A 57,384-nucleotide genomic window follows, 5' to 3' on the forward strand; every position below is an offset into this window, starting at 1 on the left:
CGTGGTCGATACGACGCCTCCCGTCGTGACCGATCCCGCCGTGCCGGCTCCCGCGCCGACGCCGCCGTCCCCCGGGCCGGTCCCGCCCGTGGTCGATACGACGCCTCCCGTCGTGACCGATCCCGCCGTGCCGGCTCCCGCGCCGACGCCGCCGTCCCCCGGGCCGGTCCCGCCCGTGGTCGATACGACGCCTCCCGTTGTGACTGACCCCGCCGTGCCGGCTCCCGCGCCGACGCCACCGCCCACCGGCCCGGTCCCGCCCGTGGTCGATACGACGCCTCCCGTTGTGCCCGCTCCCGTCGCGCCGGGAGCGGGCGGCGGCGCCCCATCGGAATCGATTCGTTTCGCCGACCTGCTCGCCGGGCGCAATGCCATCGCCGCCGCCAATGCGATCGACGGTCTACCCGACGGGCATGAGCTCTACCGACACGCGCTGAACCTGCCCGAAGGCGCGCCACAGGCGTACTTTTCGGCGCTCGCCGGGGAGCTGCACGTCAGCGTCCGCCATGCGCTGCCCGGCCTGGACGCCACGATCCGCAGCGTGCCCCTGGCGCATCTGCGCGCCAATCTGTCCGCGGGCCTGCGTCCCGGCGAACCGACCGCGGCGGCCGGCCTGAGCGACGCCGCGCCGGCCGCGTCCACGCTGCCCGCCGCCCGCGCCCGACCGGTCTGGGCGCAACTGATCGGCAACTGGCAGCGCCACGACGCGACCGATGACACGGCCGCCGTCCGACTGCGCACCACCGGCCTCTTCGTCGGCGCGGATCATGCCGTCGGGGCCGGCTGGCGCCTGGGCGGCGCGCTCGGATACACCGACAGCCAGTTGCGCACCGATGGCACGGCCGCCAGAAGCGGCATCGACAGCTACAGCGCGCTCGCCTACGGCGGCAAGGCCTTCGAGGCCGGTCCCGGCAAGCTCAATCTGATGCTGGGCGTGTCCCATACCTGGCACCACATCGACACGCGGCGCCGCGTCGCCGTCGGCGGCCTGGACCAGACGCTGCGCGCCAGTTATCGCGCCGGCGCCACCCAGGTCTTCACCGAACTGGGCTACACCCTGGCCGCCGGAGGCGGCTTGGCGCTCGAACCCTACGCCGGCCTGGCCTGGGCCGGCCTGCACAGCCGTGCATTCCAGGAAAGCGGCGGCAGCGCCGCGCTCTCGGGCACGCGCCAGGCCACTCACACCACCACCACCACCGTGGGGTTGCGTGCCCGCCAGGCGCTGGAGCTGGGTACGGTGCAAGGCAGCGTCACGGCGGGCGCGGGCTGGCGCCGCGCGTTCGGCGATCTGCGGCCGACCTCGACGCTGGCGTTCGATACCGGCTCCGCCTTTACCGTCACCGGCGCGCCCATCGCCCGCAACGCCGCGCTGCTCGAAGCCGGGCTGCAGGCGCAGACTGGCCGCAATGCGACGGTCGCGCTGGACTACGCGGGCCAACTCGGGGCGGGTAACCGCGACCACAGCGCCACGCTGAGCTGGCGCTGGGCGTTCTGACCGGGTCACGGGCGCGCTCCCGCGGCGCGCGCCCGGATCGTTTCCAGGCGTCCTCGCGAAGCGGCCGGCCCGCTATTTATCAGACCGTTTAACGAGACGAAGGCCGCGGTTTTGCACCCCCTGAACCGTATGATGCCGGTCACCCACCGACAAAGGATTCCGCGGGCCGACGCCGTCCTGTCCACACGCCAATCCACTGACTATCCGCTTGCGCCGCTGCCTTGGGCCTGAAGCTGCGACGTTCGCCCGCAGCGTCGCCAGCACCGGTGACCCGAGGGGTTCCGAAGCCTCGGCCGCAATGACGCGGCGGAACATTTTCGTTCGAGTTCAACATGCATTGGTTTTCCCTCAAGCGTCTGTTCCATCGCAAGCGCGACACGCGAAGCGCCGACCTGTACGGTCAGATCGCGGCGATCCACAAGGCGCAGGCGGTTATCGAGTTCGACCTCGATGGCCATGTGCTGATGGCCAATCAGAACTTCCTCGACGCCATGGGCTACGAACTCGACGAACTGATCGGCCAACACCACCGTATCTTCGTCGCGCCCGACCGCCGCGATTCGCCGGAGTACAAAGCCTTCTGGGACAAGCTCAAGCGCGGCGAGTACGACGCGGGACGCTACCGCCGCATCCACAAGGACGGCAGCGATGTCTGGTTGCAGGCCAGCTACAACCCGATCCTCGACACGTCGGGCCGGCCCTTCAAGGTGGTCAAGTACGCCACCGACGTCACCGAGCAGCAGCGGCGCCAGGCCGACACCGAGGGCCAGCTCGAAGCCATCTCCAAGGTGCAGGGCATCATCGAGTTCGAGCTGGACGGCGCCATCATCCGCGCCAACGACCTGTTCCTGGACGCGATGGGCTATCGCGAAGACGAGTTGCGCGGCCGGCATCACAGCATGCTGGTGTTGCCCGAGGAGGTGCGCAGCCCGGCCTACAAGGAATTCTGGCGCAAGCTGCGCGGCGGCGAGTACGACACCGGCCAATACCTGCGCATCGGCAAGAACGGCCGCCGCGTCTGGATCGAAGCCAGCTACAACCCGATCTTCGATGCCGAGGGCCGGCCATTCAAGGTGGTGAAGTTCGCCACCGACATCACCAAGCGCTTCACCGCCGCGCAGACGCTGCGGGTGGCGGTGCAGGGCCTGACCGAGAACGCCGAACGCGCCAGCCAGGCCAACACGCTGGCGCGCGATGCCTGCCAGGTCGCCGAGGAAGGCGGCAAGACCGTGGCCGGCGTGGTGGCCACCATGGGCGCCATCACCGACAGTTCGCGGCGCATCTCGGAAATCATCGGCGTCATGGATGGCATCGCCTTCCAGACCAATATCCTGGCCCTGAACGCCGCGGTCGAGGCGGCGCGCGCCGGCCCGCACGGCAAGGGTTTCGCGGTGGTGGCGGCGGAAGTGCGCAGCCTGGCGCAGAACAGCGCGTCCGCGGCCAAGGAGATCAAGGATCTGATCACCACCTCGGTCGAACAGATAAGCAGCGGCGCCGGGCAGGTGCAGTCCGCCGGCGTCACCATGGAGAACATCGTCACCTCGTCGCGCCGGGTCACCGAGATCATGGGTGAAGTAGTCGAGGTCTCGCTGGCGCAATCGGCCAAGCTGGTCGAGGTTACCGAGGACATCACGCAGATGACGGCCGAAGCGGCCCAGGAACTGCAAAGCGCCTATGACGTGCAGGCCAGGCCCGTGACGTCCCGCGAAACAGCCACCGCGCGGGTCGCCGCATCCGGCAAGCGGGCACCCGCCCAGCCGGCGCTGGAGTACGTGCGCTATTGACCCCGCGCGATAGGGCTGACGCGCGAAAGGCGTCCCGCCCGGACGCGCCGGCGATTGCCGGTGGCAATGAAAGACGGGCGCCGTCATCAGCGCCCGCTGTGTGTTGCCGCTGCCGGCTTACGCCACGGCGACCGGGATCTTGCCGATCCTGGCCTGCCATTCCTTCGGCCCCGTGGTGTGGACCGAGGTGCCCTGGGCGTCAACCGCCACGGTCACCGGCATGTCCTTCACGTCGAACTCGTAGATGGCTTCCATGCCCAGGTCGGCGAAACCCAGCACCTTGGCGCCGCGGATCGCCTTGGACACCAGGTAGGCCGCGCCGCCCACGGCCATCAGGTAGGCCGAGCCGTGCTTCTTGATCGACTCGATCGCGACGGGGCCGCGCTCGGACTTGCCGATCATCGCGATCAGGCCGGTCTGCTCCAGCATCATGTCGGTGAACTTGTCCATGCGGGTGGCGGTGGTCGGACCGGCCGGGCCCACCACTTCGTCGCGCACCGGATCAACCGGGCCGACGTAGTAGATGACGCGGTTGGTGAAGTCCACCGGCAGCGGCTCGCCCTTGGCCAGCATGTCCTGGATGCGCTTGTGCGCGGCGTCGCGGCCGGTCAGCATCTTGCCCGACAGCAGCAGGGTCTGGCCCGGCTTCCAGCTGGCGACCTCTTCCTTGGTCAGCGTGTTCAGGTCGACCTGCTTGGACTTGTTGTAGTCCGGCGCCCAGTGCACTTCCGGCCATTCCGACAGCGACGGCGGGTCCAGGCGCGCCGGGCCCGAGCCGTCCAGCTCGAAGTGGGCGTGGCGGGTGGCCGCGCAGTTCGGGATCATGGCAACCGGCTTGGAGGCCGCGTGCGTCGGGAAGGTGTTGATCTTGACGTCCAGCACGGTGGTCAGGCCGCCCAGGCCCTGGGCGCCGATGCCCAGCGCGTTGACCTTTTCGTACAGCTCGATGCGCAGCTCTTCGAGCTTGTTCTGCGGGCCGCGGGCCAGCAGTTCGTACATGTCGATGTCTTCCATCAACGACTGCTTGGCCATCAGCATGGCCTTTTCGGCGGTGCCGCCGACGCCGATGCCCAGCATGCCCGGCGGGCACCAGCCGGCGCCCATGGTCGGGACCGTCTTGAGCACCCAGTCCACCAGCGAGTCGCTGGGGTTGAGCATGGCGAACTTGGACTTGTTTTCCGAACCGCCGCCCTTCGAAGCCAGCTGCACGTCGACCTTGTCACCCGGGACCAGCTCGACGTGCAGGATACAGGGCGTGTTGTCGCGAGTGTTCTTGCGGGCGAACAGCGGATCGTCCAGCACCGAGGCGCGCAGGGGATTGTCCGGGTTCAGGTAGCCGCGGCGCACGCCTTCGTCGCACAGTTCCTGCAGGGTGCGCTTGGTGTCGAAGCGCACGCCCATGCCGACCTTCAGGAACACGTTGACGATGCCGGTGTCCTGGCACAGCGGGCGCTTGCCTTCGGCGCACATGCGCGAGTTGGTCAGGATCTGCGCCATCGCGTCGCGCGCGGCCGGGCTTTCCTCGCGCTCGTAGGCGCGGGCCAGGTGGCGGATGTAGTCGACGGGGTGGTAATAGCTGATGAACTGGATGCCATCGGCTATCGACTGGATGAAGTCTTCTTCTTTGATGAGGACGGACATGGCGATATGCGATTAACGAAGGGAACGTGAAAACGCGGCCGACCTACCGGCCAGCCGCGCTGGTGAAAGGATTGCTTTTGCCGCCGGGCCGCCCCAAGGCAAAAGAGCCCCCGCGGGGGGCAGCTAGCTCGCGCAGCGAGCGCGGCGTGGGGGCACCCATTTATTTGCCTTGCCAGACGGGCTTGCGCTTCTCGGCGAAAGCCGTGGCGCCTTCCTTGGCGTCGGCCGACGAGAAGATGTGGGCGATCAGCGGACGCTGGCGGCTGAACATCTCTTCCTGGGTCCAGTCGCCGGACTGCGCCACGATGCTCTTGGCGGTCTGCACCGACAGCGGACCGTTCTCGACGATGGCGCGGGCCAGTTCCAGCGCGCCGGCCAGGGCGCCGCCCGGCTCGGTCACGCGGTTGACCAGGCCGAAGCCGTAGGCGCGCTCGGCGCCCAGCATGTCGCCTGTCAGGATCACTTCCATGGCGATGTGGTAAGGCAGGCGGCGCGGCAGGCGCAGCATGCCGCCGGCGCCGGCCACCAGGCCACGCTTGACTTCGGGCAGGCCGAACTTGGCGTTGCTGGCGGCCACGATCAGGTCGGACGCCAGCGCCATTTCGCAGCCGCCGGCCAGGGCGTAGCCTTCGACCGCGGCGATCAGCGGCTTTTTCGGCGGCGCTTCGTTCAGGCCGGCGAAACCGCGGCCTTCGACGTACGGACGCTGGCCCGACTTGGCGAAGGCCTTCAGATCCATGCCCGACGAGAACGTGCCGCCCGCGCCCGTCAGGATGCCGATGCGCACGTCGTCGCGGCTGTCCAGCTGATCCAGCGCGGCGGCCATGGCCTGGGCGGTTTCCAGGTTGATGGCGTTCTTGGCCTCGGGGCGATTGATGGTGATGATCTGGATGCCGTCGGCGACTTCCACCTTGATCAGGTCAGACATGCGGATGCTCCTTCCGGGGTTTTGGGGATGTTGGTTTTATATAAGACTGGTCAACCTGGAATGATACGACCAATGCCGGACAGCCGCAGGGCGCCGCGCCGCCGGTGTCCGCCTGGAGCACGCCCCGTCCGAGATGTAACGGCCAGGATGTAACCGCCATCCCGGGGTCCGCCCCCGGGGCCGCCCCGGGCCAGTTAAAATGCCCGGTTTCCCACGCCCACGGCAGACGTCGCCCGGCGATCGAATTCCAAGAATCCTATGCTCACCTTTCAGCAAATCATCCTTACGCTCCAGGAATACTGGGACAAGCAGGGTTGCGCCCTGCTGCAGCCCTACGACATGGAAGTCGGCGCCGGCACCTCGCACACCGCCACTTTTCTGCGGGCGATCGGCCCGGAGCCCTGGCGCGCGGCCTACGTGCAGCCCTCGCGCCGCCCCAAGGATGGCCGTTACGGCGAGAACCCCAACCGCCTGCAGCACTACTACCAGTACCAGGTGGTGCTGAAACCCGCGCCCCCGGAAATCCTGGACCTGTACATCGGCTCGCTCAAGGCGCTGGGCATCGACCCCACCCAGCACGACATCCGTTTTGTCGAGGATGACTGGGAAAACCCGACGCTGGGCGCCTGGGGCCTGGGCTGGGAAGTGTGGCTCAACGGCATGGAAGTAACCCAGTTCACCTACTTCCAGCAGGTCGGCGGCCTGGATTGCACCCCGACCACGGGCGAGATCACCTACGGCCTGGAACGCCTGGCCATGTACCTGCAGGACGTGCAGAGCGTGTACGACCTGGTCTGGACCGAAGGCGCCAACGGCCGCCGCGTGCTGTACCGCGACGTGTTCCACCAGAACGAAGTGGAACAGTCCACCTACAACTTCGAATATTCGTCGGCCGAGATGCTGTTCGCGCACTTCAACGACTACGAAGCCGAGGCCAAGCGCCTGATGGACGTGCCGCTGGCGCTGCCGGCCTATGAAGCCACGCTCAAGGCCGCGCACACCTTCAACATGCTGGACGCGCGCGGCGCGATCAGCGTGACCGAGCGCGCCGCCTATATCGGCCGCATCCGCAACCTGTCGCGCGCCGTCGCGCAGGCCTACTACGATTCCCGCGAACGACTGGGCTTTCCCATGCTGGGCCGCGACAAGGCCGCCGGGGAGGCTGCATAAATGACGACGAACATCCGCCCCCTGCTGGTCGAGCTGCTGACCGAAGAACTCCCGCCCAAGGCCCTGCAGAAGCTGGGCCAGGCTTTCGCCGAGGGCGTGCGCGCCACGCTGGCGCGCCACGGCCTGCTGGCCGACGGCTGCGCCGTCGAGCCCTACGCCACGCCGCGCCGCCTGGCGGTGCGCCTGTCGGCCGTGCTGGCCCAGGCGCCCGACCAGGCCTACGCCGAAAAGCTGATGCCCGTGAAGATCGGCCTGACCGAAGACGGCAAGGCCACTCCGGCGCTGCAGAAGAAACTGGCCGCCAAGGGCCTGGAAAACATCGACCTGGCCACCCTGGAACGGGAATCCGACGGCAAGCAGGATTACCTGGTCGCCCGCGGCACCGCCCCCGGCGCCGCGCTGGCCGCCGGCCTGCAGGAAGGCATCGACGCGGCCATCGACGGCCTGCCGATCCCCAAGGTCATGCGCTACCAGTTGGCCGATGGCGAAACCACCGTCAAGTTCGTGCGCCCGGCGCACGGCCTGATCGCGCTGTTCGGCGCCGACGTGGTGCCCGTGGCCGCCCTCGGCCTGACCGCCGGCCGCGAGACGCTGGGCCACCGCTACATGAGCAGCGGCGCCATCGCCATCGCCGATGCCGACGCCTACGCCGCCACCCTGGCCGAAAAGGGCCGCGTGGTGGCCTCGTTCGAAGGCCGCCGCGACGAGATCCAGCGCCAGTTGCTGGACCACGCCGGCCGCCTGTCGGCCACGCTGGGCGACGACCCCGAAGTGGCCGCCCTGCTCGATGAAGTCACCGCCCTGGTCGAACACCCCACCGTCTACGTCGGCGAGTTCGAGGAACAGTTCCTGCAAGTGCCGCAGGAATGCCTGATCCTGACCATGCGCCTGAACCAGAAGTACTTCCCGCTGTTCGACCCGGCCAGCGGCCGCCTGACGCACCGCTTCCTGATCGTGAGCAACATGCGCACGGACAACCCGGTGAACATCGTCGAAGGCAACCAGCGCGTGGTGCGCCCGCGCCTGGCCGACGCCCAGTTCTTCTTCGAGACCGACCGCAAGACGCCGCTGGCCGCGCGCGTCGAGCAACTGGGCTCGATCGTCTACCACAACAAGCTGGGCACCCAGCTCGAACGCGTCGAGCGCGTGCGCGCCATCGCCCGCGACGTGGCCGGCAAGCTGGGCGGCGACGTCGCCGCCGCCGACCGCGCCGCGCTGCTGGCCAAGGCCGACCTGGGCTCGAACATGGTGGGCGAGTTCCCCGAGCTGCAAGGCATCATGGGCGCCTACTATGCCGCCGGCGACGGCGAGCCGGACAGCGTCGTGCAGGCGCTGCGCACCCAGTACCGCAACCGTTACGACACGCCGGTCTCGCAGGACGACCTGACCGCCGCCACGCTGTTCATCGCCGAACGCGCCGAGACCCTGGTCGGCATCTGGGCCATCGGCCTGGCGCCCACCGGCGAACGCGACCCCTTCGGCCTGCGCCGCGCCGCGCTGGGCCTGATCAGCGCCTTCGAGCAACTGGCCGCCGGCGGCTGGCTCAAGCTCAACCAGGACGGCCCGCTGTCCCTGGACGGCCTGCTGGCCGCCACCGCCGCCACCTTCCCGGCCGGCAAGATCCCCGCCGACACGCTGGCGGAAGTGCGCGCCTTCATCTACGAACGCTACCGCAACCAGTTGATCAACGAGCACGACCGCAACGCGGTCGAGGCCGTCATCGCCCTGACGCCGCCGCTGCACCAGGTGGGCGAGCGCGTGCGCGCCGCCGCCGCCTTCGCGCAGATGCCCGAAGCCGCCAGCCTGGCCGCCGCCAACAAGCGCATCGGCAACCTGCTCAAGAAGGCCGAGGGCGAGATCGGCGCGGTCAATGACGCCGCGCTGGTCGAGCCCGCCGAAAAGGCGCTGGCCGCCGCCATCGCCGCGCTGCGTCCGCAGGCCGAGGCGCAACTGGCCGCCGGCGACTTCGCCGCCAACCTGCGCACGCTGGCGCAGGCGCGCGAGCCGGTGGACGCTTTCTTCGCCGACATCATGGTCATGGCCGAAGACCCCGCGGTGCGCGCCAACCGGCTGGCGCTGCTGGGCCAGTTGCACACCCTGATGAACCAGGTCGCTGACATTTCCAGGCTGGCACAGTGAAGCTCATCATCCTCGACCGCGACGGCGTCATCAACCAGGACAGCGACGCCTTCGTCAAAAGTCCCGACGAATGGATCGCCCTGCCCGGCAGCCTGCAGGCCATCGCCCGCCTGACGCAGGCGGACTGGACGGTGGTGGTCGCCACCAACCAGTCCGGCCTGGCGCGCGGCCTGTTCGACATGGACACGCTGACCGCCATCCACACCAAAATGCGACGCGAGCTGGCCGCCGTCGGCGGCAGCGTGGACGCCGTCTTCATGTGCCCGCACGGCCCGGACGATGACTGCACCTGCCGCAAGCCGCGTCCCGGCATGTTCGAGCAGATCGGCCACCGCTATGACGTCGACCTGGCCGGCGTGCCGGCCGTGGGCGACTCGCTGCGCGACCTGCAGGCCTCCACCGCGGCCGGCTGCGCGCCGTGGCTGGTGCTGACTGGCAACGGCAAGAAGACGCTGGCCAAGGGCGGCCTGCCCGACAACACCCGGGTCTGCGACGACCTGTCGGCCGTGGTCGACGCCTTGCTCCAGGACAACTGATGGCCCGGCTGCGCTCGCTCCTTTATTTCCTGTTCCTGGCCATCACGGTCATCCCCTATGCCTTCGCCTGCGTGCTGTGGGCGCCGCTGCCGCTGCACCTGCGCTACAAGCTCACGGTGGGCTGGCCGCGCCTGGCGATCTGGGGCGCCAAGGTGTTCTGCGGCATCCGCTGGCAGGTCAAGGGCTGGGAAAACCTGCCTGACGGCCCGGCGGTGCTGCTGTCCAAGCACCAGTCGGCCTGGGAAACGCTGTTCTTCCCGGCCTACATGCCGCGCGAAGTGTGCTTCGTCTACAAGAAGGAACTGCACATGGTGCCGTTCTTCGGCTGGGGCCTGGCGCTGCTGCGCATGATCGCCATCGACCGTTCCAAGGGCCGCGACGCCTTCGAACAGGTGGTCAAGCAGGGACAGGTCCGGCTGGACGAAGGCCGCTGGCCGCTGCTGTTCCCGGAAGGCACGCGCGTGCCGCCAGGCAAGACCGCGCGCTTCAAGATGGGCGGCGCGCTGCTGGCCTCGCGCACCGGCGCGGTGGTCATCCCGGTGGCGCACAATGCCGGCGAATGCTGGCGCCGCAACGCCTTCGTCAAATATCCGGGCATGGTTACGCTGTCCATCGGTCCCGCGATAGAATCGAAGGGAATCTCCCCCGAGGAACTGAACCAGAAAGTGCAGGACTGGATCGAAGGGGAAATGCGGCGTCTCAATCCAGAAAGGTATGCCCAGCACTGACCAGCTCGAACTCCTGTTCGACGTGCAAGACTCCGACGCGTCTGCCGACGCGTCGCCCTTGAGCGCGTCTCCCGCGCCGCGCAAGGCGCCGGTGGCCACGCCGCCCGCGCCGCTGTTCCCTCCCCCTCCTGCCTCCTCCGCGCCCAAGCCGACCGGCGAACCGCTGCTGACGCTCTCGCCCAACGCCGCCGCACGCGTGCCCACCCCCTGCCCCGATCCGCTGCCGCCCGGCGCGCGCTGGCGCGAGGTGGACACCGATCCGCAACCCATCGGCTTCGTGCTGCTGCGCTCGCGCCGCCGCAGCATCGGCTTCGTCATCACCGACGACGGCCTGCGCGTCACCGCGCCCAATTGGGTCACGCTGGCGCAGATCGACGACGCGGTGCGCGAGAAATCCCGCTGGATCGTCGCAAAGCTGCGCGAATGGCACACCCGCAAGCAGCAGCTGGCCATGGCGCACACGCGCTGGCAGGCGGGCGGCGAACTGCCCTACCTGGGCAAGCGCATCGTGCTGGGCGTGGGCGGCGACAGCCGCCAGACCCGCCTGTCCGGCGATGCCGAGGCCCCGGCCGACGGCGACACGCTGTGGCTGGCGCTGCCGGCCGACGCCGACCAGGGCCGCATCCGCGACGCCGCCCAGGCCTGGCTGCAGCAGCGCGCCGGCGCCTGGTTCGGCGCCCGGCTGGCGCACTTCCTGCAGATCAGCGGCCTGAAGATCCGCCGCTGGCGCCTGTCGTCGGCGGCCACGCGCTGGGGCTCGTGCACCAGCGACGGCAACATCATGCTGAACTGGCGCCTGATCCATTTCGCGCCCGCCATCATCGACTACGTCATCGCGCACGAACTGGCGCACCTGCGCGAAATGAACCACAGCCAGGACTTCTGGCGCGAAGTCGGTCAGATCCTGCCCGACTTCGAGGAAGCCAAGAACGTGCTGCGGCGCCACGACCCCGCCTCGCTGCCGCAATTCTAGGGTCGGCGCGAGACGCCCGCGCAACCGGCCCAGGGGCCAGTTCCCACTAAAAGAAGCCTCGCATGAGCACCCACGGAGACACACCATGCTTCTGCTGATTCCCGGCCCGGTCACGACCGATGCGCGGGTGAAGGCCGCCATGGCGCAGGACTATGCGCCCTGGGACAACGAATTCCGCGCGCTGTACCGCCAGGTCTGCGCCGACGTGCTGCGCGTGGCCGAGGCCGACGCGGACACGCACGTGGCGCTGGCGCTGCCGGGCTGCGGCCACTTCGCGGTGGAAGCCGCCATCCGCACCCTGGTGCCGCCCGGCGGCCGCCTGCTGGTGCCGTCCACCGGCGCCTACGCCGGCCGCCTGCAGAAGCTGGCCGCCGAGGCCGGCCGCGTCGCCGTGCCGCTGTACGTGGGCGCGCGCGACCGCGTCGACCCGCAGGCCGTGGCACAGGCGCTGGAGCAGGACCCGAGCCTGACGCACGTCGCGCTGGTCTACAGCGAAACCGGCAGCGGCATCTGCCACGACGTGCCGGAACTGGCCCGCATCGCCCACGCGCTGGGACGCCGCGTCATCGTTGACGCGGTCTCGGCGTTCGGCGCATTGCCGCTCGAGATGCGCGCTCTGCCCGCCGTGGACGCCGTGGTGCTGACGGCCAACAAATGCCTGGAAGGCCTGCCCGGCGCCGCCTTCGTGGTGGGCCGCCGCGACAGCCTGGAGGCCGCGCGCGGCAACGCCGGCAGTTGGTCTCTGGACCTGGCCGACATCTACCAGCACACCCTGGCGCCCAACGCCGGCCCGCGCTTCACCCCGCCGGCGCCGACGCTGGCGGCGCTGGCCGTGGCGCTGGAGCTGTATCATCAGGAAGGCCGCGAAGCCCGGCTGGCGCGCTACACCGCCAACATGCGCACCCTCTACGACGGCGTGGCCGGCCTGGGGCTCAGCCCCTACTTGCCGCCCGCGCTGCAGGGCCCGATCGTCGTCAACGTGCACGCGCCCGACGCGCCGACCTGGAACCTGCAGCTGTTCGTGGACGCGCTCAAGCAGCGTGGCTTCGTGCTCAGCAATTTCACCAACACCGAACTGCCCACTTTCCGGGTAGGTTGCATCGGCGCCTTCGGGCCCGACCAGATGCGGCTCGCGGTCGACGCCATGGGCGGCGCGCTGCAAGACCTCGGCATAACCCGGGAGTCCGCCGGACACGTCCACGGCTTCCCGCCACCCCTCATCGCTTAAGGAATTCCACCATGCGTATGCTCCACACCATGCTGCGAGTCGGCAACCTCGACAAGTCCATCGACTTCTACACCAACGTGCTCGGCATGCGCGTCCTGCGCCGCAACGACTACCCGGACGGCAAGTTCACGCTGGCCTTCGTCGGCTACCAGGATGAATCGGAAGGCGCGGTGATCGAACTGACCCACAATTGGGACACCGACAAGTACGACCTGGGCAACGGCTACGGCCACATCGCCCTGGAAGTCGACAACGCCTACGAAGCCTGTGACAAGGTCAAGGAACGCGGCGGCAAGGTCACCCGCGAGGCCGGCCCGATGAAGCACGGCACCACCGTGATCGCCTTCGTCGAGGACCCGGACGGCTACAAGATCGAGTTCATCCAGAAGAAGGGACGAGTGGATTGAACCCACCCGCCATCGCCATGATCCACACCATCCTCAAAATGGGCGATCCCCGGCTGCTGCGCGTCGCGCCGCCGGTCGAGCGCTTCGATACCCCCGAGCTGCACGCCCTGATCGAAGACATGTTCGAGACCATGGCGGCGGCGCAAGGGGTGGGCCTGGCCGCGCCGCAGATCGGCGTCGACCTGCAACTGGTCATCTTCGGCTTCGACCGCAACGAGCGCTATCCCGACGCGCCGGCGGTGCCGCAGACGATCCTGTGCAATCCGGTCATCACGCCGCTGTCCGACGACATGGAAGACGGCTGGGAGGGCTGCCTGTCGGTGCCGGGGCTGCGCGGCCTGGTGCCGCGCTACCGCCACATCCGCTACCAGGGCAAGGATCCCTACGGCCGCGACATCGACCGTGAGGCCGAGGGCTTCCATGCCCGCGTGGTGCAGCACGAGTGCGACCACCTGATCGGCCGGCTCTATCCTTCCCGGATCCAGGATTTCTCGAAGTTCGGCTTCACCGAAATCCTGTTCCCGGGCATGGACCCGAATCAGGACGACTGATCGTCCCGCGGCGCGGTGCGCGGATCCGCGCCCGCGTCCGGCTTCGGATCGGTCTCGCCGCGCGCCTCGGACACCGCCGCTGGACGCGGCGCCACGGCTGACGCGGATGCCATCCGCGTACCATGCCCAGCGGCCTCAGCCGCGCCCGCCTCACCCGGCGACAATTCTTCTGGCGCGAAATCATCCACCTGCAGCACCCGCGAGACGATCGCCTCGGCCGCTTCCAGCTGCGCCGCCTGCGTCGCCGTGATGGCGCCGTGCCGGTGCGCCTCGCGCCAATCGCGCACGCCAGACTGGCGCAGCCGGTCACGGATCGGTTGCACCGCGTCGACCAGGGCGAAGGCGCGGGTCAGCAGCGCCAGCGGATCCTCATCGCCCTGGGCGCCGCCCGCTGAACGTTGCAGGTCGGCCGCCAGCCGCGCATGGGTCGGCGACGGCTTGAGCAGCAGCTCCGCGCATTCGCGGCTGAGCGCGTCGTCCGGCCCCTTGGCCAGCCGCAACGGCAGGATGGCGGCGCGCAATGCCCAGGCCAACGGCCGGCCAGGCAGGTTCGACAGCACCTGGTCCATGCGTTTTTCGATCTCGGCATAGCCCTGCGCCATGCACCAGCGCACCAGCGGCAGGTCGTCGTGCTTGCGCCCCTCGTCTTCCCAGCGCTTGAGCACCGCCGACAACAGATAGAGTTCGGCCAGGATGTCGCCCAGCCGCGCCGAGATCATCTCGCGGCGCTTGAGGCCGCCGCCCAGGCGCGCCAGCGCGGCGTCGGCCAGCAGCGCGAAGCCGGCCGCATAGCGGCCCAGCCGACGGTAGTGGCCGGCGGTGGGGCCGGATACCGGCGACGGCGCCAGCAGGCCGCCGGTCCAGGCGCGGCCGATGGCGCGCAGCGTGTTCATGCCGGTATGGCGCAGGTGGCGCCAGAACACGTCGTGGAACACTTCCATGCCGCGTTCTTCGTCGGGATTGCCCAGCGCCAGGATCTCCGGCATCAGGTAGGGGTGGGCGCGGATCGCGCCCTGGCCGAAGATGATCAGGTTGCGCGTCAGGATGTTGGCGCCCTCGACCGTGATGGCGATGGGCACCGCCCGGTACAGCGCGCCCAGGTAGTTGCTGGGCCCGTCGATCACCGCGCGGCCGGCATGCACGTCCATGGCGTCGTTGACCGACACCCGCATGCGCTCGGTGGCGTGGTATTTCATGATGCCCGACACCACCGCCGGCTTCACGCCCTGGTTCAGCGCGGCGCAGGTCAGGCGCCGGGCCGCTTCCACCAGGTAGGCATTGCCCGCCAGGCTGGCCAGCTTTTCCTGCACGCCCTCGAACTTGCCAACGGGAATGCCGAACTGCTCGCGCACCCGGGCGTACATGCCGGTGGCGTGCGCGCTCATCACGCACGCCGCCGCCGACAGCGACGGCAAGGAAATGCCGCGCCCCGCCGCCAACGCGCTCATCAGCATCTGCCAGCCGTGGCCGGCGCGCTCGACGCCGCCGATCAGCGCGTCCAGCGGCACGAACACGTCGCGGCCGCGATTGGGTCCGTTCTGGAACACCTGCATTGCCGGTAGATGGCGGCGGCCGATCTCGACGCCGGGCGCGTCGGTCGGCACCAGCGCCACCGAAATGCCGATGTCGCGCGCGCCGCCCAGGATGCCGTCGGGGTCCGACATCTTGAACGCCAGCCCCAGCACCGTGGCCACCGGCCCCAGCGTGATGTAGCGCTTGTGCCAGTTCAGGCGCACGCCGATCAGCTCGCGACCGTCCACCACCTGGCGACAGACCACGCCGGTATCCACCATGGACGCGGCATCCGAGCCGGCCTCGGGGCTGGTGAGGCCGAAGCACGGCACCTCGCGGCCGTCGGCCAGGCGCGGCAGCCAGTAATCGCGCTGGGCCTGGGTGCCGAACTGCATCAGCAGCTCGCCCGGCCCCAGCGAATTGGGCACCATGACCGTGACGCCGGCGGTGATGGAATAGGCGGAAATGCGCCGCACCACCTCGGAGTGGGCGTAGGGCGAGAAGCCCAGGCCGCCGTGGCGCTTGGGGATGATCATGCCGAAGAAGCGCTGCGCCTTCAGGAAGGCCCAGACCTCGGGCGGCAGGTCGCGCCGATGCCAGGTGATGTCCCATTCGTCCAGCATGGCGCACAGCTGCGCCACCGGGCCGTCGATGAAGCGTTGCTCATCCGGCGTCAGGGCGGCGGCGGGCACGTCCAGCAGCTTGCGCCAGTCGGGATTGCCGGTGAACAGATCGGCTTCCCACCAGGTGTCGCCGGCCTCGATGGCCTCGCGTTCGGTGGCCGAGAGCGGCGGCATCGCGTTGCGGGCCCAACGGTATGCGGGTTCGGAGATGCGGCGCCGGCGCCAGGCGTTGAAATCCATGTGCTCTCTCTCGTTCGATGCCACGGGGCATATCAGGGCAAAGTACCAGAATTGGGCCATCGGGGACAAACCCCATGGGTCTGACTCTGCGACAATGGGCCTCCCCGCGCTGGTGCGCATTCCCTTCGCTATCCGGGCACACACCGCATGCTGAACAAACTCTGGCTGGGCTTCTTCCTGACTGCCACCGCGGCCGCGCTGTACCGCTGGCTGGCCATCGGCGATCCGGACGTGTTCCGCGCCATGGTCGCCAGCCTGTTCGACATGGCGCGGGTGTCGGTCGAGGTGATGGTGTTGCTGTTCGGCACGCTGACGCTGTGGCTGGGATTTCTGCGCATCGCCGAAAGCGCCGGGCTGGTGGAACGGCTGGCGCGGCTGCTGGGGCCGCTGTTCGCGCGCCTGATGCCCGAGGTGCCGCGCAACCACCCCGCGATCGGCTTGATCACGCTCAACTTCGCCGCCAACGGCTTGGGCCTGGACAATGCCGCCACGCCCATCGGCTTGCGCGCGATGCGCGAACTGCAAGCGCTCAATCCCAAGCCCGACACTGCCAGCAACGCCCAGATCCTGTTCCTGGTGCTCAACGCCTCGTCACTGACGCTGCTGCCGGTGACGCTGTTCATGTTCCGCGCGCAGCAGGGCGCGGCCGACCCGACCCTGGTGTTCCTGCCCATCCTGCTGGCCACCAGCGCCTCGACGCTGGCCGGCTTCCTGGCGGTGGCGGCGTGCCAGCGCCTGCGGCTGCTCGATCCGGTCGTGATGCTGTGGCTGGGCGGCGCGGCGCTGCTGCTGGGCGGCTTCATGGCGCTGCTGGCCAGCATGTCGGCCAGCGCCATCGCCGCGCTGTCGTCGCTGATGGGCAACCTGGCACTGTTCGGCATCCTGCTGGCCTTTCTCATCGTCGGCGCGTGCAAGAAGGTGCCGGTCTACGAGGCCTTCATCGAAGGCGCCAAGGAAGGCTTCGACATCGCCAAGAGCCTGCTGCCCTACCTGGTGGCGATGCTGTGCGCGGTCGGCGTGTTGCGGGCCTCGGGCGCGCTCGACTTCCTGCTCGACGGCATCCGCTGGCTGGCCGCCAATGCCGGCTGGGACACGCGCTTCGTCGACGCGCTGCCGACCGCGCTGGTCAAGCCGTTCTCGGGCAGCGCGGCGCGCGCCATGATGCTCGAAACCATGACGCACTTCGGCGTGGACAGCTTCCCCGCGCTGCTGGCGGCGGTGGTGCAAGGCAGCACCGAAACCACCTTCTACGTGCTGGCGGTGTATTTCGGCTCGGTCGGCATCCTGCGCGCGCGCCATGCGGTGGGTTGCGCGCTGGTCGCCGACCTGGCCGGCGTGCTGGCGGCCATCGGCGTGTGCTACTGGTTCTTCGGCTGAACGGCGCCGGCCGCCAGCCACGCTGCCTCGACGGCGCGCCAGGCCTGCCTACAGGCGCCGCGCGCCGCGAGACCGCTCTCAATCCACCAGCAGGATCTTCATGCCGTTGGTGCCGCCGCTGTCGCGGTAGAAGTCGCCCTTGGTCAGGATCACCCAGTCACCCGCTTTCACCAGGTTGCGCTTCTTCAGCTCGTCGATGGCGGCGTTGCTCAGATCCGCCGGCTCGTAGTCCGACGGCGCGAACGGGATGGTGTAGACGCCGCGGAACATGGTCACGCGGTTCTGCGTGATGCTGTGCGGGCTGTAGCAGTAGATCGGCACGCCCGAGCGGATGCGCGACATGATCAGCGGCGTGTGGCCGCTTTCGGTCAGCGCGATGATGGCCTTGACGCCCGGGAAATGGTTGGCCGCGTACATGGCCGCCAGCGCGATGGTTTCGTCGCAGCGCGTGAAGGTCTCGCCCAGGCGATGGTGCGACTGCGTGCTGGTGGGATGCTTTTCCGCGCCCAGGCAGACGCGCGCCATGGCCTGCACCGTCTCGACCGGATACGAACCCGAGGCGCTTTCGGCCGACAGCATCACCGCATCGGTGTAGTCCAGCACCGCGTTGGCCACGTCCGAGACTTCGGCGCGCGTGGGCATCGGGCTGGAGATCATCGACTCCATCATCTGGGTCGCGGTGATCACCACCTTGTTCAGGGTGCGGGCATGCTGGATGATGCGCTTCTGGATGCCGACCAGTTCGGCATCGCCCACTTCCACGCCCAGGTCGCCGCGCGCCACCATCACGCCGTCGCTGGCGCGGATCAGCGCGTCCAGCGCCTCGTCGTCGGCCACCGCTTCGGCGCGCTCGATCTTCGCGATGATCCAGGCTTCGCTGCCGGCGGCGCGCAGCAGTTCGCGCGCCTCGTCGATGTCGCTGCCATAGCGCGGGAACGACACCGCCACGTAGTCCAGCTGCATTTCGGCCGCCAGCTTGATATCGACACGGTCCTTGTCGGTCAGGCTCGGCGCCGACAGGCCGCCGCCGCGCCGGTTGATGCCCTTGTTGTTGGACAGCGGGCCGCCCACCGTGACGGTGGTGTGGACTTCGTCGCCCTCGACGCGGTCGACCACCAGCACCACGCGGCCGTCATCGAGCAGCAGCTCGTCGCCGACGCGGCAGTCCGTCACCAGCTCGGGATAGTCGATGCCGACGATGCTGGCCGTGCCGGCGTCCTTCGGATGCACCCGCGACAGCGTGAACGGCTGGCCCACCTGCAGCTGCACCAGCTTGTCGGTGAAGCGCGCGATGCGGATCTTGGGGCCCTGCAGGTCGCCCATGATGGCGACGAAGCGGCCCTGCCGCGCGGCGCTCTCGCGCACCAGGCGGGCGCGCTCGCGGTGGTCGTCGGCGCTGCCGTGCGAGAAGTTCAGCCGCGCCACATCCAGGCCGGCCTTGATCATGGCATCGATGCGTTCCGGCGTCGACGTCGAGGGGCCCAGGGTGGCGACAATTTTGGTGCGGCGCAATACAGGCATGGCGATCCACTCTCACATGAACAACGAAAGCGCTATGGTACGACGGCGGCGGACACGCGGGTATCATGATCGACATCCCGACCCTCAACGCACCGTGGCCGACCTCGTGAAAATCGTCATCGCACCCGACTCCTTCAAGGAAAGCGTCTCCGCCCCCGACGCGGCCGCGGCCATCGCGCGCGGCGTCAAGGCCGCCTGTCCCGGCGCGCAGACGGTCTGCATTCCGATGGCAGACGGCGGCGAGGGCACGGTCGAGGCGGTGCTGGCGGCGGCCGGCGGCCAGGCGCGCGAGCGCACGGTCAACGATGCGCTGGGTCACAAGGTCGACGCCGTATGGGGCCTGCTCGACGAAGGCACCGCCATCATCGAGATGGCCGCGGCCGCCGGCCTCGAACTGATCGCGCCGTCCAAGCGCGATCCGATGCGCGCCAGCAGCCACGGCGTGGGCGAATTGATCCTGGCAGCGCTGGATGCCGGCGCCGAACGCATCATCCTGGGCCTGGGCGGCTCCGCCACCAACGACGGCGGCGCCGGCATGCTGACCGCGCTGGGCCTGCGCCTGCTCGACCGGGACGGCCGCAGCCTGCCGCCGGGCGGCGGCGCATTGGGCCAACTGGCCAGCATCGACATGCGCGGCCTCGATCCGCGGCTGGCGAAGACAAGCATCGTCATCGCCTCCGACGTCGACAATCCCTTGTGCGGCCCACAGGGCGCCTCGCACGTCTTCGGTCCGCAGAAAGGCGCCACGCCCGAACAGGTGCAGACGCTGGACGCCATGCTCGGCCACTTCGCCGACATCTGCGCGCGCCAGTTGGGCAGCGACCGCCGCCACGATGCCGGCGCGGGCGCCGCGGGCGGCCTTGGCTTCGCCGCCAAGACGTTCCTGAACGCCGACTTCCGTCCCGGCGTCGAGATCGTTGCCGAACTCGGCGGCCTGGCGCAGGCCATGGAAGGCGCCACGCTCGCCTTCACCGGCGAAGGCCGCATGGACGCGCAGACCCTGCGCGGCAAGACGCCGGCGGGCGTGGCCCGCATTGCACACCAGGCTGGCGTGCCGGTGGTGGCGCTGGCCGGCTCGCTTGGTGAAGGCTACGAAGCGCTGCACGCCGGCGGCATCAGCGCCGCCTTCAGCCTGGCGCCCGGCCCCATCACGCTGCAGCAGGCGCTGGCCGACGCCGAACGCCTGCTGCATGACCGCGCCCGGGACGTCATGCAATTGTGGATGGCGGCGCAGAAGCGCATGCTGTAGCCGCGCGCCCGGCTTGCTGCCTTCTCAAGGGAGCGCTTTCATCCTGAGGCGGCTCAAGACAAAAAAAGCCCGCTCGACGCGGGCTTTTGCTTGCATGGCAAGGGCGCAATCAACCGCCCTGCAGCACGCCGGCCTCGACCAGCGCATCCGACAGGCGGATGTAGCGATCCACCGAGATATCCTCGGCGCGCGCGGTGGGCGCGATGTCCAGCGCCTCCCAAGGCACCTGCGGGGCCCAGTCGGCCAGCACCCGGCGCAGCATCTTGCGGCGCTGCGAGAAGGCGCGTGCCACCACGGTCTCGAAGGCGCGCTCGCTGACCGGGCGCAGGCGCTCGGCCGGCAACGGCACCATGCGCACGATGGCCGACACCACCTTGGGCGGCGGATCGAACGCCTCGGGCGGCACGTCGAACAGCTTGTGCATGCGATAGCGCGATTGCAGCATCACCGACAGGCGGCTGAAATCGCCGCTGCCAGGTTGCGCGACCATGCGGTCGATCACTTCACGCTGCAGCATGAAATGCTGGTCGCGGACGTGGTCGGCCCAGGTCATCAGATGGAACAGCAGCGGGCTGGAGATGTTGTACGGCAGGTTGCCGACCACCCGCAGCCCCGCGCCGAACTGCGAGAAATCCACCGTCAGCGCATCGGCCTCGACCACGGTCAGGCGGTCCGCGTCGAACTGCTTGCGCAGCCGCGCCGCCAGGTCGCGGTCGATCTCGACCGCGGTCAGGTGATCGAGCCGCTCGAGCAGCGGCCGCGTCAGCGCCGACAGACCCGGACCGATCTCGACCACGGTGTCGGTGCGAGCGGGACTGACCGCGCGCACGATCGACTCGACCACGCTCTCGTCGGTCAGGAAGTTCTGGCCAAAGCGCTTGCGCGCCTGGTGTTGAGACATGAAAAACCCGGGCTGCGATCAGCGGTTGTTCTGGTTGATACGGTCCTGCTTTTCCAGCCGGTTGTCGATGTACGCCTGGGCGCGCAACTGATCCAGCCAATCTTCGAAAGCGGGTTGGGCACGGCGCTCGAACAGCGTCTGGCGGGCGCGCATGCGGGCCAGGTCGTCGGTGGCGTCATGCTGGCGGCGCTCTTCGACCTGGATCAGGTGCCAGCCGAACGGCGTCTGGATGGGCTGGCTGATCTCGCCGGGCTTGAGCGCGTTCATCGCGGCCTCGAAAGGCGGCACGGTTTCGCCCGGGTTGAGCCACCCCAGGTCGCCGCCTTGCGGCGCGGTCGCGTCCTGCGAATACTGGCGCGCCATGTCGTCGAACTTGGCATCGCCGGCCACCAGGCGCTGGCGCACCTGCTCCAGGCGCTGGCGGGCCTGCTCGTCGCTCATGACGGTCGAGGTCTTGATCAGGATGTGGCGCGCATGCGTCTGCATCACTTCCACGGGGCCCTGCGGCGCCTGCGCCTGCGGTTGCGGCCGCGGTTGCGGCGCCTGCGTCGGCGCCGGGGCGCGCGCGGTGCGGCTGGGCGGCGGCGCGGCGGTGCCGCGGTCCATCACCTTGAGGATGTGGAAACCATTGCCGCTTTGCAGCAGGCCGCTGACCTGGCCTTTCTGCAGATTGGCGATGGCCTTGGCGAACAGGTCGGGCCAGCCGTCCAGCGGACGCACGCCCATGACGCCGCCCTGCAGGGCTTCGGGACCATCCGAATTGGCGGCGGCCAGGCTGGCGAAGTCATCACCACGCTTGACGCGCGCCAGCAGGTCCTCGGCCTTCTTGCGCAGCGCGGCCAATTGCTCCGAAGACGAACCTTCCGGCACGCGCACCAGGATCTGGGCCACGGCATAGAGCATCGGGCCGGCGGGCGCGGCGGCCTGCTCGGGCGCGGCTTCCGGCTGCGGCTGCGGCTGCGGCTGGGCCTGGGGCTGGGTCGCGGCGGCGAATGCCGGGTTGCGGCGCTGGTCCTTGAGGAACGCGTCGACCTCGGCATCGGAAATGACGATGTTGGAGTCCACCGCGCGCTGGCGCAGGCGGTCCGAGCGGATCTCGTCCTTCAGCGACTTGCGGTAGCTATCCCAGCTGACGCCGGACTTTTCGATCTCCTGGCGCAGCTGCGCCACGCTGATCTTGTTGCGTCCGGCAATGGTGGTGATGGCCTGGTCGACCTGGGCGTCGTCGACGCGGATGCCGAGGCGGTCGGCCTCGTGGCGCTGCACGCGCTCCATGATCAGGCGTTGCAGCACCTGGTGCTGCAAGGTCTTGTCATCGGGTACCTGGATGCCGCGCGACTTCAGTTCGCCGGCGATGCGCAGCGAGGCGTCGCGCAGTTCGCGCAAGGTGATCACGTCTTTGTCGACCACGGCCGCGATGCCGTCGACGAACTGCTCTCCGGCGGGCGCCGGCGCGCTTTTCTGCGCGGCGGGCGCATTCTTGGCGCCCTTGCCATTCGGCTCCGCCGCGTGCGCGGCGGAGAACGCGGCGCAAACCGCCAGCAACAGCGCGTTGCCGGTGTAGCGGCGCAAGGAGTGCAACCTACGCATCATTCATACCTTTCAAATGTGGTCCCGGTGGGCGCGGGCGGAGTAATGCGCGAGTAACCGGGGATACTTCTGTTCAGCAGGTTCATCGGATCGGTTCCCAGGGAACCCAGTCCGGTCAACTCCAGCTGGAAGAACAAGGCCGTGTTGGCGTCGGTGGCGGACACGGCGTAGCGCTGGAACACCATCCGGCCGACCCAGCAGCAATCGCCCTTGTATTCGAGGCCGGCGATGGCCTGGGTGATACGCGGCGAATCATTGGTGCCGCTGACCGTGCTCGACGGACCATTGCGCAGCGAGTAGTCGACGCGGCCCACGCCGTACCACCGCTTGGTGAATGGCCATTGCACGGCCAGACTGATCTGGTTCTGCCCTTGCGGCTGATAGGCCACACCGGTCTGCGGATCACGCTGGTAGCGATAGGCCAGGGCCACCGTCGTCAAGCGCTGTGGCGACCAGCGGCCGCTGAGCAGCGCGCGCGACCAGCGGTTGTCATAGGGATTGTATTGCGCCGCCACGTCGGTCGAGAACGTGTCGGTCAGCGCGGCGCTGGCGCCCACCAGGAAGTCGGAGCGCACATTCTCGCGCGGCGTCTCGCCGGGCAGCGTCACTTGCTGGTCGGCAAAATACAGACGCTGCGCCACGGCCAGCGACGCGCGTTCGAAACCGGTGGAAGCATCGAGCCAGCGCGTGGTCAGCGCGGCGGTCAACTGATTGGCGTTGGAAATGCGATCCCAGCCACCGGTGTAGATATTCTCCTCAAAGGCCTGCGAGAAGCTGAAGTCGGACAGCGACGTGTCATAGACCGGGATCTTGGATTGGTCACGATACGGCACCCGCAGGTAATACAACCGAGGCTCCAGCGTCTGCGTCGACGCCTTGCCGAACAACGTAGTGTCCCGTTCGAAGATCAGCCCCGTATCGAGCGACATGATCGGCACCGTACGCGACTGCGAACGTGGGTAGCCAAAATCCGTGCCGGCGTTAGCCGTGCCCGAGTTCAGGTTGAGCCAGTCGCGGCTGTACCAGTTGGTTTGGTACTGCGTGTAGTTCACGCCGACCTTGGGCACCACGAACCAACCGGGGCGAACGATCGGATAGGACACGGTGGGATAGGTCTGCAGACGATCACCGGTAGGGCCCGTGCGGTTGCCCAGCAGCAAAGGCTGCTTGAAGCGTACCGCCGTCGACGTCCAGTCCACGTCGAAACCACCCCAGTCGTAGCGGGCGCCGCGCAGATAGAATTCCGGCTCTTTGTCATAGGGAGGTGTCAGCAGTGCATTCGGGTCCTGCAGCGTCTGATACTTATAGACTTGAGCGTAGGCACTCCAGTAAGTCGACCCCCAGCCTACGCGCGCGCGCTGGGGCAGATAGGTTGTCGACGCCTGGTTTAGGCCTAACTGGGAAATATCGCGGAAGTAGTCGTTGTCTGACACCTTAGCCACATCCCAGTCGGCATAGAAGCCGTTGCCGAACAGCTGCTGGTGGCGCCACCAGTACATCCAACGGTCATCGCCGCTGACGTGGTCGTTAGGCAGATAGGCACCATAGATGCTGCCGCCGTAGCTCTTGCCCAGATAACGGAATTCCCCGCCCAACTGCATCCCGCGCTTCGAGAAGTAGCGCGGCTGGATCGTCGCGTCGTAGTTCGGCGCCAGATTCAGGTAGTACGGCAGCGAGAAATCGAAACCGCCCTTGCTGGTGGTGCCGTAGGTCGGGACCAGGAAACCCGACTTGCGCTCTTTCTTGACCGGAAAGGTCATGTAGGGCGAAGCCAGGATCGGCACGTCCTTGAAATACAGCACGCCGTTGCGGGCCACGCCTTCGTTTTCGTCGAAGTCGATATCGACCGTGTTGGCCTTGATGTACCAGGACGGCGTCTCACATGGGCAGCCGCTGTAGGTGACCGTGTGCAGCCGCATCTGCGACTTGCTGAAGATGTCGGCCTTGTCGGCCACGGCAAAACCGCCGGTGGCGCCCAGCCAGAAGCTCGGCTGCTCGACTTCGCCGGAATACTTGTCGACGTTGAACTTGGCGTTGGGACCGGTGACCAGCGTGCCGTCGCGCATCATGCGGGCGTTGCCCTGCACGTCGACTTCGCCGGTGTCCTTGCGGTAGTTGATCCGGTCGCCCTTGATCACGCCGTCGATGCGGCGCACCTGGGCCGCGCCGGTCAGGGTCAGGTCGGAATCCGGATCACCCTCGATGGTGTCCGCTTCCATATAGGCGGGGATGTTGCCGTCCGGCAGGCGGTGCATCCGCAGGCCGGGAGACGTGCGCAGCTCGGGGGCCGCGGTGATCGACGTCGATGAGGGAGCCGAACCCTGGCTGCCCTGGGCCTGAACGGCCCCGGCGACGCTGATAGCAGATAGGATCAACCACCGAACCTTGCGCACGAGTGAAAACAGCCCTTTTTGACGATGGGGGAACCAGGCAGAGGCGCCCGCGAAGGGCCAATGCTAACGGAAACGAGCCGGTATTATAGAGAAGCCGCGCCAGACGCCCAGCCTTATGTGCGCGCCACCCATTTTTCCGCAATGTTGCCCTTCTGACACGGATCTTCCTTGAAAAACGATCATGACCCCCGCCTGGAGCAGATCCGCGCCTGGCTGCAAGGCCTGCCCGCCGCCCTGGGCCTGGCGGTGGACACCCTGCGCCCCGCGTCCGCGGACGCCAGTTTCCGCCGTTATTTCCGCCTGGACGCGGCAGGCCGTACCCTGATTGTGATGGACGCCCCGCCCCGGCACGAAGATTGCCGCCCCTTCCTGCACGTGGGCCAGCTGCTGCGCGACGCCGGCCTGAACGTGCCCGCCGTCATCGAGCAGGACCTCGGCCAGGGCCTGCTGCTGCTCTCGGACCTGGGCGAACAGACCTATTACCAGCGCATCCAGGACGGCGTGGACGACGCCCGCCTGCAATCGATGTACCGCGACGCGCTGGCGGCGCTGGTGCGCCTGCAACAGGCCAGGACCACCGGCCTGGCCGCCTACGACAGCGCGCGGCTGGCCGACGAACTGACGCTGTTCCCCGAGTGGTACGTGCGCAAACACCATGGCGCCACGCTCGATGACAAGACCACGCAGGCCCTGGACAAGATCTTCGCCCTGCTCTCGGCCAGCAACGGCAACCAGCCCACCGTGCTGGTGCACCGCGACTACCACTCGCCCAACCTGATGCTCTGCGACCAGCCGCAATACGGCCCCAATCCGGGAGTCATCGACTTCCAGGACGCCCTGGCCGGCCCCATCACCTACGACCTGGCGTCGCTGGTGACGGATGCCCGCACCACCTGGGAAGAACCGCAGCAGCTGGACTGGGCCATCCGCTACTGGGAAATGGCGCGCGCGGCCGGCCTGCCGGTCGATGCCGACTTCGCCGAATTCCACCGCGCCTACGAATGGATGGGCCTGCAGCGCAATCTGCGGATCCTGGGGGTGTTCGCGCGCCTGAACCACCGCGACGGCAAGGCCCACTACCTGGCCCACATGCCGCGCGTGAACGCCTATGTGCGCCAGGTGGCGCAGCGCTACGGCGTCTTCACGCCCCTGCTGCGCCTGCTGGACAAGCTCGACGACCGCCAGGTCAGCGTCGGATACACCTTCTGATGCGCGCCATGATCCTTGCCGCGGGCCGCGGCGAACGCATGCGCCCGCTGACCGACCGGCTGCCCAAGCCCCTGCTGCCGGTCGGCGGCAAGCCGCTGATCGCCTGGCATCTCGAACGGCTGGCCGCGGCCGGCTTCCACGAAGTGGTCATCAACCATGCCTGGCTCGGGCACGAGATCGAACGCGCGCTGGGCGACGGCGCGGCCTTCGGCCTGCGGATCCGGTACTCCCCCGAGGACACCGCCCTGGAAACCGCCGGCGGCATCGCCCAGGCGCTGCCGCTGCTGGGACCCGATCCGTTCCTGGTGATCAACGGCGACATCTGGTGCGACTGGCATCCGGCGGCCGCCCCCGCGCTGGCGGCCGCCCTGCCGGCGGGCGGCGCCTGGCTGCTGCTGGTCGACAATCCGCCGCAGCATCCGGCCGGCGATTTCGTCCTGGGCCGCGACGGCCGCGTCGCCGATGAAGGCGAACCCCGTTTGACCTTCTCCGGCATCGGCGTCTACCATCCCATGCTGTTCGCGGACGTGGCGCGCGGCAGCGCCGCGCGGCTGGCGCCGTTGTTGCGGCAGGCCATGGCGCGGGATCGGGTCCGCGGCGCGCGCCACAGCGGCCGCTGGATCGATGTCGGCACCCCGCAACGGCTGGCCGACCTCGACGCCGAGCTGGGTTCAGGCCGGGCCTGAAGCCCGCCCGATACCCACATATTTCACAATATCAAGGTGCGCAACCAGGCTTGTCCGCGCGCCCATCGCACCCGCTTAAGCGGGTATTCTCTGACGCTTTGGCCAGTGCGCGCGGCGCGCGGCCAGGCAACACACAGGACGTTTTCTAGGAATGGGGATGTTTGGAAGATCGCAACGGGCCGTATTCAAGCCCTCCGTATACCAACCGGGCCAACGCACGCGCCGCATGCCGCGCTGGCTCGTCCTGCTGCTGGTGGGCATTGCCCTGGGCGCGGGCGGCGTGCTCTTCCTGCAGACCAATTACGGCCCGCAACGCCTGACCGTCGAGCAATCCGAACAACTGCACAGTGAACTGAGCGCCTCCAAGCTGGAAAACCAGCGCCTGCAAAGCCAGCTCGAAGAGGCCACGCAGCAGCGCGACGCCAACAAGTCCGGCCATGAAAAACTCACCGCCGATCTGGCCGAAGCCCGCGCCAAGCTGGAAACCCAGAACAAGGAACTGGTGCTGTTCCAGGACGCCATGCCGCCCGATCCCCGCGGCGGCAACCTGGGCATCCGCTCGGCCACCTTCAAGCGCCAGCCCGGCCTGCTCGACTATCAGGTGCTGGTAATGCGCGAAGAGCGCACCGGCGCGCCGTTCAAGGGCACCCTGACCTTCTCGATCGACGGCAGCTACCCCAATGGCCGCGCCGCCACCGTCACGCCGGAAGGCCCGGCCCTGAACGTCGATCGCTACGACTACGCGCTGGGCCAGCTCAAGCTGCCCGACGGCTTCACCCCCAAGGTCGTGGTGCTGCGCGTCATGGACGGCAACCAGAAACAGCAGGCCATGCGCATCTACTACGTGCGCAACTGAACCCGGCCTCGCCCCAGGACCCGCCCCACAGGCGGGTTTTTTTTCGTGCGCGCGAGTTGGTTGCGCCCACAACCAACTGCGCGATATAGTTGCGCCAACAACTATATCGGAGACACCATGACACTGCCTTCCCGCGTGCCCGTCCTGATCGTCGGCGGCGGTCCGGTCGGGCTGACCCTGGCCGCGCTGCTGGCGCACTACGGCATCGCCTCGCTCACGCTGGAGGCCGACGACGGCTACTGCAGCGGCAGCCGCGCCATCTGCATCTCGCGCCGTTCGCAGGAAATCCTGGGCTGGGCCGGCGCCGACGCCGCCCTCACCGCCACCGGCCTGCCCTGGACCGGCGGCCGCAGCTACTACCGCGACCGCGAAGTGCTGCACTTCGAAATGCCGCACGACCCGACCCAGCGCTTCGCGCCGATGGTCAACATCCAGCAGTACTTCGTCGAGGAATTCGCCCACCAGGCCATGCTGCGCCAGCCCGACCACGCGACACTGCAATGGTCCGCCCGCGCCGTCGCGGTGCGGCCGGGACCCGACGGCGTCGACGTCGAGGCCGAGATCGGCGGCCGGCGCCACAGCGTGCGGGCCGACTGGGTGGTGGCCTGCGACGGCGGCCGCAGCAGCGTGCGCGAGGCGCTGGGCCTGAAGCTGGAAGGCATGCAATACGAAGGCCGCTATGTCATCGTCGACATTGAGCAGGCCTCCAGCCGCCCGGTCGAGCGGCTGGCCTGGTTCGACCCGCCCTCCAATCCCGGCTCCACCCTGCTGATGCATCGCCAGCCCGGCAACGTCTGGCGGGTCGACTACCAGATCCGCGACGACGAGGACGCGGCCGAGGCGGTCAAGCCCGAGAACGTGCTGCCGCGCGTCCAGAGCCACCTGGACATGATCGGCGAGACCGCGCCCTGGAAGCCGCTGTGGATCTCGCTCTACAACGCCAAATGCCTGACGCTGGAGCGCTACCGCCACGGCCGGGTGCTGTTCGCCGGCGACGCCGCCCACCTGGTGCCGATCTTCGGCGTGCGCGGCCTGAATTCCGGGCTGGACGACGCCGGCAACCTGGCCTGGAAACTGGCCTGGGTACTGCGTGGCCACGCCTCCGACCGCCTGCTCGACAGCTACAGCGACGAACGCGTCCACGCCACCCGCCAGAACCTGGCCTACGGCGCCAAGAGCACCGAATTCATGGCGCCGCCGGACTTTGGTTTCCGCCTGATGCGCGAAGCGGCCTTGCGGCTGGCGCTGACGGACGAGCGGGTGCGGCCACTGATCAACCCGCGCCAATCGGCGCCCATCGCCTACGACGGCTCGCCCCTGAACCTGGCCGATGGCGCCGCGCCGCAAACCGCCGCCGCCGCGCCCGGCCAGCCGGCGCCCGACCTGTTGCTGGCCGACGCCGAGGGGGCGCCACGCTATCTCAGCAGCTGCTTCGGCAGCGGCTTCGTGCTGCTGGCCTGCGCGCCCGACGCCACCGCCGAGGGGCGCCTGCAGGCGCTCGCCGCCGCCACCCGCGCGATGCCCGATCCGCTGCGGGTATTGCCCGTCGGCGGACCGGCGGCGCGCGCCTGGCGCGACCCGCATGGCCACCTGCGCGACCGCTACGGCGCGCAACCCGGCACGGTGTACCTGCTACGACCCGACGGCTACGTGCTCGGCCGCTGGGATGCTTGCGACGACAACACCCTGCGCGCCGCCCTGGCGCCCTACTACCCGATGATCCCCGCCACCCCGCAGGAGCCGCGCGCATGAACCACGACGAACTGGATCAGGTCTATACCTCGATGGCGCAGGCGCTGACACGCGTGGGACCGGCGCGGGCGCCGCAGTTCCTGTCGATCCTCGGCCTGGCCGCGCTGGCGCGCCTGCCGGACGCATCCGCCGCCACCGCCCTGCTGGCGCAGGCCGAAGCGGCCTGCGCCGACCCTGTGGCACACTATCCCGCCCCCACCGCCGACCGCCCGACGTGACCTCGCCCGCCCTCGAACGATTCCTGACGTACCGCCTGCACGCGATCAACAAGATCACCGACCGGGACACGAATCGCGCCTACCTGGAAGACTGCGGCATCCCGCTGGGCGAGGCGCGCTGCCTGGCCGCCATCGGCCGCTATGCGCCGCTGTCGGTCAACGACCTGGCGCGCGCCGCCAATTTGAACAAGGGCCAGGCCAGCCGCTCGGCGCAGGCGCTGGTCGAACGCGGATTGATCGAGAAGAAAGACTCGGCCGCCGACGGCCGTGGCGTCGTGCTGTCGCCGACCGCCGCCGGCCAGGCGCAATACCGGCGCATCATCGATCTGATCGTGCGGCGCAACCAGGAGATCTTCGGCTGCCTGAGCGCCGACGAACAACGCCTGCTCGGCGACATGCTCGACCGATTGCTCGCGCACCAGCGCAATCATCCCGGCGCATCGGAAGACTGACGTGCCATGTCCGGCCCGCTCTGCCGGGACGCTAGCCCGCCGCCTTCGGCGCCGTCGCGCCCAGTTGCGCGGCCACCTCGTCCATGAACTGCGCCATGCGCACATCCAGCTCGGTCACGCCGCCGGCATCGTGCGTGGTCAGCATCACGTCGACCCGGTTGTAGACATTGGTCCATTCCGGGTGATGGTTCAGCTTTTCGGCGAACATCGCCACCCGCGCCATGAAGCCGAATGCGGCATTGAAATTGGGAAAGCGAAAGCGCTTCTCGATGGCGTCGCGCATCGCGACGGCCTGCCAGCCGGACAGGGCCGCGACCGCGGTGTCGGTGCCGATACGCGCGGGGGGAAACATGCTCATGGCGAACTCCAGGATGGGCCGTTGGAAAATGGCGCCGCGCCGCGCGCGGGCCGCCCGCCCCGGCATGGACGGCGCGGCGCCCGGCGCTACTGCTTGACCGCGTACAGATAGATCTCGACGCGGCGGTTCAGCGCGCGGCCTTCGGCGGTGGCATTGTCGCCGATCGGATCGTTGGGCCCGCGCCCCTCAATCGACAGGCGCGTCGCGGCCACGCCCTGCCGCGACAGGTAGTCGGTCACGCTGCGCGCGCGGTTCACCGACAGGGTCTGGTTGTGCGCCAGCGACCCCGTGCTGTCGGTATGGCCCACCACCTTGGCGCGCAGTTCGGGATGCTGGTTGAGAGAACGCGCCACGCTGTCCAGCACCGGCAGCAGCGCCGGCTTGAGATCGGTCTTGTCGGTATCGAAAGACACGTTGCTGGGGATGTTGACCTTCAGGCTGCCGTCCGGCATTTCAACCACGTCGATGCCCAGCGAGGTCGCCCCCGAACGCTGCACATCCTCCTTCACCACCTTCCAGTTGTAGCCGATGAGGCCCCCGGCCACCGCGCCGATGCCGGCGCCGACCGCCGCGCCGGTGCCATGGCCGATCAGGGCGCCGATGCCGGCCCCGACGGCGGCGCCCGCGCCGGTTCCCACGGCGGTGTTGGTCTGCTGCTGGGTGGCGCACCCCACCACCAGGGCGCCCGATGCGGCGACTACAGCGATACGCTTGAGCATTGTGCTTGTGTACATGACAACCTCCACGATCCTGTCGGTGCGCCGGCACAATGCCGGCTGGATCATGTTAAGCCCTGCCCCCTCCGCCGCGTCAGCCGGCAAGGCGCAACAGTTTGTACCGCGCTCCTGGCGGCGCGCCTTAGCGCGCGGCGACGCCAAACCCGGCCAGCCATGGCAGCGCCGCCTCCAGCCGCGGCGACTGCGCCTCGGGCGCCGGCGCTCCGGCCGGCAAGGCCAGGCCGACGCGGTTATGCCAATACGTGCGCAACCCGACCTGGCTGGTGCCGAACAGGTCATACCCCGACCCCGCCACGAACGCCCCCTGCGAGGCCGGTGTTTCCAGGCGCGCCAGCGCCAATTGATATGGCCGCGGGTCGGGCTTGTAGTAACCGGCCTCTTCCGAGGTCACCACCACGTCCCAGTCCACGCCCAGCAGGGCGGCCGCGCGATGCCCCAGGCGCCGTGAACAGTTGGTCACCACGCCCAGCCGGCAATGCGGTCGCAGCGCCTGCAGCAGGTCGCGCGCGCCATCCCAGGCCGGCAGGCCGTCCCAGCCCGCCTCCAGCGCCGCGGGCGCGCTGGCCGGCAGCCCCACCGCCTCGGCCGCGGCTTGCACCAGCTGCTCATAGGGCTGATAGGCGCCGCAGCCGTAGGTCAGGCGCAGGTATTCGGCGCGCCAGGCCCGGCCCCGCGCTTCCGATCCCGCCGCGGCGTTCCACACGGTCCAGGAATCCAGCAGCGCGGTCAGCAGATCAAACAGCACCACGCGGGGATAAGCGGCGGACGGAACAGACATGGCGATACTCCTTCGGATTTGGTGCCAGCCACTATAGAGACGCCGGCCCGCGCCGGGGTTCAGCCTGCGTGCAACCACGATTAAGGCACGCCTTAATCGCCCCGGCCGCCGCACCCCGGTTGCGAGTCCATCGCGCCACGATACAATCGCCTGGCCACATAATTGCAATTGCAATCGTATGTTCAACCCCTGGCGGCCGCAGGCGCCGGACCGCCTTCCCATTTCCGGATTCCCATCATGCGTGTACTCAACATCGTGTCCTCCCCCCGGGGGCCCCGCTCCGCCTCGATCGCCATCGCCGACGCATTCCTCGACGCCTGCCGCGCCGTCCATCCGTCGCTGGAAGTCGACACTTTGAACGTGTGGGATGAAGCGCTGCCGGAGTTCGACAGCCTGGCCATCGGCGCGAAATACAAACGCGTTGCCGGAGAACCCATGAATTCCGTCGAGGCCGCGACCTGGAACCGGATCACCGCGCTGGCGCAACGCTTCCAGCAAGCCGACCGCATCGTCATCGGTGTGCCCATGTGGAACTTCGGCTATCCCTACAAGCTCAAGCAACTGATCGATCTGGTCAGCCAGCGCAACCTGCTCTTCAGCTTCGACGGCAAGTCCTACGGCCCGCTATTGCAGATCACGCGGGCGCTGGTCATCCACGTGCGCGGCCAGAGCCAGGACAAGGCGGCTGGCGGCGACAGCCCCGGGTTCACCCACCAGGCCGATTACCTCGATTTCTGGCTGGCCTTCATCGGCGTGACCGACATTCGGCGCATCCAGGTTGAACACACCTGGGACGCCCTGGCCCCCGCGACCATCGAACAGGGCAAGGCAGAGGCGATCGCAATGGCGCGGAATTTCTAGCCCGCGGCGGCGCGTCAAAGGCACGACTCGCGATTCTCGATCTCAACCGAGAGACCGGACGCGCAATGACAAGCGCCACCCAAGGGTGGCGCTCGAGCTATCCTGGCGGCGTGTCAGTGGCAGGAACAGGCCGCTGCGACGCGGCGGCCACGCTATCCCCTTTCCCAGGCCAGCTTGTCATTGGACAAGGTCGCTTCGCCATCCCATCGGTACGCCACCAGCGGTCCGCCCGCCGCGGCCGACCAGTCCAGGCAGGCCAGCTTCGCACTCTCGATCCGGGGCGGGCCCTTGAACCAATGATGGCCGATGAAAACAGGCGCACCGGTGATGGGTGTCCGATTGAAGTCCCCGGGCAATGCCAAGCCGTGGATCTGCGCCTCTTGGCCTGCCGGCACCAGGGCGACCTCATGCAAAGCGCTCGCCCAATCGCGCCAATTGGCCAGCCGCACCTCGTAATGGCGGTGCCCTTCCTTGTCCTCTATGTAGCGGCCATCGGGCAACGCCAGCTCCACGCCTGAAGTGAGCCGCTTTCTCGCCTGCTCCAGCGCCGAGCCCTTTTGGTGAGTGGCTACCAGCAGGGCGTCATCCAGCGGTTTTCCTGGCAGCCAGCCCGCATCGTTCAACGTCTTGACGGCGCCATCGTCCCAACAGGCATGCGCGGCACGAATGCCGCCCAAGTCCAGATAGGGCGGCAATTGGCGGAACCAGGCAACCCAGGCAACATGCTCCGGGCTGCCTTCGCCAATCTGGCTGATAAAGGCACCGTGCTGCTTGCGATTCTTCCGGCTTTTCTCCGAATCGCCACGATTGGGCCGCAGGCACTCGCCTGGATGGTGCGGATCCTCGGTGACGTAGCCGATGGCGTTGAACTCGTGGTTGCCCATAATGCAAAGGGCCTGGCCGTCATCCATCATGGCCCGTACGATTTCCAGGACCCGCCGCTGCCCTTTGCCTCGATCCACCAGGTCGCCCAGGAAGACGGCCTGCCGGCCTTGGGGAGCCTTGTAGCCCTTCCCTGCCGGCACATACCCGAGATGGCGCAGCAGGCCCTCCAGTTTCCGGTCTTCGCCGTGAATGTCACCGATGATGTCGTACATAGGGATTCCAGACGTCATGCAGTCCAACGGGACGAAACGCAAAAAGCCCACCGTTTCCGGTGGGCTTTACGCTCGATACTACTAGAGAATTCTGGTGGGCTGTGAGTGGCTCGAACACTCGACCTACGGATTAAGAGTCCGCTGCTCTACCAACTGAGCTAACAGCCCTGCATGTTCATTCACAAATCCGGCTGGGAAACATTGCTTTTGCATTGCGCTCTGGCTTGCTTCCGCTGCGTTTCGTTGTGTTTGATCAGCGAAGAAGCGAGATTATAGAGAGCTTTTTTTAAATGTGCAAGTCGGTGGCCAATCATCCACAAAAAAGTCGCCGGCCCCCTCGACAGCACGATCCCCAGGGCGGGCGTCCGAGCGCGGTGCAAGCCGCTTGCACCGTCGCCCTCAGGCCGCGTAGCCCCCGTCCACCGCCAGGCTTGCGCCCGTCACGTAGCGGCCATCGGGCCCGGCCAGGAAGGCCACCATGCCGGCGATATCCCGCACTTCGCCGTAATACGGCAGCGACAGCACCGCGACCAGATCGCTCGCGCGCTCGCCATCGGCCGGATTCATGTCGGTATCGATCGGCCCCGGGTGCACCACGTTGGCGGTGATGCCGCGCGCGCCCAGATCGCGCGCCAGGCCGCGGGTCATGCCCAGCAGCGCCGACTTGCTGGCCGAATACAAGGTCACGCCGGCGCGCCCCGAGCGTTCGGCCAGGCAGCTGCCGATGTTGATGATGCGGCCGCCATCCGGCATCGCGGCCTGCGCCGCCTGGATGGCGACGAACGGCGCGCGCACATTGATGTTCATCGTGCGTTCGTAGTCATCCAGCGTGACCTCGCCCAGCGGGCCGGCCAGGAAGATGCCGGCGTTGTTCACCAGCACGTCCACCGGGCCCAGTTCGGCGATGGCCTGCTCGACCGCCCGCCGCACCTGCCCCGGATCGGCCGAGTCGGCCTGGATGGCCCGCGCGCGGCGGCCGCCGGCCTCCAGTTCGCGAGCCAGCGCGGCGGCGGTGTCGCGCGACGCGGCGCTGACATAGGTGAAGGCAACGTCGGCGCCATCCGCCGCCAGACGCCGCACGATTGCCGCGCCGATGCCGCGGCTGCCGCCGGTCACGAAAGCAACTTTTCCGCTCAGATTCTGCATGGGTCAACCTCAATTTGTAGTGATCAGTACAAATATCATCCGATGCCGCGGCATGGCCGTCAATGATTTTTTTATCGATCAACACAAAATATCCGACCCGAGTAAAATCGCGGACATATGGCAGAACGTGGGCGCCCCCGGAACTTCGACCGAGCCCAGGCCTTGCGCAAGGCCATGGAAGTCTTCTGGTCGAAGGGATATGAAGGAGCATCGCTGACCGATCTGACGGCTGCGATGGGCATCAACTCGCCCAGTCTCTATGGCGCATTCGGCTCAAAAGAAGGGCTATTTCGCGAAGCGGTGCAGTTGTACCGCGACACCGACGGCGCCGCCTCGCGTCGCGCGCTGGCCGCCGGCGCCACCGCCCGCGAAGGCGTGTGCGGCATGCTGCTGGCGGCAGCCGAACGCTTCACCACACCCGGCGCGCCGCCTGGCTGCCTGATCGTGCTGGGCGCCCCCTCGGGCGCCGAAAGCCATGACGACGTCGGCACATTTCTGGGCGACAACCGCCGCGAGATGCAAAACCGCATCCTGGCCCGCCTGACCGCCGCGGCCGCCGCGGGCGAACTGCCGGCCGGCGCCGACCTGAAAGGGCTGGCCGCCTTCTACACCACGATCCTTCACGGAATGTCGATCCAGGCGCGCGATGGCGCCAGCCGCAAGACCCTGCAAGCCGTGGCGCGCCAGGCGATGTGTGCCTGGGACGCGCTCACAGGCGACGCCCCCCCTTCCGGCCCGCCACCTGGCCGGATCCACGCCTGACGGATTCTTCCATGCTCCGCATCGACCTACGGCGCCTCATCCTCTGGATCAGCCTGCTGTCGATCTTCCTGGTGCTGGCGGCGGGGCTGCACGCCAGCTACCTGGTGCAACGCGACCTGCTGCTGCACAACGCGCTGGAAAGCAATCGCGTCTACGCCGCCAAGCTGGCCGCCACCACCGAGTATTTCCTGAGCGACCTGCGGCGCCACCTGGCCTACAGCGCCGACGTGCTGGCCGACATGGAGACCCAGCCGCAACTGATGGCGTCGGAAGCCCGCCGCCTGGAGGAGCAACTGGGACACTTCAATTCCAGCTTCGTCGTGTCGGCGCAAGGCAAGGTGCTGGCGGTGTCGACCTCGTATCCGCAACTGATGGGCCAGCAGATGACCAGCGACGCCGCCAGGATCGCGCTGACCACGCGCCGCCCCTTCATCAGCGAACCGTTCCAGGCCAGCAACGGCCGCTGGCTGATCCTCTACACCCATCCCATTTTCTCGCGCGACTATCGTTATCTCGGCTATGTCGCCGGCACGCTCTACCTGCACGAAGACAACGTGCTCGACCGGCTGCTGGGCCAGCACTTCAACCGCGACGATTCCCTGCTGTACGTGCTGTCGCGCGACGGCACCTTGATCTACCACCCCGACCGCAGCCGGCTGGGGCACGCCTCCGCCGACAAGGGCGCGCTGGCGGGCGCGCTGCGCGGCGAGACCGGCGAACTGCGCTTCACCGACGCCAGCGGCACCGCCCTGCTCGCCGGCTACGCGCCGGTGCCCAGCACCGGCTGGACCATCATCGCGCAAAGGCCGGTGGCCAGCACGCTGCTGCCGCTGAACGACTTGTTGATGGCGACCGCGCGCAACACGCTGCCGCTGCTGCTGCTATCCATCGTGCTGCTCTGGCTGCTGTCGCGCTGGATCGCCCGCCCGCTCGGCGAACTGGCCGGCATCGCCAGGCGCATGCAGGACCCCGATTCGGCCGAACGCATCCGCAAGGTGCGTTCCTGGTATTTCGAGGCCTCGCAACTCAAGCGCGCGCTGCTGATGGGGCTGACGTCGATCCAGCACAAGATCCGCGACCTGCGCCGCGCCTCCACCACCGACACGCTCACCGCCCTGCTGAACCGTCGCGGCCTGAACGAGGCGATGGCCTTGCTGCAGGCCGCCGAAACGCCGCTGGCCATCGTCGCGGTGGACATCGACCATTTCAAGAACATCAACGACCGCTACGGCCACGCCGCCGGCGACCAGGCCTTGCGGGTACTGGCGACGCTGTTGACCGAGGGCTCGCGCCAGGGCGACACCGTGGCCCGCAGCGGCGGCGAGGAATTCGTCATGCTGATGCCGGGCGCGCCGCTGGCGGCGGCCGTGGCCTCCGCCGAACGCTTGCGCCAGAAACTGGCGCGCCTGGGCGCCGACGACGGCCTGCCCGCGCCCGTGACGCTGTCGGCCGGCGTGGCCTGCTACCCCGAGCACGGCGCCACGCTGGACGAAGTCATCCAGCGCGCCGACCGGGCGCTGTACTACGCCAAGAACCACGGCCGCAATGCCGTCTGCGTGGCCGACAACCAGGCGCCCGATGGCGCGCGCATGGCGCTGCCGCGCTGAAGCCGGCTACTTGCCCTTGGGCGCCGGCGCCTTGGGCGGCGTGCGCATCTGCTTGAGAAGCGTGCCGCAGGAATTGTCGTCGGTCGTGCTGGGCGCGATCAGCGCCAACAGCCCCGCCGCGGGCGTCAGGATGACGCCCAGCGCCACCATGCCCGCGCCCCGCGCGGCCAGCGGCCCCACATGCACGCCCACATCGGGTTTGCCGAACGTCCCGCGCACGTAGAGCGGCGAACGCAACGAGAAGATGCGGAACCCTTTGCTGTCGGGCGTGATGTCCAGGTCGAGCTTCTCGTTCTTGAAATCGGTGGTGCCCGTGATGTTGATCAGCGCGTTCTCGGTGTCGAACACGAACACGCGGGGTGTCATGACGCCGCGCTTCATCTCCAGGTCGGCGGCGCCGCAGTTGATCTTGACCTCGTCGTCGCCGAACAGCTTGGAGACGACGTAGTTGCCCACGTTCAGCCCGGCGATCTCCATCAGGCTGCGGCTGATCACGCCATCGTTGACCAGCATCTTCACATCGCCATCGGCCGATCCCAGCAACGCGGCCACCGAATTGCCCGTGCCCGCCAGCGCCAGATCGCCGTTCAATTCACCCAGCGTCTTCTGCATCGACTCCGCGGCGGGGAACAATTGCTTGAGGCGCAGCCGCCGCGCATGCATTTCCACGCGCCCGGTCAACGGCGCCTTCGAGCCGTCCAGCCGCACCGTCGCGGCCATGCTGCCGCCCGCCATGCCGAAGCGCAGCGGGTCCAGCGTCAATTGGCCGTCCTGCAGCACCAGATGCACCGACAGGTCGGACAGCGGCAGCTTGGCGTCGTGCACGATGCGGCCCGCCTCCAGCGCCACGTCGGCATCCATGTCGCGCCAACGGTCGGTGCGGAACTCCTGGACCGGCAACACCTTGCCGCCGGGCGGCTTGGCCGGCGCGTCCTTGGGCTTGTCCTGGGCCGGCGCCGATTTGCCCGACTGCACCCCGATGAGCGGCCCCAGGTCGGCCATGCGCAGTTGCTTGGACGACAGCTTGCCCGTCAGCTTAGGACGCGGCGCCGCCAGCGAGAACGACAGGTCGCCATGCAGATCACTGCTGCCGACGCGGCCGTTGAAATCCCGATAGTCGAACACCGCGCCGCCGGCATTGCGCAACTTGGCCACCAGGTGGCCGTCGGTGGAATACGGCGGCGTATCGGGCAGCGTCACGCCGGTCAGCGGATACAGCTGCGCCATCGAGCCGCCCGACAGCTTCAGGCGCAGGTCCAGCGCCCCCAGGTTGGCCGGGTCGGTCAGGGTGCCGGTCACGGCCGCCTTGGTGCCGCCGATCGTCACGTCGGCCTGCACCGGGAAGGGCTGCCTGGGGTCCTGCAGCGCCAGCATGCCGCCCACCTTGCCCTCGCCCTGGGTCGGCAACCCCTTGTACTTGCCTTTGACCTTCCAGCCGAATACGTAATCACGCGGCGACGCGGCGGCGGCGTCCTCCGGCACGAAGGCCGCCCCGGCCACGTCGGCGAAGGGCACCGGTTTGCCCAGCGGGTCGACCAGCACGGTCAGGTCGGCCTGCAGGATCGCGTCGGTCAGGCCGACACTGCCCTTGTCGAAGCCGATCTCGTTGATGTCCAGCACCCAGGGCGAAGGCTCGCCGCTCTCGGGCAGGGTGAAGACCCAATTGGCGCGGCCATCGGCCAGGCGCTCCAGGTCGGCCGCGGGCTCCGTCAGCTGGATGCGCCGGATCACCACCCGCTGGCGCAACAGCGGCAGGGGCGACAGGCTGAATTCGCCGCGCTTGAGCGTGGCGAATTCAGGCGCCTTGGCCCAGTCGGGGTTGGCGATGCTGATGTCATTGGCCACCACATGCGGCCACGGCACCCAGGCGCGCCATCCCCCCTCGTCCGGCTCCCGCGCCCAGTCGACGCTGAGATCGCCATTGATGGCAAAGGGCCGCCCGATGGCCGTGCTGACGCGCTCATTGATCATCGGCCTGGCACGATTCCAGTCGAATGTGGCGACCACCACCACCAATATCGCCGCCAGGAGGGCCAGCCCTCCGACGATTCCGACCGCTATTTTTGTTGTGCGCGTCATCGTTATCATCCTTGCCGTTGCCACCGGGGCGTGGATGTCCCGGCCCTATTTACCCTCAAGGGTAGCGCGCCGCGCCGGGCGGGTTAAGCTTGCCGGCCTGATAATGTGTACGGATTTTTCCGTGTCACAGAGAGACCCGTCGGCAAAAGTTACAAAGCGGCCAGGCCGGACCGAGGGTTTTGCCGGCATGGAAGGAATAATCCATACCGAATTTTTGACGCCGGCGCTGTTCAAATGCCCCGGGGCGATCGACCCGCCGCCCCCCTGGGCGCGCAATCGTAGTACTACCTGGAGGCCCGATGCGGCATTCAAGCTTGATCTTCGTGGTGGCGGCCTTTGCGCTGCTGACCCTCAGCCGCCTGGCCCTGGCCGCATGGCAATGGCAGCGCGTGCGCAACGCCGGCGGGCTGGTGCCCCTGCTGCTGGGCGGCCTGCGCATCGACGCCCACCAGATCGGCGTGATGGCGGCGCTGCCGGCGGTGCTGTCGCCCTGGTTCGGCCACCTGCCCTTCGCCGCCACCGCCGCCGGCATCTGGTATCTGGTCGCCTTCATCCTGCTGGCGTTCCTGGAAGTCGCCACCCCGCCGTTCATTCTCGAATATGACACCCGCCCCAACCGGCTGTTCGTCGAATACCTGAAGCACCCGCGCGAGGTCTCCGGCATGCTGTGGCGCGGCTACAAGGGCGCGCTGCTGGGCGGTTTCGGCGCTCTGGGGCTGATCGGCTGGGGCGCCTACACGCTGTTCGGCCATGCCGTGCCCGACGCGCCGCTGGCCTGGTGGCAGATGCCGCTGGCCAGCCTGGCGATCCTGGCCGTGGTCATCATGGCGATCCGCGGCACGCTGGGCCACCGTCCGATCAATCCGTCCTCGGTCGCCTACAGCTCCGACGGCATGCTCAACACTCTGGCGCTGAACTCGCTGTACAACGTGTTCTACGCCGTCTACAGCATGAAGAACGAAAAGTCGGCCTCCGCCGTGTACGGCGGCATGGACGACGACGACATGCACCGCCGCGTGCTGGCGCAAGCGGGCCTGCCTTACCCGCCGGCCAACGCCGACCATCCCAGCCTGCATCGCCAGCCTGCCAGCCGCAAGACCGCCCGCCCGCTCAACCTGGTGATCATCCTGGAAGAAAGCCTGGGCGCCCAATACAGCGCCGGCCTGGGCGGCATGGACCTGACGCCCGAACTCGACGCGCTGGCGCGCGAGGCCTGGACCTTCACCCGCGCCTACGCCACCGGCACACGCTCGGTGCGCGGCCTGGAGGCGGTGGTGACCGGCTTCCTGCCGACCCCGGCGCAAGCGGTGCTGAAGCTGCCGCGCTCGCAGCGCGGTTTCTTCTCGCTGGCCGACCTGCTGGGCCGCCATGGCTACCATTCACGCTTCATCTATGGCGGCGAATCGCACTTCGACAACATGAAGGGCTTCTTCCTGGGCAACGGTTTCAAGCAGATCGTCGACCGCGAGGACTTCGTCGATCCCGCCTTCGTCGGCACCTGGGGCGCGTCGGACGAGGACATGTTCAACCAGCTCGACCGCCTGCTGCGCGAGGACGGCGACCAGCCCACCTTCACGCTGGCCTTCAGCGTTTCGAACCATTCGCCATGGGAATATCCGGCGGGCCGCATCCAGACCGAGGGCAATCCGGCCACGGTCGAGAACACCGTGCGCTACGCCGACTGGGCGCTGGGCCGTTTCTTCGAGCGCGCCAAGACCGCGCCCTACTGGGACAATACGGTTTTCCTGATCGCCGCCGACCATGACTCGCGCGTGTTCGGCGCCAGCCTGGTGCCGGTGCGCCATTTCCATATTCCGGCCGTCATCCTGGGCGCCGGCATCGAAGCGCGGCGCGATGACCGCCTGATCAGCCAGATCGACCTGGCGCCGACGCTGCTGTCGCTGATCGGCGTCGACACCGAACACCCGATGCTCGGCCACGACCTGACCCGCAGCGCGCCGGGGCGCGCCATCATGCAGTACGACAACACCTACGGCTATCTGAAGGAAAACGACCTGCTGGTGCTGGCGCCGAACAAGGCGCCGGTGCAATACCGCTACACCGCGCCGGAAGACTACACGCCGGCGCCGTTGGATCCCGAACTGGCCGAGGAAGCGCTGGCGCACGCGCTGTGGCCCAGCTGGGCCTATCGCGAAGGCCGCTACTGCATCCCTGGCGCGGCTTCCGTCATGCAAGGAGCGCCGGCCGCGCAGGCGGCCGCCCGTTAAGACAGGCTGCGACGTGGCGGCGCCTCGGGGGGCCGCCACGCTGCCGGCCCAAGGCCCGGTCCGGCGCCTCTAGGCCGGCCGCCGGAATGCCTTGCGGGCCCGTTCGCTCGGACCGTGGCAATGGCAATCGGGATGGTGGTCGTTGACCATGCCCACCGACTGCATGAACGCGTACACGGTGGTCGGCCCGACGAATTTCCAGCCCAGCTTCTTGAGCGCCTTGGACAAGGCCTCGGATTGCGCCGAGGTCGATGCGCCCCGTGTGGACGCCGCCCCCGGCGGCGCCTCGAAGCGCCACAGGAACGCCCCCAGCGAGCCTTCGCGCTCGATCATCTCGAGCGCGCGCCCGGCGTTGTTGATGACGGCCTCGATCTTGCCGCGATGGCGCACGATGCCGGCGTCTGCCAGCAGCGCCTGGATCCGCGTTTCGTCAAAGCGCGCGACCTTGGCCGGATCGAAGCCGGCGAAACCGCGGCGGAACGCCTCGCGCTTGTTCAGGATGGTGCGCCAGCTCAGGCCGGACTGGAATCCCTCCAGGCACAGCTGCTCGAACAGGGCGCGGTCGTCGCCCTGGGGAAATCCCCATTCGGTGTCGTGGTACGCGATGTATTCGGGGGAGGTGTCGACCCAGCCGCAGCGGGCGAGGCCGTCGGAAAAGTCGGAGTTGGCGGTCATGGAATGGGTCCTGGCGGCTGTCGGGTCCCCGATGCTACCGCAGCAACGTCCCCGAAAAAAGTCGTAGCGGCCGCAAGTCGAATCCAGCTACTATTTCCACCCCTGATCCCGCGCCGGCCGTGTCCGCGCGCCCTCCCGGATCGGCCTGGCGGGCTTGCGGCATGCAAGCCCGTTTTGCGTCCGAGCCGGGGCCGGGACGGGTTTTCGGATCCACCGCCATGTCCCTGCTCGAGACAGCCGCCCTGACCCTCGTGTCGCCCGCCCTGCTGGCCGGCGACAACAACCCCGCCACCAATCCCTGCCTGGACTGCGGCGCCTGTTGTTCCCATTTCCGGGTGTCGTTCTATATCGGTGAACTGGCCGGAGAAAACGGCGGCCAGGTGCCGTTGGATCTGGTCACCCAGATGAGCCCGCTGCGCGCCTGCATGAAAGGCACCGAGATGGGCGGCGGCCGTTGCATTTCGCTGCGCGGCGAACTGGGCCGGCCGGGCATCCATTGCGCCATCTACGAAAACCGCCCCACGCCCTGCCGCGAATTCGACATCTGGCAGCCTGACGGCTCGCCCAACCCCGACTGCCAGCGCCTGCGGCTGGCGCTGGGCCTGGCGCCGGTGCCGCCGCGCCCAGACGCCGAAAACGACCCGCAGGGCCCGTCCCACCCCAACCAGCCCGACCAGCCCGCCGCCGCCTGAACGGGCGCGCCGCCACGCCTGTCCGGATCGACCGCGCGCTAGCGGGCGGCCGCGAGCAGGCCGTCCGCCTCGACCGGCGCCGCTTCGCCGCGCTCGCGCCGGGGCTCGCCGGCGCGTCGCCGTACCCGCACGATGCCCGGATCCTTGCCCAGGAAGGCCAGCACGTTCTGCATCACACGCTCACGTTCATGGTCGACGCAGATCATGTGATAGCTGTCCCGCAGCAATACCACCGACGCCCCGGGAATGCGCGCGCCCAGCAGCCGCGCCGACCGCGGACTGGTCAGTTCGTCCTCGACCGCGTGCATCACCAGCGTCGGGCAACGCATGCGCTCCAGCCCGCGCTTGACCATGCCGCGCAGCCGGTCGACCTGGCGCACGCAGGCCAGCGGCACCCATTGGTAGTGAAAGCCGTCGCCGCGCGCGAATCCGGCCTTGATGAAGGCGCGCACCAGCTCGCTCTTGACGCCGTAGGGATCCTCTTCCTCGACGCGGATGCGGCGCGGCACGCCCGGCACGTGGTACAGCAGATAACGCAGCGCCCGGTACCAGGGCGTGCTCCAGCCATCCAGGAACACCGGCGCCGACAGCGACACCAGCGCGCCGCGGGTGTGCGACTCGCGCTTGCACAGTTCCACCGCCAGCAGCGCGCCCAGGCACATGCCGATCACATGCACCACCTCGTACTGCGCGCACAGCTCGCGGTAGCGGCGGGTCACCACGTCCATCCAATCCTCGACCCGCACGTCCAGCAGGTCCTCCGGCCGCCCCGCGTGCCCGGGCAGCGTCACGCCATGGGTTTCCACGCCAGCGCGCGCCAGCACCTTGTGCAGCGAGCCCATGTCGAATTCGGTGCCGCCCAGGCCATGGATCAGCAGCGCACCGGTGCGGGGCGTCGTCACGGCGCGCTCCCGGCCACGGCATCGAGCTGCCAGGCGCTGCGCGTGGCCGCCAGCAGGCGCGCCAGGATCTGGGCGAAAGCGATAACCGGAGCCGGCGCCACGGCGCCGCCGGCGCTCCCGGCCGGCGGGAGAACGAGGAATGATTGGCAAGTCATGGAACACCCTTGATGCATGGAGGGCGGGACGAGAAGACCTGTCCTACCCTGGCGCCATGGTAGGCAAGGGGCGCGCGGGAAGATCCGCAAATCTGTCGGGAAAAAGTGAAGATCCGTAAAGGCTGGGGAGGCGCTCCGCCGGCCCGGATGCGGGTCCTTCGGGCCCCGCCACGCCTGCCTGCCGCCGGCGCGCTGGCGTGTGCTTACTCGCGGCCGGCCAGGTAACGCGTCGGCGTCATGCCGAACGTGGCGCGGAAGCTGCCGATGAAGGCGCTGGTGCTTTCATAGCCCACCGACAGCGCGGCTTCGGTCACCGAACCGCCGCGGCACAGCATTTCCAGCGCGCGCAGCAGCCGCGCCTGCTGGCGCCACTGGCCCAGCGTGACGCCGGTTTCCTGGCGAAAGCGCCGCATCAAGGTGCGCGACGACATGTTCAGGCGTTGGGCCCATTCGTCGATGCCCGAGGTGTCGTCGGGCGTGCCCAGCAGCGAATTGGCCAGGTCCTGCAGGCGCGGATCGGCCGGCATCGGCAGCAGTACGGAAGCGTGTTCGCGCTGCGCGATCTCGGCCAGCAGGACATCGAACAGCTGTTCCAGGTAAGCCTCCGACAACGCGCCGGACGGACTCGTGGTGAAACGTTCGACCAGGGCGTCGATCAGCCGCGACGACGGCCAGGAGCGGCAGTGATCGGGCAGGCGCGCGCAGGCATCGGCCCGCACGTACAGGAACGAGCCGCGCGCCTCGCCGAACCAGCGGGCGGCGTGTTGCACGCCGGGCGGAATCCAGCCCAGGCTGCCGGGCAATACCGTCCACACCTGCTTGCCGGCCTGCACCAGCACCAGGCCGGCATGCACCAGCACCAGCATGCCCTCGTCGTGGGCATGGTCTGGCACGGAAATGCCTTTGGACGTCCTCGGATGCTGGATGCTGAAAGGCGTCAGCAGGACGTCGGGGAGAGCGTGGTGGACCACGACCATGTCGGACATGGTTGGCAGATTTGAGCTACAGGTTGACGGGTTCCCGTTAGCGGGGCTTTTTGAAAATGTACATCATTCTCATCATTCGGGCATCGGCCCCGGAATGGAGAATCATCATGGACCACACCCGGTTGCGCGTGGCCGGCATCAAGGCCACCTTCCCACGCCTGAAGATCCTGGACATCTTCCACCAGCATGCGGACCAGCACCTGAGCGCGGCGGACATCTACCGCAACCTCATCTCGGAACACAGCAGCATCGGCCTGGCCACGGTCTATCGCGTCATCACGCAACTCGAGGACGCCGGACTGCTCAAACGTACTCAGCTCGATTCGCACTCGACCGTGTACGAACTGAACGACAAGGGACACCACGACCACCTGGTCTGCCGCCATTGCGGCCGCATCCAGGAGTCCAGCGACACCGCCATGGCGCAACTGGTGCGCAAGATCGCCAGGGACAGCGGCTTCGCGCTGGATTCCTACAGTCTGGTGCTTTACGGCGGCTGCGGCTGCCGCAAGGACACGCCCGCCCCTTCCATTGGAGAATTCGAATGAACCGCGATCAGTTTTTCTTCCACGACCTGTCCCAATTCCCCATCGTCACCGCCAGGCATGGCAGCGCCCCGGCAGGCTATTCCGCCAGCTGGATCCGCGAGATGGAAATGCTGGTCGACAACCCGCAGACCTTCGTCATGGTGGTGCCGGACATGCGCAGCGAGGCCAGCCACGACGACCGCAAGGCCATGATCGAATGGCAGACCAGCAACATGCCGCGCCTGAAGGCCCGCTGCCGCGCCTTCATTGCCGTCGAACGCGACGCCGGCGCGCTCGACAAGATCCGCAAGCGCGGCGAGAAAATGGCGCGCGCCTTCGGCATGCCGTTCCTGGCGGTGGCCACGCCCCATGAGGCGGTGCAATGCGCGCGCGAACTGCTCGGCCAGACCGGGCCCGGCGGCTTCGTGGTTGACTGAGCCGCGCGACGCCGTTTCCCTCCGCTCTCGAGCGCGCCTGCCGGCGCGCTTTTTTTTCGCCGCCGCGCCCCGCCCGTCCGCAGCGGCCCGCCTCGCGCCTTATTGCCGAAATTAGAATGCAATATTGATAAATTTGCGATTGTGGCAAAAGGTGTTGCTGGAATAAATTCCACGTCTGGCCCATCGCCTGTCCCGCAGGCCCGGGGCGGGCATCCCGGCGCACCGGCCCACCGGATGGCGCGCCTGTCCCCCGCGGCGCAAACCGCCCTCGCTTCCGTGGCCCAACGCCGTGGCCACGGCGTCCACAAGACGCCACGGCACGCGGCCGCCCCCGGGCCGCCGCCGCCCGCGCCGTTTGCGGCGGTCGCCCGCCGCCCGGACTCGACACTGCGATTTACGGCACTCATACCAATGAAGCGATTCCAATTCGACAGCACCGCGCTTCGTTACTTTCTCACCGTCGTCGACACTGGATCCGTCAATGGCGCCGCCGCGCGCCTCAACGTCGTCAGTTCCGCCGTCAGCCGGCAGATCGCCGGCCTGGAACAGCGCCTGCACAACCAATTGTTCGAACGCCATCCCAAGGGCATGAGGGTGACCGAGGTCGGCCGCATCCTGGCCGACCACGCGCGCCGCGTCGAAGCCGACGCCGCCCGCACCTATGCCGAAATCCATGGCCAGAATGGCCGCTACACCCAGACCGTGAAAGTCGCCGGCGCCCCCGGCTTTGCCGCCTACGCCCTGCCGCGCAAATTCGCCGCCTTCCAGGCCGAACACCCCTCGGTCCGCTTCAGCCTGCACATCCTCGATGCCGGCCTGGTGGCCGAGCGCGTGCGTTCGGCGCAGGCCGATATCGGCGTGACCTACAGCCATACCGCCGAAAAGGACATCGCGGTGATCCATGCGCATCCCGCCGAAATCGTCGCGGTGATGCGTCCGGGCCACCCGCTCGCCGCCTTCGAGTCCCTGCACATCACCCAGCTGCCCGCCTATCCCCTTGCGCTGCCCCATGGCGGCAGCGCCTTGCGGCAGGTGCTGGACATGGCCTGCAGCCTGTACAACATCACGCTGTCGCCCGCCTTCACGTCCAACCAGCCGGACGCCGCCTGCCACTACGTCCTCACCGGCGACGCGATCACCCTCTGCGCCCGCCTGACCGTCGCCGACCAGCTCGAAACCGGCCGGCTGATCTGCCGCCCCATCAACGACACGCTGCTCAACGCGGGTCAACTCCAGTTCCAGACCCACGCCTCGCGCCCCCTGTCGGATGCCGCCCATCGCTTCCTGCGCTTCATCCGCAGCGACGCGCCGCAACCGTTCTAGACCCGGGCATTGCCAAAACCAGAATGCCCCGGTGAAAAATGATCAATTGTTAAATATGTAATCTAAATTTACAGTCAAGCGGATTTTCCGAGACCACGCTTTGACGGGTCGCCCCAAGACACACACAGGAGCTCCCACCATGTTGAAGAACCTGAAGATCCGCACCGGCCTGCTGGCAGTCCTGGCCATCTTCGTCCTGGCGCTGGCAACCGCCACCGGCATGGGCTGGCTGTATGCCAGGGACGCCGACATCGCGGTGGACGACCTGAACGCGGTCGCCGCCGAACAGACCCGGCCGCTGTACGAGACGCAGACGCTGCTGCTGCGCAGCCGCCTGACCCTGGTGGCCGCCTACCTGGACATCGTGTCCGGCAAGGGCAGCCAATCCCAGGGCAGCATCGACCAGGCCAACCAGCACCTGCGGGAAGCGCGCAAGCACTTCGCCATCTACCAGAGCGTGCCCAAGAGCACCGAGGCCGGCCTGAAGCTGGCCAGCGAGCTGGACGCCGTCTTCACCGCCTATGTGCGCAGCATCGAGGCGCTGGAGCAGGCGCTGCAGAAACAATCCGCCGACGGCTATGCCGCCGCCGTGGTCGAGACCCGCGGCGCCGACGCCCGCTTCGCCGAACGCGTGGCCGCCTTCCTGGCGCACACCGAGCGCCGCAGCGCCGCGATCAATTCCGCATCCGACCTGCGCTACGAACGGGCCGAGCTGTCCACGATCATCATGCTGGCGCTGGCCGCCGCGCTGGCGCTGGGCTGCTGGCGCTTCATCGGCCGCCAGGTGCTGCAACCGCTCAGGGACGCCGCGGTGCATTTCGACCGCATCGCCTCCGGCGACCTGACCCAGCGCGTCACGGTCAATTCCAACAATGAGATCGGCGTGCTGTTCACGGCGCTCAAGCGCATGCAGGAGAGCCTGACCCGCACCGTCAGCGAAGTGCGCCGCAGCGTCACCGAGATCAACACCGGCGCGGCCGAAATCGCCTCGGGCAACACCAACCTGTCGGCGCGCACCGAGGAACAGGCCGCCTCGCTCGAAGAGACCGCCGCATCCATGGAAGAACTGGCCACCGCCGTCAAGCAGAACACCGAACACGCGCACCAGGCCAACACCCTGGCGGCCGAGAGCCGCAGCATCGCCCTGCGGGGCGGCGAGGTGGTCGGCCAGGTGGTCCAGACCATGACCCGCATCTCGGAAAGTTCGCGCCGCATCTCGGAGATCGTCTCGGTGATCGACGGCATTGCCTTCCAGACCAACATCCTGGCCCTGAACGCGGCGGTCGAGGCCGCCCGCGCCGGCGAGCAGGGCAAGGGCTTCGCGGTGGTCGCCGGCGAGGTGCGCACGCTGGCCCAGCGCAGCGCCCAGGCCGCCCGCGAAGTGAAGGACCTGATCGAACAGTCCTCCAGCAACGTCGAAAGCGGCGCCGAACAGGTCCGCGCCGCCGGCGACACCATGCAGGAAATCGTGGCGTCGGTGCAGCGCGTCACCCAGATCATGGCGGAAATCACCGAAGCCTCGACCGAGCAGTCCGTCGGCATCGACCAGATCAACGGCGCCGTGACCCAGATGGACGACGTCACCCAGCAGAACGCCGCCTTGGTCGAGGAAGCGGCGGCGGCGGCCTCGTCACTGGAGGAACAGGCCAAGCGCCTGGCGGCCACCGCCGCATTCTTCAAGCTGCCGGCCGGGACGGTGATCGACGTCACGCCGCAGGCCATCGCCGCGCCGCTGCGGCCGGCCTACGTGAACTGAAAGGGCCAATGACGCGGGCGCGCCGATTTAAGACTGCGCCCGATCGGCCGTTGTCCAGAAGGTCAGGCCCCGCTCCCCTGCGGCCGGCCTTCCCCCCGACCACGAGCCCCCCGCATGAGCCGCGCCCTCGCCTGTCATTTTTGCCTCTCGACGCTGGCGCAAGGCGCCCCGCTGCTGGAACGGAACGGCACGGCCATCTGCAAGGCCTGTGTCGACGCCTTCTCCGTCGAATTCACCGAGCGGGCCTGGGCCATGGCGTCATCGCTGGACGAACAGCTCGACGTGCTGCTGCTGGAAAGCAAGCGGGCGCTGGAACAAAGCGCCACCCTGGCCGAGCGCGCCCGGGGCTGCGGCCTGAGCCTGGCCGACCTGTCCGCGATGCCGCCGCGCACCCTGTCCTGATCCGTCGGCCCGGCCGACCAGTGATGGCGGCGGCCGCCGCCTTGACCTCAACCACGGTTGAGGTTCGATACTGGGGCTTCGTCAATACGCTTGTCCACGGAGCCTTCGCATGTCGTCCCGCATCACCCCCGCCCTGTCCTCGCTTGCCTTCATCAACCCGCCCGGCCTGTACGACCCCCGTCCCAACGGCTACTCGCACGTCGCCGTGGCCGACACGCCCGCCCGGCTGGTGTTCGCCGCCGGCCAGGGCGGCGAAAACGCCCGGGGCGAGCTTTCACCCGACTTCCTGGCCCAGGTGCGCCAGGCGCTGGACAACGTCCAGACCGCCCTGCAGGCGGCCGGCGCCACCCTGTTCGATGTCGCCAAGTTGACCGTACTGGTGGTCGACCACAGCCAGGAACGCCTGGCGCTGTTCTCCAACGAGATCAAGTCGCGCTGGGGCATCCACCTGGCGCCCGCCTGCACCCTGATCCCGGTGCCGCGGCTGGCATTGGACGGAATGCTGGTGGAAATCGAAGCGACGGCGCTGCTGCCGCTTTGATTCAGCCACGAATTCGAACGTATCCGGGCTGGGTCCCCCCGGGTACGCCACCTCAAACAAAAAGCCCCTGGTTTTGCAACCAGGGGCTTTTTTGCACATCTGCACATCGGTTGATCCAGCAAACGCTGAACCAGAAATGAGTGGTGGGCTGAGCGAGACTCGAACTCGCGACCAACGGATTAAAAGTCCGCTGCTCTACCGACTGAGCTATCAGCCCGACCGAAGCCAGAGATTATGGCTGATTTCGCAGACCTTGTCAAAAAATAGAGACGGGGTCCGCTTCAATGCCGCAACATCCGGGCCTCTCCCGCCAGGCGCGCCAGCGCTCACTCTCGGTCGAGTCCTTAACGAGTCGCATAAAAAACGGCCGCTTGCGCGGCCGTCTCTTCCTGGGCGGAAACCGCGGCTCGATTACCAGGCAGCCACCACCGCGCCCTTGAACTTGGTCTCGATGAACTGCTTCACGGCCGGGCTGTGATAGATGCTGACCAGCTTGGCGAACTCGGGACGGTCCTTGTCCTTTTCACGCACCACCAGCACGTTGGCGTACGGCGAGTTGGGCGATTCCTGGGCGATGGCGTCGGTGGCCGGGTTCAGGCCCGCTTCCAGCGCGAAGTTGGTGTTCACGGCGGAGGCGTCGGTGTCGTCCAGCGAACGCGGCAGCTGGGCGGCGTCCAGTTCGATGAAGCGCAGCTTCTTCGGGTTCTCGATGACGTCGATCGGGGTGGCCTTCAGGCCGGCTTCCGGACGCAGCTTGATGAGGCCATTGGCCTGCAGCAGCAACAGGGCGCGGCCGCCGTTGGTCGGGTCGTTCGGCAGCGCGATGCGGGCGCCTTCCTTCAGCTCGGACAGCGACTTGATCTTCTTGCTGTAGATGCCGATCGGGAAGATCACGGTCTTGGCGATGCTGACCAGCTTGTAGCCGCGGTCGGCGTTGGCGTTGTCCAGGTACGGCTGGTGCTGGTAGCTGTTCAGATCCAGGTCGCCCGAGGCCAGCGCGACGTTGGGCTGCACGTAGTCGGTGAACTCGATCACCTGGATGTTCAGGCCCTGCTTGGCGGCTTCCTGCTTGACCACGTCGAAGATCTGGGCGTGCGGGCCGGCGGTGACGCCAACCTTCAGCGGCTTGTCCTGGGCCAGCGCCGGCTGGGCGAATACGGCGGCGCCGAGGGCGAACGCGGCCAGCGACTTCAAAACCTTGATGCTCATGTTGCGAATTTCCCGGATGTCGGAAGGAGGAGAAGAATGTTCGGTGTGATCAACGATGCGAGATGCGGCGCACGTAGCGGTCGCCCAGGCTCTGGATCAGCTGCACCAGCACGATCAGCACGATGACCACGGCGGCCATCACGTCGGACTGGAAGCGCTGGTAGCCGTAGCGGATCGCCAGGTCGCCCAGGCCGCCGCCGCCGATGGCGCCGGCCATGGCCGAATAGCCGATCAGGCTGACCACGGTGACGATGGTGGCGGCGATCAGGCCGGGCAGCGCCTCGGGCAGCAGCACCTTCATGATGATCTGCATCGGCGAGGCGCCCATGGCGCGCGCGGCGGTGACCAGGCCCGGATCGACTTCACGCATCGCGTTCTCGGCGATGCGCGCCATGAACGGAATCGCGGCCACCGACAGCGGCACGATGGCGGCGGTGGTGCCGATCGAGGTCTGCGCCACCAGGCGCGTGAACGGAATGATGGCGACCATCAGGATCACGAACGGCACCGAGCGGGTGGCGTTGATGACCGCGCCCAGCGCGTGGTTGACGGCCTGGTTCTCCAGCATGTTGCCGCGCGCGGTGACCGTCAGGATCACGCCCAGCGGAATGCCGACCAGCACCGCGATGGCGCTGGCCACGCCCACCATCAGCAGGGTGTCAAGCAGCGACGTAATAAGCAGGTCGATCAGTTGCGGGCTCATGAGCGATTTCTTCAACGGTGATGTCACGGGCGGTCAACGCGGCGATGGCGTCCTTGACCGCGGCGGGCGCGCCTTGGGCCAGCACGAACATCGTGCCGACGGCCACGCCCTGGATGTCTTCGACGCGCGCCTGCACCAGGCCCACGTCCAGCGAATACTGCGTCGACAGGTCGGACAGGAACGAACCCGACGCGTCGGTGCCGGTCAGCGACAGGCGCAGCAGGCGCACGGCCTGGCCCGGCTTGGCGGCGGCCAGCGTCTCGATGCGCTGCTTGACGGCGGCCAGCGTGGCGTCGGTCAGGTCCGACGCGGTCGCGGCCGACACCATGGCGCGGGTCACTTCGTGGCGCGGCTGGGCGAACACTTCGCGGGTGCTGCCCATCTCGACCACTTCGCCCTGCGACAGCACGGCCACGCGGTCGCAGACCTCGCGCACCACTTCCATCTGGTGCGTGATCATGACCACGGTCACGCCGGTCTTGCGGTTGATGTCGCGCAGCAGTGCCAGGATGTTGTGGGTAGTCTCGGGATCGAGCGCGGACGTGGCCTCGTCGCTGAGCAGCACGTCCGGATTGTTGGCCAGGGCGCGCGCGATGCCGACGCGCTGCTTCTGGCCGCCGCTGATCTGGCTGGGATAACGGTCGCGCAGGTGCTCCAGGCCCACCAGGGCCAGCAGGCGTTCGACGCGGGCCGGAATCTCGCTCTTGGCGACGCCGGCGATTTCCAGCGGCAGCGCCACATTGCCGTACACCGTGCGGCGCGACAGCAGGTTGAAGCCCTGGAACACCATGCCGATGCGGCGGCGCTGCGCGCGCAGTTGCGCCTCGCTCAGTCCGGTCAGGGCCTGGCCGCCGATGGCGATGGAGCCTTCGTTGGGACGCTCCAGCAGGTTGATGCACTGGACCAGCGTGCTTTTACCGGCCCCGCTGGGGCCGATGATGCCGAAGACCTCGCCCTGCTGGATGTGCAGGTTGATGCCACGCAGCGCCTGGAACTGGCCGTGCGGCGTGGCGTAGGTCTTGGATAGGTTCTCGATCTGAATCATGGCAAGCGATTTTGTATCTTTTCTCTTCTAAAGAGAACGACCGTTTTTTCCATTTTTAATAACTATCAGTAATATAAGATGCATCCGCGCAAAGACGTAAAGGGCAGTCGGGAAGGAAAGCCTTCCTGACTGCCCTTTTGCATGGGTGGCCGGCGAACCGGCCGCGCCTGGCTCAGCGAGCGCGCGAAATACGGACTTCCGCGCCGCGGCGCTTGACCTCCAGGCCCTCGGACGGCGAAATGCGCAGGCCTTCCAGCCCCTTGATGTAGCTGGAGCCCTGCATCTGCATGACGCGGATCTTGTTGCGCATGACCACCGGGTTGTGCACCGGCATGCCGAACATCCAGACTTCGTCCAGGATGCGCGCCGAATTGAATTCGCCCGTGTGCTGCGCCGCCGGGCCGAGACAGAGCATGTGCCCTTCCCGGCCAAACACCGGGAACTGGCCCAGCTCGCAATCGATGGTCCAGGTGGTGCCGCCTTCGTAGCGGTGGCCGGTGTTCAGGTCCCACCAGGCCTCGCCCTTGGGCAGGTACACCCGCACCTGCTTGCCCGGCGCGGTGATCGGCGCCACCAGCAGGGCCGGGCCCAGCAGGTATTGCAGATCCCATTCGTGGGCATGCGGATCGTTCGGGAACGACAGCGCCATGGAACGCTGCACCGGCAGGCCGGTGCGGGCGGCGTCCTCGATGGCGCCCAGCACGTAAGGCACCAGGCGATAACGCCACTGCATCCAGGTCTTGACGTGCGCCAGGGTCTCGTCGCCGAAGTCCCACGGCAGCAGGCCGTTCACGCCCTGGAACGAGAAATTGGCCGAGAACACGCCGGCGGTCAGCCAGCGCAGGTACAGCTCGGGCGTCATGTCGGCCGTGCCGCGCGACGCGGTGCCGATGCCGTGCACCTGGACCGGCAGGCCCGAGGCGCCGATCGACAGCGCGGTGCGCAGGGTATGGCGCAGGCCTTCCCAGGTGTTGTCGACCTGCGGGCCCACTTGCCAAGGCAGGCGTTGGGCGGCCGGGAACAGGTCGGTGCTGGGCACCACGCCCTCGGGCGGCACTTTCAGGCCGGCGACGGCGTCGAACAGCGCGCGGCGCACCAGCAGCGGATACATGCTGCGCAGCGCCGGGCCGGTTTCGCCATTGCGGGCCGAGACACCGTCGGGAATGGCGATCTGGGCGTCGCAGGCCGGCGCGTCCAGGCCGTCTTCGACCAGTTGGCGATGGCGCTCGACCCACAGGTTGTAGATGTCGCGATAGGTCAGGTCCAGCAGGCCATAAGGCTGGCCGGAGGTGGCGGCGATGCCGTCGAACACCTGCGCGGAACCGTCTTCGCGCGTCAGCAGCCAGCCGCGATCCTCGAGTTCCTCGAACAGCGGGCTGGTCTTGATGACGCCGGGGAAGCCGGACGCCGCCACGTGCACGTTGTGCTTGTGGAACAGCGCCAGCATCTGCTTGGCGTCGGGGAAGCGCTGGGCGTCCCATTCGAACACGGTCTTGTCGGCCTGGAAGCCCCAGGCCGCCGGCTGCGCCAGGGTCACGGCGTCGACCGGAATCTGGTTCTCGCGCATGCGGCCCAGCAGCGCCACGGTCTGCGTCGGCATTTCGCCGCTGGCCTGCTGCAGCCAGGCGCCCATGGCCCACAGCACCGGCTGGCCGGCACGGCCGGTCAGCGCGGTGTACTGGTTCAGGATTTCGGCGGGCTCGCCGGCGAACAGGAACACATCCAGCACCACGTCGTCGACGCTGACGACATAGGCCGAATCGGCCGGCGCCACGCCGACCGAGTGCTGTACCCGGCGCATCGTGTTGACGTACAGGCCCCAGCCGCGCGGACTCCATGCCAGCGGCAAGGCGCGATGTTCGGGGTCGTCGGAGACGACGGATTCCTCGCGGCGGTTCAGGTCGCCCGGGGTCTCGCCCAGGCCGTAGACGCGCTCGTCCGGCAGCAGCGTGAAGCCGGCGGACCAGACCGCGTCGTCGGCCTGGTCCAGCGCGTTGTGCCCGAATGCGGGCGTGTGCGCGGAAACCTCGGACTCGAACACCCGCTCTTCATTGCGGTAGAGCGCGAAGCGGACGGGATTGGATTGGACTTCCAGGGCCACGTCGCCCTGGGTGATGCGCCAACCGTCCCCGCCTTCGCGCGGGGCGATGGCGGCCTCGCCCACCGCCTCCTGGCGCGCGAGCAACATCTCGGCCACGGCGCGCGCGCGCGCGCCGGGCTTGTCATCGGTAAGGTGGTTCGCCTCGCCGCAGCGCAGGCGAAACACACCAGGCGCATGCGCCTCGACTACCAGGTGCAACCCATCGCCCGCGTCGAAATCGATGCGACTGGGGCGGGACGTCAGCAGCTCGATGGTGTCGAGCTGGGTAGTATGGGCAAAGTCGAACTTGGGCGGCACAGAGCATCCCCCGGCTTAAGCCAAAAACCATCAAAAGACGCTATTTTGACGGATTTGAGCTTTGAAATAAACTCGGTCCCTCTTTTGGATGGCGATATCGTCCAAAAAAAGGGTCACAAAGCCCCCGGCCGGCCCGTATCCGGCTCATCGCCGGCGCGCCGCCGCAACGCCATGCCTGCCCCAACGCGGGCCCATTTGGCGCCAAATCCTGGCATTTGCCGTCATTCTACGCCACCCCATTTCAGCCCTCCGCGCGCCCCGGAAGTTTTTTCAGCGCGGCGCAATCAGTTGGGACAGATCGGTTTCAAGAGGTGACGGTTCGCCGCAAAGGCGGGACGCGATCAGATCTCCCATCAAGGCCGACCAGGACAACCCGCGCGAAGCATAGCCAGCGGCCAGCCACAGGCCCGGCGCATGGGCCAGTTCGCCCACGGCCGGCAGGCGCCCCGGCAACACCGCCCGCCACCCCGCCCAACCCGGCAGGCTACCGGGCGCCAGGTCATGCAACGCGGCCAAGCCGTCGCCCAGCAGGCCCGCGGCCTTGTCCAGGGTGACGCGCTGGCCTTCGGCGCCGATGCGCGCCTCGGTGGCGCCATGCACATAGGTGCTGCCCGCCACGCAGCCGCTGCCCGTGTCCGGCAGCAGGTAGCCTTCGCCCCCCACCACGCAGCGCGGACCGCCACCCAGCGCGGCCGCCGGCAGCAGCGTGACCTCGCCCGCCAGCGCATGCATCTGCGCCACGCGCGGCAACGGCGCCAGCAGGTCGCTGGCGGCCAGCACCTGCCGCGCGCCGAAGGCATTGGCGAGGATCACATGGGCGGCCTGTCCCAGCGTCGCTCCCGTCGCATCCAGCGCGCGCCAGCCCCCGACGTCGCGCGCCAGCCGCGCCACGCAGCCCGGCGCCACCCGCACGCCGGCGGTCGCCAGCAAGGCGGGAATCAATTCGCTCGGCTGCACCAACATGCCCTGGCCGAAAAACACGCCGCCGCGCGCCAACGGCAGGCCCGCCAGCGCGCTGGCCTCGTCGCGGCTCACCGCGCGCACCCAATCGGCGGGAAACGCCAGGGTCGCCAAGGTGTCCGCCAAGGCCGCCGCGCGGCCCGCATCGCGATCCAGCTGCACCGTGCCACACACCCTCGGCGCCGCGCCGCCCGGTAGTCCGGCCCAGCGCGCCAGGGCGCGGCCACTGCCGGCGCGCGACAGGCGCGCGCGCGCGTTGTCGTCGCGCGCCAGCACCGGCGTCAGCGCCGCCGCGACATGACCGGCATGGGCAGGCGCGCCGCGCGCCAGTCCCGCATCCAGCACCGTCACCCCCCAGCCGCGCAGGGCCAGCGCTTGCGCGATGCCGGCGCCGGCCAACCCCGCCCCCACCACCAGCGCGTGACGGACTCGCTCGTCCTGCGCGGCTGGCGCGGCGGCCGCGCCCGGCATCGCCGTGGCCACCGTCATATGCCATTTGCCCCCATAGCCCGGCGCGCGCCGCGCCTCGAACCCCGCTTCCTGCAAGGCCCGCCGCAACTCGCCGGTGCAGGCCCAGGTGGCCAATGTGGCGCCCGGCGCGGCCAGCCGCGCCAGCTCCTTGAGCAATGGCGCCTCCCACATGCGCGGGTTGCGTTCGGGCGCGAAGCCATCCAGGAAGTACGCGTCCACCCGCGCCGACAAGCGCGGCGCCAGCGCCTGCGCGTCGCCGAATCCAAGCGTCAGCGTCACCGCGCCGCCCTCGAATTCAAGCCGGTGCAGGCCCGGCAGCAAGGACGGCCACTGCGCCGCCAGTTGCGTCGCCAGGGGCGCCAACGCCTCGGGCGCATGGCGCGCCAGCAG

The 57,384-nt window shown here is 68.2% G+C and carries 50 protein-coding genes and 2 tRNA genes (1 of these 52 only partly in view); 29 read left to right on the forward strand and 23 right to left on the reverse strand.

Features of this window, described 5'->3' with window-relative positions:
- Positions 1-1,495, forward strand: a 1,495-nt coding sequence (locus tag HV742_RS21225; protein ID WP_175146294.1) for an autotransporter outer membrane beta-barrel domain-containing protein, incomplete at its 5' end; no start/stop codon positions are given.
- 332 nt (positions 1,496-1,827) lie between these two features.
- Positions 1,828-3,279 (forward strand): methyl-accepting chemotaxis protein, encoded by a 1,452-nt coding sequence (locus tag HV742_RS21230; protein ID WP_175146295.1) that lies wholly within the window; start codon positions 1,828-1,830, stop codon positions 3,277-3,279.
- Positions 3,280-3,396: 117 nt separating this feature from the next.
- Here HV742_RS21230 and HV742_RS21235 read toward each other — a convergent pair whose 3' ends face one another.
- Together HV742_RS21235 and HV742_RS21240 are read right to left on the reverse strand one after the other, a co-directional pair.
- Positions 3,397-4,920, reverse strand: coding sequence for a fumarate hydratase (locus tag HV742_RS21235; RefSeq protein ID WP_049071502.1), 1,524 nt, complete (start codon positions 4,918-4,920; stop codon positions 3,397-3,399).
- A gap of 160 nt (positions 4,921-5,080) precedes the next feature.
- Complete coding sequence (locus HV742_RS21240; RefSeq protein WP_100509444.1) at positions 5,081-5,848, reverse strand: crotonase/enoyl-CoA hydratase family protein; 768 nt, start codon at positions 5,846-5,848, stop codon at positions 5,081-5,083.
- Positions 5,849-6,106: 258 nt separating this feature from the next.
- On the opposite strand from HV742_RS21240, the gene glyQ reads away from it, so the two are divergent.
- From glyQ to def, 8 genes are all read left to right on the forward strand, one after another.
- Positions 6,107-7,018, forward strand: a complete 912-nt coding sequence (glyQ, locus tag HV742_RS21245; RefSeq protein WP_006388861.1) for a glycine--tRNA ligase subunit alpha — start codon at positions 6,107-6,109, stop codon at positions 7,016-7,018.
- Positions 7,019-9,157: a glycine--tRNA ligase subunit beta gene (gene glyS / locus HV742_RS21250; RefSeq protein ID WP_175146296.1), complete on the forward strand. Its 2,139-nt coding sequence runs from the start codon at positions 7,019-7,021 to the stop codon at positions 9,155-9,157.
- Entirely contained in the window at positions 9,154-9,693 is a 540-nt protein-coding gene (gene gmhB, locus HV742_RS21255) for a D-glycero-beta-D-manno-heptose 1,7-bisphosphate 7-phosphatase (RefSeq protein ID WP_054416445.1), read from the forward strand. The genes glyS and gmhB overlap by 4 nt, the downstream gene beginning before the upstream one ends.
- On the forward strand, positions 9,693-10,421 hold the full coding sequence (locus tag HV742_RS21260; protein ID WP_049071494.1) for a lysophospholipid acyltransferase family protein: 729 nt from the start codon (positions 9,693-9,695) through the stop codon (positions 10,419-10,421). The genes gmhB and HV742_RS21260 overlap by 1 nt, the downstream gene beginning before the upstream one ends.
- The gene (locus HV742_RS21265; protein ID WP_175146297.1) at positions 10,408-11,394 is read left to right on the forward strand and encodes a M48 family metallopeptidase; all 987 of its coding nucleotides are present in this window, start codon (positions 10,408-10,410) and stop codon (positions 11,392-11,394) included. Before HV742_RS21260 ends, HV742_RS21265 begins: the two co-directional genes overlap by 14 nt.
- Before the next feature lie 85 nt (positions 11,395-11,479).
- Entirely contained in the window at positions 11,480-12,622 is a 1,143-nt protein-coding gene (locus HV742_RS21270) for a 2-aminoethylphosphonate--pyruvate transaminase (RefSeq protein WP_175146298.1), read from the forward strand.
- Positions 12,623-12,633: 11 nt separating this feature from the next.
- Positions 12,634-13,029, forward strand: coding sequence for a lactoylglutathione lyase (gloA, locus tag HV742_RS21275; RefSeq protein WP_049071490.1), 396 nt, complete (start codon positions 12,634-12,636; stop codon positions 13,027-13,029).
- A gap of 17 nt (positions 13,030-13,046) precedes the next feature.
- Positions 13,047-13,580: a peptide deformylase gene (gene def / locus HV742_RS21280; RefSeq protein WP_049071488.1), complete on the forward strand. Its 534-nt coding sequence runs from the start codon at positions 13,047-13,049 to the stop codon at positions 13,578-13,580.
- Here the strand turns inward: def and HV742_RS21285 are convergent.
- Positions 13,568-15,955: an acyl-CoA dehydrogenase gene (locus tag HV742_RS21285; protein ID WP_254601207.1), complete on the reverse strand. Its 2,388-nt coding sequence runs from the start codon at positions 15,953-15,955 to the stop codon at positions 13,568-13,570. The genes def and HV742_RS21285 overlap by 13 nt on opposite strands.
- 147 nt (positions 15,956-16,102) lie before the next feature.
- Here HV742_RS21285 and HV742_RS21290 point away from each other — a divergent pair, with 147 nt between their 5' ends.
- On the forward strand, positions 16,103-17,332 hold the full coding sequence (locus HV742_RS21290) for a nucleoside recognition domain-containing protein (protein WP_175146299.1): 1,230 nt from the start codon (positions 16,103-16,105) through the stop codon (positions 17,330-17,332).
- A gap of 78 nt (positions 17,333-17,410) precedes the next feature.
- On the opposite strand, the gene pyk is transcribed toward HV742_RS21290, so the two are convergent.
- Positions 17,411-18,853, reverse strand: a complete 1,443-nt coding sequence (gene pyk / locus HV742_RS21295; protein WP_049071484.1) for a pyruvate kinase — start codon at positions 18,851-18,853, stop codon at positions 17,411-17,413.
- Between the two features lie 106 nt (positions 18,854-18,959).
- Between pyk and HV742_RS21300 the strand changes: the two genes are divergently transcribed.
- Complete coding sequence (locus tag HV742_RS21300; protein ID WP_175146300.1) at positions 18,960-20,102, forward strand: glycerate kinase; 1,143 nt, start codon at positions 18,960-18,962, stop codon at positions 20,100-20,102.
- 109 nt (positions 20,103-20,211) lie between these two features.
- Here the strand turns inward: HV742_RS21300 and rsmA are convergent, their stop codons facing one another.
- Genes rsmA through HV742_RS21315 form a run of 3 tightly spaced genes read right to left on the reverse strand, consistent with a single transcriptional unit; the run spans position 20,212 to position 24,986 of the window.
- On the reverse strand, positions 20,212-21,003 hold the full coding sequence (rsmA, locus tag HV742_RS21305; RefSeq protein WP_049071482.1) for a 16S rRNA (adenine(1518)-N(6)/adenine(1519)-N(6))-dimethyltransferase RsmA: 792 nt from the start codon (positions 21,001-21,003) through the stop codon (positions 20,212-20,214).
- Positions 21,004-21,021: 18 nt separating this feature from the next.
- A complete protein-coding gene (locus HV742_RS21310) occupies positions 21,022-22,596 on the reverse strand; it encodes a peptidylprolyl isomerase (protein ID WP_175146301.1) in 1,575 nt (524 codons plus the stop codon).
- On the reverse strand, positions 22,593-24,986 hold the full coding sequence (locus HV742_RS21315) for an LPS-assembly protein LptD (RefSeq protein ID WP_100509436.1): 2,394 nt from the start codon (positions 24,984-24,986) through the stop codon (positions 22,593-22,595). Before HV742_RS21315 ends, HV742_RS21310 begins: the two co-directional genes overlap by 4 nt.
- Positions 24,987-25,154: 168 nt before the next feature.
- Here HV742_RS21315 and HV742_RS21320 point away from each other — a divergent pair, with 168 nt between their 5' ends.
- The 6 genes from HV742_RS21320 to HV742_RS21345 all read left to right on the forward strand — a co-directional run bounded on the left by HV742_RS21320 (position 25,155) and on the right by HV742_RS21345 (position 30,159).
- Positions 25,155-26,195, forward strand: coding sequence for an aminoglycoside phosphotransferase family protein (locus HV742_RS21320; RefSeq protein WP_059269348.1), 1,041 nt, complete (start codon positions 25,155-25,157; stop codon positions 26,193-26,195).
- Positions 26,195-26,881: an N-acetylmuramate alpha-1-phosphate uridylyltransferase MurU gene (gene murU / locus HV742_RS21325; RefSeq protein ID WP_059269347.1), complete on the forward strand. Its 687-nt coding sequence runs from the start codon at positions 26,195-26,197 to the stop codon at positions 26,879-26,881. The genes HV742_RS21320 and murU overlap by 1 nt, the downstream gene beginning before the upstream one ends.
- Before the next feature lie 157 nt (positions 26,882-27,038).
- Positions 27,039-27,737: a DUF6776 family protein gene (locus tag HV742_RS21330; protein ID WP_049071473.1), complete on the forward strand. Its 699-nt coding sequence runs from the start codon at positions 27,039-27,041 to the stop codon at positions 27,735-27,737.
- A 117-nt stretch (positions 27,738-27,854) separates the two neighbouring features.
- On the forward strand, positions 27,855-29,489 hold the full coding sequence (locus HV742_RS21335; protein ID WP_175146302.1) for an FAD-dependent monooxygenase: 1,635 nt from the start codon (positions 27,855-27,857) through the stop codon (positions 29,487-29,489).
- Positions 29,486-29,707 (forward strand): hypothetical protein, encoded by a 222-nt coding sequence (locus HV742_RS21340; RefSeq protein WP_175146303.1) that lies wholly within the window; start codon positions 29,486-29,488, stop codon positions 29,705-29,707. Before HV742_RS21335 ends, HV742_RS21340 begins: the two co-directional genes overlap by 4 nt.
- Positions 29,704-30,159, forward strand: coding sequence for a MarR family winged helix-turn-helix transcriptional regulator (locus HV742_RS21345; RefSeq protein WP_175146304.1), 456 nt, complete (start codon positions 29,704-29,706; stop codon positions 30,157-30,159). The genes HV742_RS21340 and HV742_RS21345 overlap by 4 nt, the downstream gene beginning before the upstream one ends.
- Before the next feature lie 31 nt (positions 30,160-30,190).
- On the opposite strand, the gene HV742_RS21350 is transcribed toward HV742_RS21345, so the two are convergent.
- The 3 genes from HV742_RS21350 to HV742_RS21360 form a co-directional block, all read right to left on the reverse strand.
- Positions 30,191-30,517, reverse strand: coding sequence for a 4a-hydroxytetrahydrobiopterin dehydratase (locus HV742_RS21350; protein ID WP_049071467.1), 327 nt, complete (start codon positions 30,515-30,517; stop codon positions 30,191-30,193).
- An 86-nt stretch (positions 30,518-30,603) separates the two neighbouring features.
- Positions 30,604-31,251, reverse strand: a complete 648-nt coding sequence (locus tag HV742_RS21355) for a YiaD family glycine zipper/OmpA-like lipoprotein (RefSeq protein WP_054416434.1) — start codon at positions 31,249-31,251, stop codon at positions 30,604-30,606.
- Between the two features lie 124 nt (positions 31,252-31,375).
- The gene (locus tag HV742_RS21360; protein WP_175146305.1) at positions 31,376-32,032 is read right to left on the reverse strand and encodes an HAD family hydrolase; all 657 of its coding nucleotides are present in this window, start codon (positions 32,030-32,032) and stop codon (positions 31,376-31,378) included.
- A 237-nt stretch (positions 32,033-32,269) separates the two neighbouring features.
- Between HV742_RS21360 and HV742_RS21365 the strand changes: the two genes are divergently transcribed.
- Entirely contained in the window at positions 32,270-32,893 is a 624-nt protein-coding gene (locus HV742_RS21365) for an FMN-dependent NADH-azoreductase (RefSeq protein WP_175146306.1), read from the forward strand.
- Between the two features lie 152 nt (positions 32,894-33,045).
- Here the strand turns inward: HV742_RS21365 and HV742_RS21370 are convergent, their stop codons facing one another.
- The 3 genes from HV742_RS21370 to HV742_RS21380 form a co-directional block, all read right to left on the reverse strand.
- Positions 33,046-33,990, reverse strand: coding sequence for a metallophosphoesterase (locus tag HV742_RS21370; RefSeq protein WP_175146307.1), 945 nt, complete (start codon positions 33,988-33,990; stop codon positions 33,046-33,048).
- A 92-nt stretch (positions 33,991-34,082) separates the two neighbouring features.
- A tRNA-Lys gene (locus tag HV742_RS21375) sits at positions 34,083-34,158 on the reverse strand.
- Between the two features lie 231 nt (positions 34,159-34,389).
- The gene (locus HV742_RS21380; RefSeq protein WP_175146308.1) at positions 34,390-35,136 is read right to left on the reverse strand and encodes an SDR family NAD(P)-dependent oxidoreductase; all 747 of its coding nucleotides are present in this window, start codon (positions 35,134-35,136) and stop codon (positions 34,390-34,392) included.
- A 117-nt stretch (positions 35,137-35,253) separates the two neighbouring features.
- Between HV742_RS21380 and HV742_RS21385 the strand changes: the two genes are divergently transcribed.
- Entirely contained in the window at positions 35,254-35,898 is a 645-nt protein-coding gene (locus HV742_RS21385) for a TetR/AcrR family transcriptional regulator (RefSeq protein WP_068980753.1), read from the forward strand.
- An 11-nt stretch (positions 35,899-35,909) separates the two neighbouring features.
- Entirely contained in the window at positions 35,910-37,505 is a 1,596-nt protein-coding gene (locus tag HV742_RS21390; RefSeq protein ID WP_175146309.1) for a GGDEF domain-containing protein, read from the forward strand.
- A 6-nt stretch (positions 37,506-37,511) separates the two neighbouring features.
- Here HV742_RS21390 and HV742_RS21395 read toward each other — a convergent pair whose 3' ends face one another.
- Positions 37,512-39,584: an AsmA family protein gene (locus tag HV742_RS21395; RefSeq protein WP_175146310.1), complete on the reverse strand. Its 2,073-nt coding sequence runs from the start codon at positions 39,582-39,584 to the stop codon at positions 37,512-37,514.
- A 299-nt stretch (positions 39,585-39,883) separates the two neighbouring features.
- Here HV742_RS21395 and HV742_RS21400 point away from each other — a divergent pair, with 299 nt between their 5' ends.
- On the forward strand, positions 39,884-41,812 hold the full coding sequence (locus HV742_RS21400) for an LTA synthase family protein (protein ID WP_175146311.1): 1,929 nt from the start codon (positions 39,884-39,886) through the stop codon (positions 41,810-41,812).
- Between the two features lie 69 nt (positions 41,813-41,881).
- On the opposite strand, the gene HV742_RS21405 is transcribed toward HV742_RS21400, so the two are convergent.
- Complete coding sequence (locus HV742_RS21405) at positions 41,882-42,487, reverse strand: DNA-3-methyladenine glycosylase I (RefSeq protein ID WP_049071454.1); 606 nt, start codon at positions 42,485-42,487, stop codon at positions 41,882-41,884.
- Between the two features lie 218 nt (positions 42,488-42,705).
- On the opposite strand from HV742_RS21405, the gene HV742_RS21410 reads away from it, so the two are divergent.
- Entirely contained in the window at positions 42,706-43,179 is a 474-nt protein-coding gene (locus HV742_RS21410) for a YkgJ family cysteine cluster protein (RefSeq protein ID WP_049071453.1), read from the forward strand.
- Between the two features lie 38 nt (positions 43,180-43,217).
- Here the strand turns inward: HV742_RS21410 and HV742_RS21415 are convergent, their stop codons facing one another.
- Together HV742_RS21415 and HV742_RS21420 are read right to left on the reverse strand one after the other, a co-directional pair.
- Positions 43,218-44,081 (reverse strand): alpha/beta hydrolase, encoded by an 864-nt coding sequence (locus tag HV742_RS21415; RefSeq protein ID WP_049071451.1) that lies wholly within the window; start codon positions 44,079-44,081, stop codon positions 43,218-43,220.
- Between the two features lie 358 nt (positions 44,082-44,439).
- Positions 44,440-45,222: a helix-turn-helix domain-containing protein gene (locus HV742_RS21420; RefSeq protein WP_081330480.1), complete on the reverse strand. Its 783-nt coding sequence runs from the start codon at positions 45,220-45,222 to the stop codon at positions 44,440-44,442.
- Positions 45,223-45,329: 107 nt separating this feature from the next.
- Between HV742_RS21420 and HV742_RS21425 the strand changes: the two genes are divergently transcribed.
- From HV742_RS21425 to HV742_RS21450, 6 genes are all read left to right on the forward strand, one after another.
- Positions 45,330-45,770, forward strand: a complete 441-nt coding sequence (locus HV742_RS21425) for a Fur family transcriptional regulator (RefSeq protein ID WP_082707117.1) — start codon at positions 45,330-45,332, stop codon at positions 45,768-45,770.
- The gene (locus HV742_RS21430; protein WP_049071450.1) at positions 45,767-46,186 is read left to right on the forward strand and encodes a hypothetical protein; all 420 of its coding nucleotides are present in this window, start codon (positions 45,767-45,769) and stop codon (positions 46,184-46,186) included. The genes HV742_RS21425 and HV742_RS21430 overlap by 4 nt, the downstream gene beginning before the upstream one ends.
- 411 nt (positions 46,187-46,597) lie before the next feature.
- Positions 46,598-47,509, forward strand: a complete 912-nt coding sequence (locus tag HV742_RS21435) for a LysR family transcriptional regulator (protein ID WP_175146312.1) — start codon at positions 46,598-46,600, stop codon at positions 47,507-47,509.
- Between the two features lie 139 nt (positions 47,510-47,648).
- Positions 47,649-49,265 carry a methyl-accepting chemotaxis protein gene (locus HV742_RS21440; protein WP_175146313.1) on the forward strand — a complete coding sequence of 539 codons (1,617 nt, stop codon included), beginning with the start codon at positions 47,649-47,651 and terminating at the stop codon, positions 49,263-49,265.
- A 114-nt stretch (positions 49,266-49,379) separates the two neighbouring features.
- Complete coding sequence (locus HV742_RS21445) at positions 49,380-49,667, forward strand: hypothetical protein (protein ID WP_054501887.1); 288 nt, start codon at positions 49,380-49,382, stop codon at positions 49,665-49,667.
- 109 nt (positions 49,668-49,776) lie between these two features.
- The gene (locus HV742_RS21450; RefSeq protein WP_049071442.1) at positions 49,777-50,208 is read left to right on the forward strand and encodes a RidA family protein; all 432 of its coding nucleotides are present in this window, start codon (positions 49,777-49,779) and stop codon (positions 50,206-50,208) included.
- 141 nt (positions 50,209-50,349) lie between these two features.
- Here HV742_RS21450 and HV742_RS21455 read toward each other — a convergent pair.
- From HV742_RS21455 to mnmC, 6 genes are all read right to left on the reverse strand, one after another.
- Positions 50,350-50,425, reverse strand: a tRNA-Lys gene (locus HV742_RS21455).
- A gap of 194 nt (positions 50,426-50,619) precedes the next feature.
- Entirely contained in the window at positions 50,620-51,417 is a 798-nt protein-coding gene (locus HV742_RS21460; protein ID WP_049071433.1) for a MetQ/NlpA family ABC transporter substrate-binding protein, read from the reverse strand.
- Positions 51,418-51,466: 49 nt separating this feature from the next.
- Positions 51,467-52,120: a methionine ABC transporter permease gene (locus tag HV742_RS21465; RefSeq protein ID WP_175146314.1), complete on the reverse strand. Its 654-nt coding sequence runs from the start codon at positions 52,118-52,120 to the stop codon at positions 51,467-51,469.
- Positions 52,077-53,165 (reverse strand): methionine ABC transporter ATP-binding protein, encoded by a 1,089-nt coding sequence (locus HV742_RS21470; protein ID WP_049071432.1) that lies wholly within the window; start codon positions 53,163-53,165, stop codon positions 52,077-52,079. The genes HV742_RS21465 and HV742_RS21470 overlap by 44 nt, the downstream gene beginning before the upstream one ends.
- 172 nt (positions 53,166-53,337) lie before the next feature.
- The gene (locus HV742_RS21475; protein WP_175146315.1) at positions 53,338-55,563 is read right to left on the reverse strand and encodes a glycoside hydrolase family 31 protein; all 2,226 of its coding nucleotides are present in this window, start codon (positions 55,561-55,563) and stop codon (positions 53,338-53,340) included.
- A gap of 270 nt (positions 55,564-55,833) precedes the next feature.
- Positions 55,834-57,384, reverse strand: the 3' portion of a protein-coding gene (gene mnmC / locus HV742_RS21480; RefSeq protein ID WP_175146316.1) for a bifunctional tRNA (5-methylaminomethyl-2-thiouridine)(34)-methyltransferase MnmC2/FAD-dependent 5-carboxymethylaminomethyl-2-thiouridine(34) oxidoreductase MnmC1. It continues 321 nt past the right edge of the window; only the last 1,551 of its 1,872 coding nucleotides appear in the window; its start codon lies off the right edge, out of view — the gene reads right to left on this strand; the stop codon is at positions 55,834-55,836.

The organism is Achromobacter ruhlandii (assembly GCF_902859695.1).
In the GTDB taxonomy this organism is placed as follows: Bacteria; Pseudomonadota; Gammaproteobacteria; order Burkholderiales; family Burkholderiaceae_B; genus Achromobacter; species Achromobacter ruhlandii.

Coding starts and splice junctions, on each gene's coding strand:
- HV742_RS21230 (WP_175146295.1), top strand. CDS start 1,828: ATGCATTGGTTTTCCCTCAAGCGTCTGTTCCATCGCAAGCGCGACACG.
- HV742_RS21235 (WP_049071502.1), bottom strand. CDS start 4,920: ATGTCCGTCCTCATCAAAGAAGAAGACTTCATCCAGTCGATAGCCGAT.
- HV742_RS21240 (WP_100509444.1), bottom strand. CDS start 5,848: ATGTCTGACCTGATCAAGGTGGAAGTCGCCGACGGCATCCAGATCATC.
- glyQ (WP_006388861.1), top strand. CDS start 6,107: ATGCTCACCTTTCAGCAAATCATCCTTACGCTCCAGGAATACTGGGAC.
- glyS (WP_175146296.1), top strand. CDS start 7,019: ATGACGACGAACATCCGCCCCCTGCTGGTCGAGCTGCTGACCGAAGAA.
- HV742_RS21260 (WP_049071494.1), top strand. CDS start 9,693: ATGGCCCGGCTGCGCTCGCTCCTTTATTTCCTGTTCCTGGCCATCACG.
- HV742_RS21265 (WP_175146297.1), top strand. CDS start 10,408: ATGCCCAGCACTGACCAGCTCGAACTCCTGTTCGACGTGCAAGACTCC.
- HV742_RS21270 (WP_175146298.1), top strand. CDS start 11,480: ATGCTTCTGCTGATTCCCGGCCCGGTCACGACCGATGCGCGGGTGAAG.
- gloA (WP_049071490.1), top strand. CDS start 12,634: ATGCGTATGCTCCACACCATGCTGCGAGTCGGCAACCTCGACAAGTCC.
- def (WP_049071488.1), top strand. CDS start 13,047: ATGATCCACACCATCCTCAAAATGGGCGATCCCCGGCTGCTGCGCGTC.
- HV742_RS21285 (WP_254601207.1), bottom strand. CDS start 15,955: ATGGATTTCAACGCCTGGCGCCGGCGCCGCATCTCCGAACCCGCATAC.
- HV742_RS21290 (WP_175146299.1), top strand. CDS start 16,103: ATGCTGAACAAACTCTGGCTGGGCTTCTTCCTGACTGCCACCGCGGCC.
- pyk (WP_049071484.1), bottom strand. CDS start 18,853: ATGCCTGTATTGCGCCGCACCAAAATTGTCGCCACCCTGGGCCCCTCG.
- rsmA (WP_049071482.1), bottom strand. CDS start 21,003: ATGTCTCAACACCAGGCGCGCAAGCGCTTTGGCCAGAACTTCCTGACC.
- HV742_RS21310 (WP_175146301.1), bottom strand. CDS start 22,596: ATGATGCGTAGGTTGCACTCCTTGCGCCGCTACACCGGCAACGCGCTG.
- murU (WP_059269347.1), top strand. CDS start 26,195: ATGCGCGCCATGATCCTTGCCGCGGGCCGCGGCGAACGCATGCGCCCG.
- HV742_RS21330 (WP_049071473.1), top strand. CDS start 27,039: ATGTTTGGAAGATCGCAACGGGCCGTATTCAAGCCCTCCGTATACCAA.
- HV742_RS21335 (WP_175146302.1), top strand. CDS start 27,855: ATGACACTGCCTTCCCGCGTGCCCGTCCTGATCGTCGGCGGCGGTCCG.
- HV742_RS21340 (WP_175146303.1), top strand. CDS start 29,486: ATGAACCACGACGAACTGGATCAGGTCTATACCTCGATGGCGCAGGCG.
- HV742_RS21350 (WP_049071467.1), bottom strand. CDS start 30,517: ATGAGCATGTTTCCCCCCGCGCGTATCGGCACCGACACCGCGGTCGCG.
- HV742_RS21355 (WP_054416434.1), bottom strand. CDS start 31,251: ATGTACACAAGCACAATGCTCAAGCGTATCGCTGTAGTCGCCGCATCG.
- HV742_RS21360 (WP_175146305.1), bottom strand. CDS start 32,032: ATGTCTGTTCCGTCCGCCGCTTATCCCCGCGTGGTGCTGTTTGATCTG.
- HV742_RS21365 (WP_175146306.1), top strand. CDS start 32,270: ATGCGTGTACTCAACATCGTGTCCTCCCCCCGGGGGCCCCGCTCCGCC.
- HV742_RS21370 (WP_175146307.1), bottom strand. CDS start 33,990: ATGTACGACATCATCGGTGACATTCACGGCGAAGACCGGAAACTGGAG.
- HV742_RS21380 (WP_175146308.1), bottom strand. CDS start 35,136: ATGCAGAATCTGAGCGGAAAAGTTGCTTTCGTGACCGGCGGCAGCCGC.
- HV742_RS21385 (WP_068980753.1), top strand. CDS start 35,254: ATGGCAGAACGTGGGCGCCCCCGGAACTTCGACCGAGCCCAGGCCTTG.
- HV742_RS21390 (WP_175146309.1), top strand. CDS start 35,910: ATGCTCCGCATCGACCTACGGCGCCTCATCCTCTGGATCAGCCTGCTG.
- HV742_RS21395 (WP_175146310.1), bottom strand. CDS start 39,584: ATGACGCGCACAACAAAAATAGCGGTCGGAATCGTCGGAGGGCTGGCC.
- HV742_RS21400 (WP_175146311.1), top strand. CDS start 39,884: ATGCGGCATTCAAGCTTGATCTTCGTGGTGGCGGCCTTTGCGCTGCTG.
- HV742_RS21405 (WP_049071454.1), bottom strand. CDS start 42,487: ATGACCGCCAACTCCGACTTTTCCGACGGCCTCGCCCGCTGCGGCTGG.
- HV742_RS21410 (WP_049071453.1), top strand. CDS start 42,706: ATGTCCCTGCTCGAGACAGCCGCCCTGACCCTCGTGTCGCCCGCCCTG.
- HV742_RS21420 (WP_081330480.1), bottom strand. CDS start 45,222: ATGTCCGACATGGTCGTGGTCCACCACGCTCTCCCCGACGTCCTGCTG.
- HV742_RS21425 (WP_082707117.1), top strand. CDS start 45,330: ATGGACCACACCCGGTTGCGCGTGGCCGGCATCAAGGCCACCTTCCCA.
- HV742_RS21430 (WP_049071450.1), top strand. CDS start 45,767: ATGAACCGCGATCAGTTTTTCTTCCACGACCTGTCCCAATTCCCCATC.
- HV742_RS21435 (WP_175146312.1), top strand. CDS start 46,598: ATGAAGCGATTCCAATTCGACAGCACCGCGCTTCGTTACTTTCTCACC.
- HV742_RS21440 (WP_175146313.1), top strand. CDS start 47,649: ATGTTGAAGAACCTGAAGATCCGCACCGGCCTGCTGGCAGTCCTGGCC.
- HV742_RS21445 (WP_054501887.1), top strand. CDS start 49,380: ATGAGCCGCGCCCTCGCCTGTCATTTTTGCCTCTCGACGCTGGCGCAA.
- HV742_RS21450 (WP_049071442.1), top strand. CDS start 49,777: ATGTCGTCCCGCATCACCCCCGCCCTGTCCTCGCTTGCCTTCATCAAC.
- HV742_RS21460 (WP_049071433.1), bottom strand. CDS start 51,417: ATGAGCATCAAGGTTTTGAAGTCGCTGGCCGCGTTCGCCCTCGGCGCC.
- HV742_RS21465 (WP_175146314.1), bottom strand. CDS start 52,120: ATGAGCCCGCAACTGATCGACCTGCTTATTACGTCGCTGCTTGACACC.
- HV742_RS21470 (WP_049071432.1), bottom strand. CDS start 53,165: ATGATTCAGATCGAGAACCTATCCAAGACCTACGCCACGCCGCACGGC.